The organism is Micromonospora sp. NPDC005172 (genome assembly GCF_040608555.1).
GTDB lineage: Bacteria > Actinomycetota > Actinomycetes > Mycobacteriales > Micromonosporaceae > Micromonospora.
In genome coordinates this window covers 1-55,639 of sequence record NZ_JBEXIL010000008.1, presented here as the reverse complement: position 1 = coordinate 55,639, position 55,639 = coordinate 1, and the positions used below count along the sequence as shown (strand labels likewise).

Annotated in this window: 59 protein-coding genes, 1 tRNA gene and 1 pseudogene (1 of these 61 cut by a window edge); 30 read left to right on the top strand and 31 right to left on the bottom strand. The window is 68.8% G+C overall.

What is annotated here, in order from left to right; genetic code table 11:
* The 7 genes in view from ABZV06_RS07755 to lysW are tightly spaced (at most 1 nt apart) and all read right to left on the bottom strand, a layout consistent with a single transcriptional unit that may run on beyond the window.
* Positions 1–790, bottom strand: partial view of a transketolase C-terminal domain-containing protein gene (locus ABZV06_RS07755; protein ID WP_355246280.1) — the 5' portion only. The gene continues 182 nt to the left of window position 1, outside the view; 790 of the gene's 972 nt are visible here — the first part of the coding sequence; its start codon is at positions 788–790; its stop codon lies beyond the left edge, outside the window.
* Complete coding sequence (locus ABZV06_RS07750) at positions 787–1,662, bottom strand: transketolase (protein ID WP_355246277.1); 876 nt, start codon at positions 1,660–1,662, stop codon at positions 787–789. Before ABZV06_RS07750 ends, ABZV06_RS07755 begins: the two co-directional genes overlap by 4 nt.
* A gap of 1 nt (position 1,663) precedes the next feature.
* A complete protein-coding gene (locus ABZV06_RS07745) occupies positions 1,664–2,803 on the bottom strand; it encodes a [LysW]-lysine hydrolase (RefSeq protein WP_355619571.1) in 1,140 nt (379 codons plus the stop codon).
* Complete coding sequence (locus ABZV06_RS07740) at positions 2,796–3,644, bottom strand: [LysW]-aminoadipate kinase (protein ID WP_355246272.1); 849 nt, start codon at positions 3,642–3,644, stop codon at positions 2,796–2,798. Before ABZV06_RS07740 ends, ABZV06_RS07745 begins: the two co-directional genes overlap by 8 nt.
* Entirely contained in the window at positions 3,641–4,687 is a 1,047-nt protein-coding gene (gene argC, locus ABZV06_RS07735) for an N-acetyl-gamma-glutamyl-phosphate reductase (RefSeq protein ID WP_355619568.1), read from the bottom strand. The genes ABZV06_RS07740 and argC overlap by 4 nt, the downstream gene beginning before the upstream one ends.
* A complete protein-coding gene (locus ABZV06_RS07730) occupies positions 4,684–5,541 on the bottom strand; it encodes a RimK family alpha-L-glutamate ligase (RefSeq protein ID WP_355246266.1) in 858 nt (285 codons plus the stop codon). The genes argC and ABZV06_RS07730 overlap by 4 nt, the downstream gene beginning before the upstream one ends.
* A complete protein-coding gene (gene lysW, locus ABZV06_RS07725; protein ID WP_355246263.1) occupies positions 5,534–5,719 on the bottom strand; it encodes a lysine biosynthesis protein LysW in 186 nt (61 codons plus the stop codon). Before lysW ends, ABZV06_RS07730 begins: the two co-directional genes overlap by 8 nt.
* Before the next feature lie 210 nt (positions 5,720–5,929).
* On the opposite strand from lysW, the gene ABZV06_RS07720 reads away from it, so the two are divergent.
* Positions 5,930–6,595, top strand: a complete 666-nt coding sequence (locus ABZV06_RS07720) for a response regulator transcription factor (protein ID WP_355246260.1) — start codon at positions 5,930–5,932, stop codon at positions 6,593–6,595.
* A 12-nt stretch (positions 6,596–6,607) separates the two neighbouring features.
* On the opposite strand, the gene ABZV06_RS07715 is transcribed toward ABZV06_RS07720, so the two are convergent.
* The gene (locus tag ABZV06_RS07715) at positions 6,608–7,045 is read right to left on the bottom strand and encodes a Uma2 family endonuclease (RefSeq protein ID WP_355619565.1); all 438 of its coding nucleotides are present in this window, start codon (positions 7,043–7,045) and stop codon (positions 6,608–6,610) included.
* A 102-nt stretch (positions 7,046–7,147) separates the two neighbouring features.
* Between ABZV06_RS07715 and ABZV06_RS07710 the strand changes: the two genes are divergently transcribed.
* Positions 7,148–8,095, top strand: a complete 948-nt coding sequence (locus ABZV06_RS07710) for an RNA polymerase sigma-70 factor (RefSeq protein WP_355619562.1) — start codon at positions 7,148–7,150, stop codon at positions 8,093–8,095.
* Positions 8,096–8,177: 82 nt separating this feature from the next.
* A complete protein-coding gene (locus ABZV06_RS07705; RefSeq protein ID WP_355619559.1) occupies positions 8,178–9,362 on the top strand; it encodes an FAD-dependent oxidoreductase in 1,185 nt (394 codons plus the stop codon).
* A 3-nt stretch (positions 9,363–9,365) separates the two neighbouring features.
* On the opposite strand, the gene ABZV06_RS07700 is transcribed toward ABZV06_RS07705, so the two are convergent.
* A complete protein-coding gene (locus tag ABZV06_RS07700; RefSeq protein WP_355619556.1) occupies positions 9,366–10,256 on the bottom strand; it encodes an NmrA/HSCARG family protein in 891 nt (296 codons plus the stop codon).
* An 85-nt stretch (positions 10,257–10,341) separates the two neighbouring features.
* Here ABZV06_RS07700 and ABZV06_RS07695 point away from each other — a divergent pair, with 85 nt between their 5' ends.
* Positions 10,342–10,881 carry a helix-turn-helix domain-containing protein gene (locus tag ABZV06_RS07695; protein WP_355246246.1) on the top strand — a complete coding sequence of 180 codons (540 nt, stop codon included), beginning with the start codon at positions 10,342–10,344 and terminating at the stop codon, positions 10,879–10,881.
* A 63-nt stretch (positions 10,882–10,944) separates the two neighbouring features.
* The gene (locus tag ABZV06_RS07690) at positions 10,945–11,391 is read left to right on the top strand and encodes a hypothetical protein (RefSeq protein ID WP_355619553.1); all 447 of its coding nucleotides are present in this window, start codon (positions 10,945–10,947) and stop codon (positions 11,389–11,391) included.
* A gap of 56 nt (positions 11,392–11,447) precedes the next feature.
* Here ABZV06_RS07690 and ABZV06_RS07685 read toward each other — a convergent pair whose 3' ends face one another.
* Positions 11,448–13,220 (bottom strand): DUF6119 family protein, encoded by a 1,773-nt coding sequence (locus tag ABZV06_RS07685; RefSeq protein WP_355619710.1) that lies wholly within the window; start codon positions 13,218–13,220, stop codon positions 11,448–11,450.
* Positions 13,221–13,414: 194 nt separating this feature from the next.
* On the opposite strand from ABZV06_RS07685, the gene ABZV06_RS07680 reads away from it, so the two are divergent.
* The 3 genes from ABZV06_RS07680 to ABZV06_RS07670 are packed head-to-tail and all read left to right on the top strand — an operon-like array spanning position 13,415 to position 18,848.
* Positions 13,415–15,520, top strand: a complete 2,106-nt coding sequence (locus tag ABZV06_RS07680) for an N-6 DNA methylase (RefSeq protein ID WP_355619550.1) — start codon at positions 13,415–13,417, stop codon at positions 15,518–15,520.
* On the top strand, positions 15,517–17,568 hold the full coding sequence (locus tag ABZV06_RS07675; protein ID WP_355619547.1) for a class I SAM-dependent DNA methyltransferase: 2,052 nt from the start codon (positions 15,517–15,519) through the stop codon (positions 17,566–17,568). Before ABZV06_RS07680 ends, ABZV06_RS07675 begins: the two co-directional genes overlap by 4 nt.
* A 2-nt stretch (positions 17,569–17,570) precedes the next feature.
* Positions 17,571–18,848 (top strand): restriction endonuclease subunit S, encoded by a 1,278-nt coding sequence (locus ABZV06_RS07670; protein ID WP_355619544.1) that lies wholly within the window; start codon positions 17,571–17,573, stop codon positions 18,846–18,848.
* A gap of 238 nt (positions 18,849–19,086) precedes the next feature.
* Here the strand turns inward: ABZV06_RS07670 and ABZV06_RS07665 are convergent, their stop codons facing one another.
* The gene (locus ABZV06_RS07665) at positions 19,087–19,860 is read right to left on the bottom strand and encodes a helix-turn-helix domain-containing protein (protein WP_355619541.1); all 774 of its coding nucleotides are present in this window, start codon (positions 19,858–19,860) and stop codon (positions 19,087–19,089) included.
* 86 nt (positions 19,861–19,946) lie between these two features.
* Here ABZV06_RS07665 and ABZV06_RS07660 point away from each other — a divergent pair, with 86 nt between their 5' ends.
* Together ABZV06_RS07660 and ABZV06_RS07655 are read left to right on the top strand one after the other, a co-directional pair.
* The gene (locus ABZV06_RS07660) at positions 19,947–20,090 is read left to right on the top strand and encodes an NADH pyrophosphatase zinc ribbon domain-containing protein (protein ID WP_355619538.1); all 144 of its coding nucleotides are present in this window, start codon (positions 19,947–19,949) and stop codon (positions 20,088–20,090) included.
* Entirely contained in the window at positions 20,087–21,226 is a 1,140-nt protein-coding gene (locus ABZV06_RS07655; RefSeq protein WP_355619535.1) for a helix-turn-helix transcriptional regulator, read from the top strand. Before ABZV06_RS07660 ends, ABZV06_RS07655 begins: the two co-directional genes overlap by 4 nt.
* A gap of 30 nt (positions 21,227–21,256) precedes the next feature.
* Here ABZV06_RS07655 and ABZV06_RS07650 read toward each other — a convergent pair whose 3' ends face one another.
* The 4 genes from ABZV06_RS07650 to ABZV06_RS07635 form a co-directional block, all read right to left on the bottom strand.
* The gene (locus ABZV06_RS07650) at positions 21,257–21,901 is read right to left on the bottom strand and encodes a class I SAM-dependent methyltransferase (protein WP_355619532.1); all 645 of its coding nucleotides are present in this window, start codon (positions 21,899–21,901) and stop codon (positions 21,257–21,259) included.
* A complete protein-coding gene (gene thiL, locus ABZV06_RS07645; RefSeq protein ID WP_355619529.1) occupies positions 21,898–23,019 on the bottom strand; it encodes a thiamine-phosphate kinase in 1,122 nt (373 codons plus the stop codon). Before thiL ends, ABZV06_RS07650 begins: the two co-directional genes overlap by 4 nt.
* On the bottom strand, positions 23,016–23,663 hold the full coding sequence (locus ABZV06_RS07640) for a (d)CMP kinase (protein WP_355619526.1): 648 nt from the start codon (positions 23,661–23,663) through the stop codon (positions 23,016–23,018). Before ABZV06_RS07640 ends, thiL begins: the two co-directional genes overlap by 4 nt.
* A gap of 72 nt (positions 23,664–23,735) precedes the next feature.
* Entirely contained in the window at positions 23,736–24,434 is a 699-nt protein-coding gene (locus ABZV06_RS07635; RefSeq protein ID WP_355619523.1) for a hypothetical protein, read from the bottom strand.
* Between the two features lie 111 nt (positions 24,435–24,545).
* On the opposite strand from ABZV06_RS07635, the gene ABZV06_RS07630 reads away from it, so the two are divergent.
* Positions 24,546–25,310, top strand: coding sequence for a hypothetical protein (locus tag ABZV06_RS07630; protein ID WP_355619520.1), 765 nt, complete (start codon positions 24,546–24,548; stop codon positions 25,308–25,310).
* A 35-nt stretch (positions 25,311–25,345) separates the two neighbouring features.
* Here the strand turns inward: ABZV06_RS07630 and ABZV06_RS07625 are convergent, their stop codons facing one another.
* Positions 25,346–25,822, bottom strand: a complete 477-nt coding sequence (locus ABZV06_RS07625; RefSeq protein WP_355619517.1) for an HIT domain-containing protein — start codon at positions 25,820–25,822, stop codon at positions 25,346–25,348.
* A 309-nt stretch (positions 25,823–26,131) separates the two neighbouring features.
* Here ABZV06_RS07625 and ABZV06_RS07620 point away from each other — a divergent pair, with 309 nt between their 5' ends.
* From ABZV06_RS07620 to ABZV06_RS07595, 6 genes are all read left to right on the top strand, one after another.
* On the top strand, positions 26,132–28,282 hold the full coding sequence (locus ABZV06_RS07620) for an AIPR family protein (RefSeq protein WP_355619514.1): 2,151 nt from the start codon (positions 26,132–26,134) through the stop codon (positions 28,280–28,282).
* Positions 28,279–31,446 carry a type I restriction endonuclease gene (locus ABZV06_RS07615; protein WP_355619511.1) on the top strand — a complete coding sequence of 1,056 codons (3,168 nt, stop codon included), beginning with the start codon at positions 28,279–28,281 and terminating at the stop codon, positions 31,444–31,446. Before ABZV06_RS07620 ends, ABZV06_RS07615 begins: the two co-directional genes overlap by 4 nt.
* Positions 31,447–31,474: 28 nt before the next feature.
* The gene (locus ABZV06_RS07610; RefSeq protein ID WP_355619508.1) at positions 31,475–33,046 is read left to right on the top strand and encodes a serine/threonine-protein kinase; all 1,572 of its coding nucleotides are present in this window, start codon (positions 31,475–31,477) and stop codon (positions 33,044–33,046) included.
* Between the two features lie 248 nt (positions 33,047–33,294).
* Entirely contained in the window at positions 33,295–33,588 is a 294-nt protein-coding gene (locus ABZV06_RS07605) for a hypothetical protein (RefSeq protein WP_355619505.1), read from the top strand.
* A gap of 26 nt (positions 33,589–33,614) precedes the next feature.
* Complete coding sequence (locus tag ABZV06_RS07600) at positions 33,615–34,187, top strand: sigma factor-like helix-turn-helix DNA-binding protein (RefSeq protein ID WP_355619503.1); 573 nt, start codon at positions 33,615–33,617, stop codon at positions 34,185–34,187.
* On the top strand, positions 34,174–36,087 hold the full coding sequence (locus tag ABZV06_RS07595; protein WP_355619500.1) for an EAL domain-containing protein: 1,914 nt from the start codon (positions 34,174–34,176) through the stop codon (positions 36,085–36,087). Before ABZV06_RS07600 ends, ABZV06_RS07595 begins: the two co-directional genes overlap by 14 nt.
* A gap of 88 nt (positions 36,088–36,175) precedes the next feature.
* On the opposite strand, the gene ABZV06_RS07590 is transcribed toward ABZV06_RS07595, so the two are convergent.
* From ABZV06_RS07590 to ABZV06_RS07575, 4 genes are all read right to left on the bottom strand, one after another.
* The gene (locus ABZV06_RS07590) at positions 36,176–37,366 is read right to left on the bottom strand and encodes a serine hydrolase domain-containing protein (protein WP_355619497.1); all 1,191 of its coding nucleotides are present in this window, start codon (positions 37,364–37,366) and stop codon (positions 36,176–36,178) included.
* 249 nt (positions 37,367–37,615) lie between these two features.
* Positions 37,616–38,614 carry a DUF6461 domain-containing protein gene (locus ABZV06_RS07585; RefSeq protein ID WP_355619494.1) on the bottom strand — a complete coding sequence of 333 codons (999 nt, stop codon included), beginning with the start codon at positions 38,612–38,614 and terminating at the stop codon, positions 37,616–37,618.
* A 70-nt stretch (positions 38,615–38,684) separates the two neighbouring features.
* The gene (locus ABZV06_RS07580; protein WP_355246237.1) at positions 38,685–38,963 is read right to left on the bottom strand and encodes a hypothetical protein; all 279 of its coding nucleotides are present in this window, start codon (positions 38,961–38,963) and stop codon (positions 38,685–38,687) included.
* A gap of 28 nt (positions 38,964–38,991) precedes the next feature.
* Entirely contained in the window at positions 38,992–40,089 is a 1,098-nt protein-coding gene (locus ABZV06_RS07575) for a hypothetical protein (RefSeq protein ID WP_355246234.1), read from the bottom strand.
* Positions 40,090–40,261: 172 nt separating this feature from the next.
* Here ABZV06_RS07575 and ABZV06_RS07570 point away from each other — a divergent pair, with 172 nt between their 5' ends.
* Positions 40,262–40,618, top strand: coding sequence for a hypothetical protein (locus ABZV06_RS07570; RefSeq protein ID WP_355619491.1), 357 nt, complete (start codon positions 40,262–40,264; stop codon positions 40,616–40,618).
* A 51-nt stretch (positions 40,619–40,669) separates the two neighbouring features.
* Here ABZV06_RS07570 and ABZV06_RS07565 read toward each other — a convergent pair whose 3' ends face one another.
* On the bottom strand, positions 40,670–41,602 hold the full coding sequence (locus ABZV06_RS07565; protein WP_355619489.1) for a GNAT family N-acetyltransferase: 933 nt from the start codon (positions 41,600–41,602) through the stop codon (positions 40,670–40,672).
* Between the two features lie 126 nt (positions 41,603–41,728).
* Between ABZV06_RS07565 and ABZV06_RS07560 the strand changes: the two genes are divergently transcribed.
* Genes ABZV06_RS07560 through ABZV06_RS07540 form a run of 5 tightly spaced genes read left to right on the top strand, consistent with a single transcriptional unit; the run spans position 41,729 to position 43,934 of the window.
* Positions 41,729–42,148, top strand: coding sequence for a YbaB/EbfC family nucleoid-associated protein (locus ABZV06_RS07560; protein WP_355619486.1), 420 nt, complete (start codon positions 41,729–41,731; stop codon positions 42,146–42,148).
* Between the two features lie 7 nt (positions 42,149–42,155).
* Positions 42,156–42,473, top strand: coding sequence for a hypothetical protein (locus tag ABZV06_RS07555; RefSeq protein WP_355619483.1), 318 nt, complete (start codon positions 42,156–42,158; stop codon positions 42,471–42,473).
* 3 nt (positions 42,474–42,476) lie between these two features.
* On the top strand, positions 42,477–42,971 hold the full coding sequence (locus ABZV06_RS07550) for a hypothetical protein (protein ID WP_355619480.1): 495 nt from the start codon (positions 42,477–42,479) through the stop codon (positions 42,969–42,971).
* Positions 42,964–43,482, top strand: a complete 519-nt coding sequence (locus ABZV06_RS07545; protein WP_355619477.1) for a hypothetical protein — start codon at positions 42,964–42,966, stop codon at positions 43,480–43,482. The genes ABZV06_RS07550 and ABZV06_RS07545 overlap by 8 nt, the downstream gene beginning before the upstream one ends.
* Positions 43,482–43,934, top strand: coding sequence for an SUKH-3 domain-containing protein (locus tag ABZV06_RS07540; protein ID WP_355619475.1), 453 nt, complete (start codon positions 43,482–43,484; stop codon positions 43,932–43,934). Before ABZV06_RS07545 ends, ABZV06_RS07540 begins: the two co-directional genes overlap by 1 nt.
* Before the next feature lie 10 nt (positions 43,935–43,944).
* On the opposite strand, the gene ABZV06_RS07535 is transcribed toward ABZV06_RS07540, so the two are convergent.
* Together ABZV06_RS07535 and ABZV06_RS07530 are read right to left on the bottom strand one after the other, a co-directional pair.
* A complete protein-coding gene (locus tag ABZV06_RS07535; RefSeq protein WP_355619472.1) occupies positions 43,945–44,124 on the bottom strand; it encodes a DUF397 domain-containing protein in 180 nt (59 codons plus the stop codon).
* Positions 44,114–44,962: a helix-turn-helix transcriptional regulator gene (locus ABZV06_RS07530; protein WP_355619469.1), complete on the bottom strand. Its 849-nt coding sequence runs from the start codon at positions 44,960–44,962 to the stop codon at positions 44,114–44,116. Before ABZV06_RS07530 ends, ABZV06_RS07535 begins: the two co-directional genes overlap by 11 nt.
* Positions 44,963–45,142: 180 nt before the next feature.
* On the opposite strand from ABZV06_RS07530, the gene ABZV06_RS07525 reads away from it, so the two are divergent.
* The 5 genes from ABZV06_RS07525 to ABZV06_RS07505 all read left to right on the top strand — a co-directional run bounded on the left by ABZV06_RS07525 (position 45,143) and on the right by ABZV06_RS07505 (position 48,326).
* Positions 45,143–45,292, top strand: coding sequence for a hypothetical protein (locus ABZV06_RS07525; protein ID WP_355619466.1), 150 nt, complete (start codon positions 45,143–45,145; stop codon positions 45,290–45,292).
* Positions 45,289–46,497 carry a helix-turn-helix domain-containing protein gene (locus tag ABZV06_RS07520; protein WP_355619463.1) on the top strand — a complete coding sequence of 403 codons (1,209 nt, stop codon included), beginning with the start codon at positions 45,289–45,291 and terminating at the stop codon, positions 46,495–46,497. Before ABZV06_RS07525 ends, ABZV06_RS07520 begins: the two co-directional genes overlap by 4 nt.
* Before the next feature lie 163 nt (positions 46,498–46,660).
* Entirely contained in the window at positions 46,661–46,969 is a 309-nt protein-coding gene (locus ABZV06_RS07515) for a hypothetical protein (RefSeq protein WP_355619460.1), read from the top strand.
* 215 nt (positions 46,970–47,184) lie between these two features.
* A complete protein-coding gene (locus ABZV06_RS07510; RefSeq protein ID WP_355619457.1) occupies positions 47,185–47,754 on the top strand; it encodes a hypothetical protein in 570 nt (189 codons plus the stop codon).
* 38 nt (positions 47,755–47,792) lie between these two features.
* Entirely contained in the window at positions 47,793–48,326 is a 534-nt protein-coding gene (locus tag ABZV06_RS07505) for a hypothetical protein (protein ID WP_355619454.1), read from the top strand.
* Between the two features lie 165 nt (positions 48,327–48,491).
* On the opposite strand, the gene ABZV06_RS07500 is transcribed toward ABZV06_RS07505, so the two are convergent.
* Entirely contained in the window at positions 48,492–48,620 is a 129-nt protein-coding gene (locus tag ABZV06_RS07500; protein ID WP_355619451.1) for a hypothetical protein, read from the bottom strand.
* A gap of 406 nt (positions 48,621–49,026) precedes the next feature.
* Between ABZV06_RS07500 and ABZV06_RS07495 the strand changes: the two genes are divergently transcribed.
* A complete protein-coding gene (locus ABZV06_RS07495; RefSeq protein WP_355619448.1) occupies positions 49,027–49,347 on the top strand; it encodes a hypothetical protein in 321 nt (106 codons plus the stop codon).
* Positions 49,348–49,500: 153 nt separating this feature from the next.
* Here the strand turns inward: ABZV06_RS07495 and ABZV06_RS07490 are convergent, their stop codons facing one another.
* Positions 49,501–49,914 carry a hypothetical protein gene (locus ABZV06_RS07490; protein ID WP_355619445.1) on the bottom strand — a complete coding sequence of 138 codons (414 nt, stop codon included), beginning with the start codon at positions 49,912–49,914 and terminating at the stop codon, positions 49,501–49,503.
* Positions 49,915–50,315: 401 nt separating this feature from the next.
* Here ABZV06_RS07490 and ABZV06_RS07485 point away from each other — a divergent pair, with 401 nt between their 5' ends.
* Positions 50,316–50,777: a hypothetical protein gene (locus ABZV06_RS07485; protein WP_355619442.1), complete on the top strand. Its 462-nt coding sequence runs from the start codon at positions 50,316–50,318 to the stop codon at positions 50,775–50,777.
* Positions 50,778–50,947: 170 nt separating this feature from the next.
* On the opposite strand, the gene ABZV06_RS07480 is transcribed toward ABZV06_RS07485, so the two are convergent.
* The 6 genes and pseudogenes from ABZV06_RS07480 to ABZV06_RS07455 all read right to left on the bottom strand — a co-directional run bounded on the left by ABZV06_RS07480 (position 50,948) and on the right by ABZV06_RS07455 (position 55,460).
* On the bottom strand, positions 50,948–51,262 hold the full coding sequence (locus ABZV06_RS07480) for a helix-turn-helix transcriptional regulator (RefSeq protein ID WP_120727370.1): 315 nt from the start codon (positions 51,260–51,262) through the stop codon (positions 50,948–50,950).
* Positions 51,262–51,655: pseudogene (locus ABZV06_RS07475) on the bottom strand (type II toxin-antitoxin system RelE/ParE family toxin). The gene ABZV06_RS07480 and the pseudogene ABZV06_RS07475 overlap by 1 nt, the downstream one beginning before the upstream one ends.
* 83 nt (positions 51,656–51,738) lie before the next feature.
* Positions 51,739–51,812: transfer RNA gene (locus ABZV06_RS07470), tRNA-Ile, on the bottom strand.
* A 64-nt stretch (positions 51,813–51,876) separates the two neighbouring features.
* A complete protein-coding gene (locus tag ABZV06_RS07465; protein WP_355619439.1) occupies positions 51,877–52,008 on the bottom strand; it encodes a hypothetical protein in 132 nt (43 codons plus the stop codon).
* A gap of 100 nt (positions 52,009–52,108) precedes the next feature.
* Positions 52,109–53,347, bottom strand: a complete 1,239-nt coding sequence (locus ABZV06_RS07460) for an FAD-dependent oxidoreductase (protein WP_355619436.1) — start codon at positions 53,345–53,347, stop codon at positions 52,109–52,111.
* Positions 53,337–55,460: an MMPL family transporter gene (locus tag ABZV06_RS07455; RefSeq protein ID WP_355619433.1), complete on the bottom strand. Its 2,124-nt coding sequence runs from the start codon at positions 55,458–55,460 to the stop codon at positions 53,337–53,339. Before ABZV06_RS07455 ends, ABZV06_RS07460 begins: the two co-directional genes overlap by 11 nt.
* Positions 55,461–55,639 lie beyond the last annotated feature (179 nt).

Sequence of the window (55,639 nt, the reverse complement as noted above, 5' to 3'; positions counted from 1 at the left end):
GCCAGTGCTCCTCCACCGTGACCACCACCGGCCGGCCCGTCGCCAGGACCGCCGCGTCGAGTGTCTCCACGTCGAGCGGACGGACGGTGTGCACGTTGAGCACCGTCGCTTCCACCCCGCGCCGGGCCAGTTCGTCGGCGGCGTCCAGCGCGGCGAGCACCGGGTACGGCCCGCAGGCGGCCAGCACCACGTCACCTCCGGTGCGCAGCGTCTGCACCCGGCCCAACCGCACCGGCGGCGCGTCCGGGCCGCCGGTCGCGGCGAGGGTGGCCGCCACGTCCGGCGTCGCGGCGCGGCCGAGCCGCAGGTAGACCGGGCCGGGCAGGTCCAACGACTGCCGGAACGACCGCGCACAGGCGTCCGCGTCGGCCGGCACCACCACCGTCATGTTCGGCAGCGTACGCATGATCGCCAGGTCTTCGAGGGCGTGATGGGTCGGTCCGAGGTGACCGGCGGCCAGCCCGCCGTGGGTCGCCACGATCCGCACCGGCAGGTCGTTGAGGGCGATGTCCACCTTCACCGCTTCCAGCGCGCGCGTGCTGGCGAAGGTGGCCATCGTGTTGACAAGCGGAATCCGCCCGCTGCGGGCCAGACCGGCGGCGACGCCCATCAGGTTCTGCTCGGCGATGCCGAGGTTGACGTAGCGGTCGGCCGCGGGGCCGAAGTCCACGCCGCTGAACAGCCCGGTGTCGCTGTCCAGGCAGACCAGCCGGGCGTCCGTGGCCATCAGCTCGACGAGCAGATCCCGGTAGACGTCCCGCCCCGCACGCGGCCCGGCCGCCGTGCTCACCGGACCCCCCGGCGTACGGCCCGCAGCGCCCGTCCGCGTTGGGTCTCCCCGAGCCGGGCGAAGTGACTGCGCACCTGTCCCTCCACGTAGGGCAGTCCCCGGCCCTTGACGGTCCGGGCGATGACGGCCACCGGTCGGCCCGAGCCGGACGCCGTCAGCGCCTCCCGCAGTGCGACAGGATCGTGCCCGTCCACCTCGCGGACCGTCCACCCGAACGCCCGCCACCGGTCCGCCAGCGGTTCGAGCGCGATCACGTCCTCGGTGCCGCTGCCCAGTTGCAGGCCGTTGCGGTCGATGACGGCGGTCAGCCGGTCGAGTCCGAGGCTGCTGGCTGCCATGGCCGCCTCCCAGACCGAGCCCTCCTGCAACTCCCCGTCACCGAGGACGACCACGCAGCGCCGGTCACTGCCGTCGAGGCGGGCGGCGAGCGCGTGCCCGACCCCGAGCGCGAGCCCGTGCCCGAGCGACCCGCTGGGCATCTCCACTCCGGGCACCCCCCGGTGCGGGTGGGCCAGGAACGGTCCGCCCGGCGCGGCGTACCCGTCGAGCCACTCCACCGGAAAGTAGCCCCGGGTGGCGAGCACCGCGTACAGCGCGATCCCACCATGGCCCTTGCTGAGCAGCAGCACGTCCCGCTCGGGCGCCTCCGGTCGGGTCGGGTCGACCCGCAGCACCTCGTGGTACAGGGTCACCAGGATCTCCACCAGCGACATCGACCCGCCCAGGTGACCACCGTCCGAGCTGGCGCACATCTGCACGATCAACTCCCGTACGCGTACCGCGACCGCCGCCAGCTCGGCGGTGACCGGTTGGTCGGGCAGCTCGGCCGGTTCGATCGGTTCGGCCACCGCGAGCGGCTCCCGGGACGTCACGTCAGGCCCCGCTCGGGGCGAGACCGAAGCCGTTGACCCGGTCGGTGGCCCGCGCTGGCGCGGGGGCGTCCAGCTCGCGCAGCGCGTGTCGCAGAACGGCGATGCCGCGCAGGTAGTCGGCCAGCACGATGTGCTCGTCGTCCGAGTGGTCGAGGCTGCTGTCCCCCGGGCCGTAGGTGGCCATCGGGACGTCCCACTGCTCGGCGAGCACATTCATGTCCGACGTGCCGGTCTTCACCTTCAGGGCGGGCCGGGCCCGCTGGGCACGGATACCCGCCGAGAGCGCCCGGACCACCGGGTTGCGGTGATCGACGCGGCAGGCGGCGACGCGGTTGACCACGGTCAGTTCCCCATCCGGCGTACGCTGCCGCAGCTCCCGCAACAGCCCGTCCACGTCGTACCCCGGTGGGGTGCGGACGCTCAGCTCCGCCTCCGCCTGGACCTGGTCGGCGCGCAGCGAGACGAGGGTCGCGCCGGGGCGGTCGAACGAGCCGTTGCCGCTGTCCGGCCCGAGCAGTTCCAGCAGCGTCGTCCAGCAGCGCACCGCCAACTCGGATGCCTTGGCGACGGGGTTGCTGGGGTGGGTGGCCGGCACCGACACCCGGTAACGCATGTCGAGTTTGCCCTTGTAGCCGAGCGTGATCGTCGACCAGCCGCTCGGTTCGCCCACCACCACCGCGTCCGGCCGGGGCAACCGCCGTCGGACCTCCCGCGAGCCACGCGAGGCGATCTCCTCCTCCACCGCGCCCACCACCACGATCCGGCCGCCGAAGTCCGCCGAGGCGGCGGCGCACACCATGGCCGCCAGCGGCCCCTTGGCGTCCACCGCGCCCCGGCCGTAGAGCCGGCCGTCCTGGGCGCGGACGACCGGCCCGCCGGGGACCGTGTCCAGGTGGCCGATCAGCAACACCACCGGGCCGTGACCCCGGCCGATCTCGCCCACCACGTTGCCGACCTGGTCGACGTACGCCGCGAAGCCCAGCTGCGCCATGGCGTCCACCAGGGACCGGGCGAGTGCCGCCTCGTGGTACGACGGCGAGGGCGTCTCGACCATGCGGCGCAGCAGTCCGGCCGCGAAGGTGTCGGTGACGGCGCCCGGCCGCGCCTGCGGCGTGCCGGGCTCCGGGGCGTCCTCAGGCATCTTCGCTCCTCACGGTGATCTCGGTGGCGACGCCGGCCAGCGCCGCCCGGACAGGGCCGGTGCGCCGGCCGTCGGCGACGAGCACCCGGCCGACCCCGCCGAGCAACGCCTCGCGGCCGGCGACGAGCTTCATCGCCATCCCTCGGCCGACACCGGGTGGCACGCCTGTCGTCGGCACGGCACAGCGGTCCAGCACCGACCCTTCGTTGTCCGGGTCGGCGAGTACCCCGGGCGCTCCGGTGAGCAGGACCAGCGTGCGGGCGTCCAGCGCGGCGGCCAGGGCGGCGGCGACGCGATCGGCGTCCACGTTGACCGGTCGACCGTCCTCGCCGAGCGCCGGCGGCGACACCACCGGCACCGTGCCGGCCGCGAGCAGCGTCCGGACCAGTTCGGCGCGTACGCCGACCAACCGGCCGCCGTGGTTGTCGCGCAGCACCATCCGACGGCCGTCGACGACCGCCCGGTGTACGGCGGCGCGCCGGGCCCGCAGCAGGCCGCCGTCCAGTCCGGTCAGGCCGACCGCGTCGACGCCGGCGCGGGCCAGCGCGGCGACCAGTCGGGGCTTGACCGCGCCCGCGAGGGCGAGCACGACGACCTCCAGGGTGGCCGGGTCGGTGTAGCGGGTGTCCATCCCGTCGTCGCTGACCATCCGCCGCTGCGGTACGCCCAACCGGTCGCCGAGCGCGGCGATGTCGGCGGACCCGCCGTGCACCAGCACCACCCGATGCCCGGCGCGGACCAGCTCGGCGACGTCGGCGCAGACCGCCGCCGCGTCCACTCCGGCGGTGCCGCCGCACTTGACCACCGTCACCTCGCCCGGCGGGGCCGTCGGGGTGTTCACGCCGGATGCAGGCCGGGGAACTCCAGCCCCAGCCGCTCGGGCCAGCCGTAGCGGACGTTGAGGCACTGCACCGCGTTGCCGGCACCCCCCTTGACGAGGTTGTCCAGCGCCGCGACGAGAAGCGCCCAGCCGCCGCCGGGGTCGACGGCGAACCCGACGTCGCAGAAGTTCGAGCCGGCCAGGATCTTCGGCTCCGGCAACCGGTACGTGCCGCGCCGCCCCGCGACCACCCGCACGAACGGCTCGTCACGGTAGGAGCGGCGGTAGACGGCCCGGGTGGCGACCTCGTCGACACCGTCGGCGAGCGGGACCCGGCACAGCACCTGGACTCCCCGGACCGCCTCGACCCCGGTCGCGGTCATCCGCGCCGGTACGCCCACCGCCTGGGCGATCTCCGCCTGGTGCCGGTGCGCGGTCGGTGCGAAGACCCGCATGGCGCCGCTGCGCTCGGCGTGCACGTTCGCCGACGACGGAGTACTACCGGAGCCGCTGGAGCCGGTCCGCCCGTCGACCGTCACCTCCCCCGCGCCCAGCAGGCCGGCGTCGGCGAGCGGGTGCAGGGCGAGGATCGCGGCGGTCGCCATGCAGCCCGGCACGCTGATCCGGTCCGCGTCGCGGAGCTGCTTGCGGTGCAGCTCGGGCAGCCCGGTGACGAACTCGGCGAGCAGGTCGGGCGCGGCGTGCGGGCCGCCGTAGTACGCGGCGAACACGGCGGGATCGCGCAGCCGGAAGTCCGCCGACAGGTCGACCACCGTGTCGGCCAGGTCGAGCAGGCCGCGCATCGCGCCCATCGCCAGTCCGTGCTCGGTGGCCAGCAGCAGCACGTCGTGCCGGCCCAGGTCCTCCGGGGCGGTGAAGGTCAGCTCGGTCAGGCCGCGCAGGTTGGGATGGGTGGAGCTGACCCGCCGACCGGCGAGCCGGCGGGAGGTGACGGTGGTCAGCTCCACCCTCGGATGCCCGAGCAGCAGGCGGACCAGCTCCCCGCCGATGTAACCGGCCCCGCCGACGACCGCCGCCCGGACCGGACCGGCCACGGCGGTCACGCGAGCCTCGCCAGGAGGTGGTCGACGATCCGACCGGCGACGTCGACAGCACCGTCGTACGCCTGCTCGAAGCCGGCGAACTCCACCCCGGAGTTGACCTCCAGGACGTACAGCCGACCGGTCTCGTCCTCGACCAGGTCGACGCCGGCGAGGTCCGCGCCGACCGCGGCGGCGGCCGTGGTGGCCAGCTCGACGATCCGGTCGGTGAGCGCGCACCGCTCGGTCCGGGCGCCACGGGCCACATTGGTACGCCAGTCCGCGCTGTAGCGGTACACCGCCCCGAGCACCTCACCGCCGACCACCACGACCCGGATGTCCCGGTCGGGTTTGCGGACGTACTCCTGCACGTAAACGATGTGCGCCTGCGGCCCGGGCAGCGCGGCCACGTACTCCAGGACCGTGCGGGCGAGGTCCGGGTCCGGCACCGTCGTGACCAGCCGACCCCACGACCCGACCAGCGGCTTGACGACGGCCGGGTAGCCGATCGCGGCCAACGCGGAGAGCGCCGCCTCCGGTGTGGCGGCGAGGGCGGTACGCGGGGTGGGCAGGCCGGCCGCGCGCAACGCGATGGACGTGTGCCACTTGTCGGCGCAGGTTTCGATGGCGGAGGCGGAGTTGACACCGATCACGCCCAGTCGCTCCAGGGCTCGGGCGGCGTAGCCGGCGCGGATCTGGCCGATCTCCCGGTTGAGCACCAGCCGCCACTCGGGCGCGCCGCCGTCCAGCGGCCACCAGGCCGTCCGGGTGTCGACGTGGGCCACCGCGACGCTGCGGCGTTCCAGCGCCTCCAGGATCCGCTTGTCGTCGACCCGCAACCGGGACGTGAGCACCGCAACCGAGGCGGGTTCACTCACCCCAGTCCTCTTCGACCTCGGGCGCCGGCGCGAGCGTCACCGGCTGGACCGTGACGACCTCCAGCTCGACCTGGCACTCTCCACACTCGACCAGTTCGCTGAGCCGGGGTGGCTGGGCGAACGTCACGTCGGCGGCGCACTCGGGGCAGGGGGCGATGGTCTGTTCCTGGACTGTCACGGGGGCTTCCGTTCCTTCGTGGGGGCCGGGTCCGCTCCGACCATAGGAATCCCACCGCCGGTCTCGCGTCCGCGCGCCGTCGACACCCGGTCAACGCCACGATGACCCCGGGACGGCGGCGTGACACGGCTGTCGCAGCCGCGTTGGACCGAGTAACATCGCGATCATCGATGTGTTGAATTCACCGGCGGCAGTACGTAAGGCGGGGGAATGTCAATCCGGGTTCTTGTCTGCGACGAATTGCCAATTGTCAGAGATGGCCTCCGTACGCTGCTGGGCAGCGAGCCCGATGTCTCCGTGGTGGACACCTCGGACAGCGGCAACCACGCGATAATGTTGGCTCGCACGCATCGGGTCGATGTCATCGTGACCGGCCTGAAATTGCGCGGCATTTCCGCCGTCAATCTCATTCACAAAATCAACGCCGAGAAATTGAGCCCGCGACCCCGTTTCGTGGTGTTCGCCACCGACGACAGCGACGACCTCGTCAGCAGCGTCTTCCAGGCGGGTGTCAACGGCATCCTCATGCCGGACGCGACCTGGGAGGAGGTCGCCGCCGCGGTCCGCGCCGCCGCCGCCGGTCAGACCACCCTCGCTCCCCGGATCGCCGACCGGCTGGTCGACTGGTTCCGGCGTCGGCAGCCGTACCCGGAGGAGGTCTTCCAACCGGCGGTGTCCACCCTGACCCCACGGGAACGGCAGGTGCTGCTGCTGATGGCCGACGGAAAATCGACCGAGGAGGTCGCCACCGAGTTGTCCATCGGCCTGACCACCGTGCGCACCCACGTCTACCGACTCCGGTGCAAACTCAACGTCAAGGACCGGGCCCAGTTGGTGTCCTTCGCCTACCGCGCCGGCCTCATGCAACCCGCGTGAATCCGGCGTGTGTCAGAAACTCTCATCGAGGTGGTCGGCGGGTGAGGACTGAAGCAGCCACGCCAACGGCATCGTGGCGTGTTCCTCGTACGACCCGTCACCACCCAGCCGGTGCAGGGTGACCGTTTGCGCCCCGTCGCGGTCCACCACCCAGTACTGCCCGACGCCCGCCGACGCGTACTCGCGGACCTTTGTCACCGAGTCCATCGCCTCCGAGCCCGGTGACACGATCTCCACCACGAGCGCGATTTCGGTCACCGCGGCCCAGACGCTGCGGCCCGGCGGCTTGCGCCACACGCTGAGATCGGGAATCCGGCCGCCGTCACCATTCGGCCCGGAGATGCGGACCCCGACGGCTTGCAGCACCTGCTCGGCGGGCCAACCAGCCATGATCAGCCAGGCGAAGAGCCGCTCGGCGATCGTGGCGTGTTCCGAATCGGGCAGCGGCATGACCGACAGGGTCGCCTACGTGGCGCTCCTTGGCCCGGCGTACCTGACGCGGACCGCGCCGACGGGCCCGGGTCCCGCGACCGTCGCGGCTACTGTCGGGCCATGTCGCTACGCGCCGACGAGGTCGAGGTGTTCGAGCGTTCCAGGGCCCGCCTGGAGGCGATCGCCTATCGGCTGCTGGGCTCGGCCAGCGACGCCGAGGACGCGGTCCAGGACACGTTCCTGCGCTGGCAGGCCGCCGACCGCGAGCACGTCGAGACAGCCGAGGCGTGGCTGACGAGGGTGCTCACCAACCTGTGCCTCAACCAGCTCACCTCGGCGCGCGCCAGGCGGGAGACCTACGTGGGCACGTGGTTGCCCGAGCCGGTCCTCGCCGGAGACCGGATGCTCGGCCCGGTCGACACCGTGGAGCAGCGCGAATCGGTGTCGATGGCGGTGCTCACCCTCATGGAGCGGCTGTCACCCAACGAGCGCGCGGTGTACGTGCTGCGCGAGGCGTTCGGCTACTCGCACGGCGAGATCGCCGAGATCCTCGGCGTCACGGAGTCGAACTGCCAGCAGATCTACCGGCGCGCCAAGCAGCACGTCACCGTCGAGCGGACGCACGCCCCCGTCGACGACGCCGCCGCGCGAAGGATCGTCACGGAGTTCCTCGCGGCGGCCAACAGCGGTCAGATCCAGCGGCTGGTGGAGTTGCTGACCGGGGACGTGACGAGCATCGGCGACGGCGGCGGCAAGATCCCGGCCCGCACGAGGCCGGTCGTCGGGGCGCTGGCGGTGGCGAAGTTCATGCGTGGGCTCTTCCAGCCCAGCGACGTCAAGCGGAACCTGGTGGGCGGCACCAGCCCCGCCCTCTACGCCGGGGTCGTCAATGGCGGCCCCGCGGTGGTGGTCGTGACCGGCGAGCAGGTCGTCGGCGTCATGTCCCTGGAGGTGACTCCCGAGGGGGTCGCGGCGATCCGCGTCCAGGTCAACCCCGACAAGCTCGAACGCGTCACCCGCCAGTGGTCCGCCGCCGAGCACGGGGAACCGCTCCTGCACGTCTGGTGACCCAGGTCATAGCCGACTCCTGTCAGCAATCGCGTCGCTGTCCGGTTCAGGAAGCGACCATCGCCGAGACAGGAGTGCCGCCATGAAGCACCGCATCGTCGTCCTCGGAGCCGGCTACGCCGGAGCGATCGCCGCCGGCCGCCTCGCCCGCCGGTTGCACCCCGACGACATCGAGATCACCGTCGTCAACGCCGAGGCCGACTTCGTCGAGCGGGTCCGCATGCACCAGCTCGCCACCGGCCAGGACCTCACGCACCGCCCGCTGAGCACGGTGTACGCGGGCACGGGCGTCCGGGTCCGCCTTGCCCGGGTCACCGCCGTCGACGTCGACCGCCGGACCGTCGCGCTGACCGACGAGCAGGGTGCCGACGAGATCGCGTACGACACCCTCGTCTACGCCCTCGGCAGCACTGCCGCCGAGCACGGCGTCCCCGGCGTCGCCGAGCACGCGTACGACATCGCCGGCCGGCCGGCGGCGCTGCGGCTGCGTGACCGCCTCGCCCACCTCACGGCCGGTCAGCGGGTGCTCGTGGTCGGCGGGGGTCTCACCGGCCTCGAGGCGGTCACCGAGATCGCCGAGGCTCGGCCCGATCTCGACGTCGCGATCGCCGCCCGCGGCGCCCTCGGTGACTGGCTCAACGACAGGGCGCGCCAGCACCTGCGGGGCGTGGCGGACCGGCTCGGCATCACCGTCCACGAGCACACCGACGTCGTCCGGGTCGAACCGTCGGGCGTGGTCACCGCCGACGGCGGGACGATCCCGGCCACGGTGACCGTCTGGACGACCGGCTTCGCCGTCCATCCCATCGCCGCCGCCACCACCCTGACCGTCGCGGCCACCGGCCAGATCGTCGTCGACGGCACCATGCGGTCCGTCTCGCACCCCGACGTGTACGCCATCGGCGACGCCGGACTCGCCGCCGGGCCGGGTGGCAAGCCACTGCGGATGTCGTGCGCCTCGGGTACTCCGATGGCCTGGCAGGCCGCCGACGCCATCGCCGCGCGCCTGACCGGTCGGACGAAGATGCCGAACGCACCGCTGCGCTACTTCAACCAGTGCATCAGCCTCGGCCGCCGCGACGGCATCATCCAGTACGTGACCGCCGACGACCGGGCCAAGCCGTCCCAGCTCACCGGACGCCTGGCGGCCCGCTACAAGGAGGTGGTCTGCAAGGGCGCCGCCTGGGGCATCTCCCACCCGGTCCTGTACCCGGTACGCCGCCGCCGCGTCAGCGCCACCCGGACCGAGGCCGCCGCGACGGTGTGACTCTCAGGAGAACGTTCGGCGTGCCCACGTCCGGAAGTCGGTCGTGGGCAGGCCGAGCGCCCGGGTGATGTCCGGACGGGCGGGGCTGCCGTTCTCGTTGATCCGCTCGACCGAATCGATCATGGCGGGGTGCAGTCCGCGTTCGATGGCTTCCTGCGGGGTGAGGACGGGCGCGGAGATCGTCCGACCGGTGACCTCGGTGAGGATCGCGGCGATCTCGGTCATGGTGAGCAGGTCGCCGGCCAGTTCGACGTCCAGTCCGTCGAGTCGGCCCGGCTGCGTGAACGCGATAGCCGCAGCCTCCCCGATGTCGTCGACGGCGACCCATGGAAGCCGGGTGTCGGCAGCGAAGCCGGTGATGATCGTGCCGCTGGACCAGTCGCCGAAGAGGTAGGACCAGCCGAGCAGGTTCTCCATGAACGTCGACGGCTTGAGTACGGTCCAGTGCGCGAAGCCGCCGGCGCGGACCATCTCGTCGATAGCCGCCTTGCTCTCCCAGTAGTGCCGGTCCCAGCGGCCCTCGGCCCAGCCGGGCTGGTTGCGGTGGAAGTCACCCGCACCGGACACGCTGCTGTGCACGACGTGCGCCACCCCGGCCCGGCGCGCGGCTTCGATGACGTTGCGGCCACGCGTCAGCTCGGCATCGCCCTGCAGATTCGCCAGGTCGGGAAACGGGATCGAGAAGAGGCCGTCCATCCCCTCTGCCGCGGCGAGCAGCGACGCCGGATCGTCCAGATCACCCTTGATGAGTTCGGCGCCCCTGGCCGCCAGAGCCTGGGCGCTGTCGGTGGCGACGTCGCGGACCAGGGCGCGTACCGCGACGCCACGGTCGAGCAGTGCCCCGGCGGTAGCCCCGCCCTGCTTGCCGGTCGCGCCGATGACGAGAACAGCCATGATGCCTCCCCCAATAAGTGGGGCGTCCCCCCACTTCACGTCGGCTACGATATGGGGGACCACCCCACTTTGGCAAGGGCGGGCCATGAGAGCGGACGCACAACGCAACTACGACCTCATCGTGCGGGCAGCCGCGGAGGCCATCGCCCGCGACGGTGCGTACGCGTCGCTGGAGGAGATCGCCCGATCCGCCGGAGTGGGCTCGGCGACCCTGCACCGGCACTTCCCCTCCCGGTGGTCCCTGCTCCAGGCCGTCTTCCGGACGTGCGTCCGCAACCTCGCCGGCCGCGCCGAGGAACTGCTGGCCGAGCCGGACGCTCTCGCCGCCCTCACCACCTGGCTGCGCGAGGTCACCGTGTACGCCACGACGACCCGCGGCCTGGCGGTGACACTGCTGAACGCGCCACCCGAGGAGAACGAGACCTGCGGCGCGACGCTCAGCGCGGCCGGCGAGAAGCTGTTGCGCCGAGCCGTCGAGCAGGAGTCCGTCCGCGCCGACGTCGCGATGGCGGACGTGCTGACCCTCGCCAACGCGATCTCACTCGCCGCCCAGCCGGCAGACGCCACGAAGGCGGAACGACTCCTGACCCTCGCCCTGGCCGGAATCCGGTCCCACGGACGGTGAGCCGCCCGCCTTGACTCGATCGTCATGCTGGAGGCCGAAGCCCGTACCAGCGTTGGAGGACCCGTGCGCAAGCCAGCCAGGACCGCCGCCGTCCTCGTCGGGCTCGGCGTCGGCGCCGCGATCGGCCCATCCCTCGGGCCGGCCGCCATCTGGTCCGGGGTCGCGGTCGCCGCGGTCGGCGTGGCGCTCTCGCTGGTCGGCACCGCAGAGTCCCGCCTCGTCGAGGACGGCTTGACCGACCGCGGGGAGGGCACCCAGGCCGCCGCCGCACGACGGCGCAATCGGGAGACGCCGACCCTCAGCGGCCTGGGTACCCGGGTGGAGCAGATCCTCGACCTCGCCGAGAAGCAGGCCGAGGACCACCGCACCGTCGCGCGACTCGAGGCGGAGAGCATCGTTACCGCCGCGCGACGGGAGGCGGAGACCATCCTGAATCGTGCCCACGAACAGGCGGCCGGGATGACGGGCCCCCGCTGGGAGCCACCTTCCTACGGCGCCGGCTCAGCGTAGGGGCGTCGCGGTCCGCGATCAGCAGCTCCGGCTCTTCGGGCGCGACGAAGCGCCGATCACGGTCGAGCTTCTTCCAGCAGCGACTTTCGGGGTGACGTCGGGATCGTCACCACCTCGACGTCGATGCTCTCGCCGCGCAGCCGCCGGACAGTCCGATAGAGAGCAACCTGCGAGAAGGTGAACAGGGTGTCAGCGGTGAGCCGCTTGCCGTGCCCGGGGGCGATGGCGTAGACGACCTTGCGCGGCGTGAACGACACATCGATGCGATGTGCAGGCTGCTGGTCACGCACCATGGCGACCAGCCGCTCCCGGGCGTCGCGCTCGTGCAGCAGCGCATCGACCGCCACCTCGCCCTGCATGAACAGGTGGCTGAGCGGTGCGGACCGGTCGGCTCGCTTGACGTGGATCAACTCGTTGTCCGGGCCGAGGAGGTCACACGCCTCGATGCCGTGACCACGGTTGTGCTGCCGGGTGCGGAGGAAGTGCTTGTCGAGCAGGACGTACCCGCCTCCGGACCCGGCGACGGACCGGTTGTAGGCGTCCTCGTCGAGGCCGCCGCCCCACGGTGGGAGGACGATCGAGGTCGGCTGGGACAGGATCCCGTCGATCTCGGCGCGCAGGAGATCGAGGTGCTTCTCACCGATCTCGTACCAGCCACCCTCGTGATAGATCATGCGAGCCGCGCCGAGCGAGATCTCGGCGGTGATCCACTTGTGCGCCCCGACCGGCGGCGAGAGTGGCTCCCGCCCAGCGGGGTCGGCGCAGAGGCCGATGGTGCCGAGCTTCAGCGCCTCCAGGCGGCGGCCCGACGCCCGGCCGCGGACGTCGCGCAGGATCGCATCGAGGTCGAGTTCCGGATGGCACTGCCGACGGTACGGGACCTTGACCACATACGACGACGCGGACGCCTCGTCTTCGACCTGGGCGATCGGCAGCGCGATCCCGAGGCCGACAGCCTCGTCGAGACCGAGCATCTCGTCCAGGCGCTCGTCCAACGTGGTGGTACGCGCGCCGGGCCGCATCGGCCGGACCTGGGTGATGAAGTCCAGCTCTGGTGAGGGCGCCTCACCCGCGCAGACCCGGCTGATCTCGCGCAGGTCACCGAGCAGAGCGCTCGGCTCGGTGCTGACGGCGATCCTCAGGGAGTCGGCCCCGGCGATGGAGACCGGCCGGTTGCTCCCCCGGGTCAGCCGCTCGTTGGTGAGCGTGCCACAGAGCTGGCCGACGATCTCCCCCCACCCTTCGATGTGGTACCTGCGGATGGGCTGGCCACCGGGCACGAGGTTGCGGTCGACCCGCCCGGTCGACGCCAACACCCGTCGGGTGACGCGGCGGACCCGCTCCGGCTCGATGGCCCGGATCGCGAACGCGATGCCGAACGCCGGGTCGATGCGGTCGGAGTTGAACATGAACCGACCGAGTGTGCCGTAGGTCAGGGCGTACACCTCGTCGGCGACGGCAACGAGCAGCAGGCAGCCTGCGCTGCTGTAGCTGACGTCCACACTGTCGCCGGTCAGAGCAGTGACGACCGGGCACCAGTCCGCCGGCCCCTGGGGCACCTGGCCGTGCACCAGCAGGGCGGGAGCCCCGGCAACCTCGGTGGCCCGTGCCGAAAACCCCTTCTGGCGCAGGTATTCGTGGTTCAGGCAGCTGCGCAGACCGCGGTCGTCGGGAGACACGTCGGCGAGGCGGTACAGCGTGGTGCGGTACGTGGACGGCGACCGGGACGCTCTGCTCCGGTAGCGACGGCGCTGCGCGTTGGCTGTCCGCGAGTCGGATCGGCCGTCGGCGAGCGTCGCCCGGGCTCGGTTCGCTGCGGTCGGGTTCATGGACACGAAGAGCCTCCAAGAAGGGTGCGACAGCCCGGACTCGTTTTCCGGGCAGGACGGGACCAGCGGCAGCCGAACGGACCAGCGGCCTGATGAACATCACTCTAACATGCTTTCAGTGAAAGCGGTGTCAAACAGTGTTAACGCCTAGTGTAGGGTGTGGTCAGCGCCCCAACCTGATCGACAGGACACCCATGCCGCAGCCGACCCTGGTGACCGCCGCCGAGATCTCCCGGCTGGCCGGTGTCAGTCGGGCCACGGTCAGCAACTGGCGTCGACGACACCCCTCATTCCCCACGCCGGTGGGCGGAACGGAGACGAGTCCGGCCTACGACCTGCACGCCGTCCGAGCCTGGCTCGACGCGCACGGGCGGTTGCCCGCCAGCTCCCCCGCAGACGATCTACGCACCGCGCTGCGCATGGCGGCACCCGATCCGGCGAGTCGGGTCCGCCTCCTTCCGCTGGTGGTCGCCGTTCACCGTCTCGCCGAGCCGGCGACGTCGAGGGTTGCCGAGTTCACCGACGACCGGCTCACCGCGTGGGCCGGGAAGGCGGGACGATCGAACGCAGTCGACGTCCCCGACATCGACGACCTCACCTATCGCCAGGAGGATGCGGAACTTCTGCGCGCGGTGATCCGGTGCGTCGTCGACGAGGGCGCCGGGCAGGCGCTGGAGGTGCTGGCCGAGGGAGACACGGCGGACAGCAAGGCCGGTGGCGCGTACCGGACGCCGTCAGCCGTCACGGATCTGATGGCCGACCTTCTCGTCACGCCCGGCCAGGAGTATCCGAGTCGGGTTTTCGATCCGGCCTGCGGCGTGGGTGGTCTTCTCCTGGCCGCGGCCCGACGTGGGGCCGGCGAGGTGTACGGCCAGGACAGCGTGGGCGCGTTCGCGGCCCAGGCTGCCGCCCGTCTCGCGGTGGAGGCGGGCGACGCACAGGCGCAGGTCAGGGTCGGCGACAGCATCCGGGACGACGCGTTTCCGACGCTGACCGCCGACGCCGTGCTCTGCGCACCGCCCTATGGGCACCGCGAGTGGGGACACGAGGATCTGGCGTACGACTCGCGGTGGGTGTTCGGGCTGCCGCCCAAGGGCGAGTCGGAGCTGGCGTGGCTACAGCACTGCCTCGCGCACGTGCACCCCGGCGGCCGCGCCATCCTGCTCATGCCGCCCGGCGCGGCGTTCCGTCCGTCCGGGCGACGAATCAGGGCCGAGTTGATCCGCAGCGGCGTACTCCGAGCCGTCCTCGCCCTGCCGGTGGGGGTCGCCCAGCCGCTGCACGTCGGGCTGCAACTGTGGCTGCTCGAACGGCCGCAGCCACAGTCGCCGCTGCCAGCGACGGTTCTCCTGGTCGACACCACCGCCGCCAGCACCGCCGAACCGTCGGACCGGCGAACACCGGTGGACTGGGCGCAGATCCGCCGTGCCGCGCTCGACTCCTGGAACGACTTCGCCCCGCATCCGGACAGGTTCGATCCGCTGCCGGGCGTGGCGGAGGCCGTTCCGGTCGTCGACCTGCTCGACGAGACGGTGGATCTGAGCCCCGCCCGGCATGTCCGCGTCGCTCCGGTCGCTGCGAAACCGGACGAGCTGGCCCACCTGGCGTACGAGCTGACGAGCCGGCTGCGGCACGCGGCCACCGACCTGGCGGCCCGCAGCGGTGGTCGCGCCTGGCCCCCGGCGGGCGCTGATCCGCGAACCTGGCGCAACGCCAGCGTGGCGGACCTCCTGCGCGGTGAAGCTCTCACGCTGCTGCGGGCACCGGTGACCATCCGCAGCTCCCGCCCGTTGGCCGAGAAGGGTCTCTCGCGGATGCTGACCGTCCGGGACGTGCTCACCCGCCGGCCGGCTTCGGGCACGGCGGAGGACGAACCCTCCATCGAGGACGTCGTGATCGAGGCGGGCGACGTGATTCTCCCCGAGATGCTGCACGAGGGCGCCGGTGCCGCTCGGGTGGCGGACGCCGACGACAACGGCCACCGTCTCGGCCGACACCTCTACCTGCTCCGCCCCGACCCGGCGCGCCTCGACCCGTGGTTCCTCGCCGGTTTCCTGGCGGCGGAGGACAATCTCAACGCCGCGTCCTCGGGCACCAGCGTGGTCCGGATCGATCCACGACGCCTGCGGATTCCGCTGCTGCCCCTCGCCGAGCAGCGGCGGTACGGCCAGGCGTTCCAGCATCTGCACGCGCTACACCTCGCGGCGGATGCCGCCAACCGCCTGGCCGACGAGGCCACCCGCACCCTGGCCGCTGGCCTCACCAGCGGCGCGCTTCTGCCCCCGGAAGGACCCCGGTGAACAACAGCAAACACACCGAGCTGGCGAACCACGCCTGGTCGGTCGCCGACCTTCTGCGCGGCGACTACAAGCAGTCCGACTACGGCAAGGTGATCCTGCCGTTCACCGTCCTGCGTCGCCTGGAGTGCGTGCTCGAACCCACCCGCGACAAGGTCCGAGTTGAGCACGACCGGCTCCGGGACCAACCCGTCGACGTTCCCCGGTTCCTGCGGCGAGCGGCGGGGCACCGCTTCTACAACGTCAGCGGCTACACCCTGAAGTCGATCACCAACGACTCTGCCCAGATGGCGAAGCACCTGCTCGCGTACATCGGTGCGTTCTCACCCAACGCACAGGAGGTGATGGAGCGGTACGAGTTCGCCCAGCAGGTACGCCGTCTCGACAACGCGAACCTGCTCTACCGGGTGACCGGCCGCTTCGCCGACCTCGACCTGCACCCCTACCAGCGCGACAAAAAGACCGGCGAGGTGGTCGTCGACAAGGAGACCGGCAAGCCGGTCCCGAACGTCACGAACCACCAGATGGGGTACGTCTTCGAGGAGTTGATCCGGCGCTTCGCTGAGAGTTCCAACGAGACCGCCGGTGAGCACTTCACCCCGCGCGAGGTCATCGAGTTGATGGTGAATCTGCTCGTCGCCCCCGACGACGACGTGCTGACCGTCCCGGGTACCTCCCGTACGGTCCTGGACCCGGCCTGCGGCACGGGCGGCATGCTCTCGGCGGCTGCGGAGCACATCACCGCGCTCAACCGGTCCGCGACGGTGACCGTCTTCGGGCAGGAACTCAACCCGGAGTCCTGGGCGATCTGCCGCTCCGACATGATGATCAAAGATCAGGATCCGGACAACATCAAGTTCGGCAACTCGTTCAGCGACGACGGCCACCAGGGCGAGCACTTCGACTACCTGCTGGCGAACCCGCCGTTCGGGGTCGAGTGGAAAAAGGTCAAGGACGACGTCGAGAACGAGTACGAGACGCTCGGCGAGAGTGGCCGCTTCGGCGCCGGCCTGCCGCGGATCAACGACGGGTCGCTGCTCTTCCTCCAGCACATGATTTCAAAGATGAAACCGGTGACCGTCGATGGCAGAGGCGGCAGCCGCATCGCCATCGTGTTCAACGGCTCGCCGCTGTTCACCGGCGCGGCCGAGTCCGGCGAGTCACGGATCCGCCAGTGGATCCTGGAGAACGACTGGCTCGAAGGAATCGTCGCCCTGCCCGACCAGCTCTTCTACAACACCGGCATCTCCACGTACTTCTGGATCCTCACCAACCGCAAGGCCAGGGGTCACCGGGGCAAGGTCGTGCTGCTCGACGCCCGCGACCAGTTCGCCAAGATGCGTAAGTCGCTCGGTGACAAGCGCAAGTACGTCACCCCGGAGCAGATCAAGGCCATAACCCGGCTGTACGGGGAAGCTCTCGACGCCGCGCACGACCCCGAGCACCCGCAGCACCGCAAGGTGAAGGTCTTCGCCAACGAGGACTTCGGCTATCGCCGCATCACCGTCGAGCGTCCCCTGAAGCTGCGCTTCGAGATCACCGACGAGACGCTCACCGCGCTCGCCGCCTCGAAGGCGATCCAGAAGCTGTCCGACGTGGAGGGCCTGACCACCGCGTTGAAGCCGCTGGTCGGGCAGGTGTGGACGACGAAGCGCGCGGCATGGGACGCGCTGCGCAAAGCGATGGCCGAGGGAGGCGTGGGCTGGCCGACCGGCACCGCCTTCCAGAAAGCCATGCGTGACATCGTCGGCGTTCGCGACCCCGAGGGCGAGGTGCAGCAGCTCAAGGGCAACCCCGAGCCGGATGCGGAGCTGCGCGACTACGAGAACGTGCCGCTGCACGAGGACATCGAGGAGTACCTGCGGTGCGAGGTGCTCCCGCACGTCCCGGACGCCTGGATCGACCACGACAAGACCAAGATCGGGTACGAGATTCCGTTCACCCGACACTTCTACGTCTACAAGCCACCGCGCCCGCTCGCCGAGATCGACGCCGAACTGAAGGCACTGGAAGCCGAAATTCAGGCCCTGCTGAGCGAGGTGACGCAGTAAATATGTCGGCAACTTACAACTACCCTCAGGTACCACTGCGGCGTTTCATTCAGGAGATTACCGACGGGCCGTTCGGTAGCTCTTTGACCAGTAGCCACTATTCTGACGAAGGTGCGCGCGTTATCAGGCTCGGAAACATCGGGGCTGCCCATTTCCGCAACACCGACGCCGCCTACATTCCATTCGACCACTACAGACAACTGCTTCGCCACCAAGTGCTTCCGGGAGATCTGCTTATCGCCGGCCTGGGAGACGAGCGACATCCGGTAGGGCGCAGTTGCGTTGCCCCAGAAAACATCGGTCCCGCGATCGTGAAGGCAGACTGCTTCCGCGCTCGGCTGGACGAGACTCGGCTGACCCACAGGTTTGCCGCTTGGGCACTAAGCTCATCATTCGTTACCGATCAGGTCGTCGCACTAGCCCGCGGCTCTACACGATCTCGGATCAACCTAGACGTAGCACGTGATGTTGGGCTTCCGGTCCCACCACTGCAGGAACAGCGCCGCATCGCCAACTTCCTCGATGCCGAAACCAGCCACATCGACGCCCTAGTTGAGAAGCACCGACAGCAGAGTGAATTTCTTACGCAATCTGAGACAAGCGTGATCGCTGAATTACTCGAATTGGCCGAGGGGAACTCGCCGACCCGGGTTAAGCATCTGGCAAACAGAATTACGAGCGGCCCGCGCGGCTGGGGTGAACTCGTGGTCGACAAGGGGCCGCAAGCGTCTCTGTTCTTGAGAATTACGAACATACCAAGACGGGGGATCGAACTAAATCTAAGCGCCCCACTTTACGTAGCTCCACCATCAGGGCAAGAACGGGAACGGTCGCGCACAGAGGTCGGAGATGTTCTAGTGAGCATCACTGCTGACATTGGTTCGGTGGCCGTGGTTGACGCTCGTGCGGCTGGCGGAAATGTCAGTCAGCACCTTGCGCTAATTCGCCCAAATGGCGACATTTGCAACTCTACGTGGCTCGCCTACGCAATTAAGTCATCCAGATCAAAGCAAACCCTCCTCATGAGCAGTTATGGCGGTACCAAAGTAGGGCTAGGGCTCGCCGACGTCGCCAACCTGTCCGTGATGACTCCAAACCTTCGGACACAAGAGCGGCTGGCGGTGGAAATTGGCGGTAATTTGGCGCTCAGAAATGATCTACAGCAGCAAGTGATCCGGAAAATCAGCCTTCTAGCTGAACGACGCCGGGCGCTGATCACCGCTGCTGTCACCGGGCAGATTGATGTCTCAACTGCCAGCGGGCGCGGCATTTGTGATTGACCACACCGCCACTGGAATAAGCGACCGTGACCCCGCCTCGACAGAGGCTACAAAGAGCGATTCATGTTAGGTAGCGCCTGCTTCGGTACTGCAGGCGCAGAACGCTACCCCGGAACAAGCCGTCACCTCCGCGACCACAATCAGGGCCAAGCTGACGCCGGCTGAGCTGAACAAAATTCGTGTATGAGCTGAAGAGCTTGCAGCGGACTATCTGTCGGCGACCGCCCTTGGTTAGCGATTACTCATATTGCTCAAGGGCTGCGATCGTGGCTGCTTCTGGGCTGGCGGGCGTTCCGTCGGCCCACAGGGCCTCAAAGTGCTCGACATACCGATCGAAGGCACCACCATCCTGACCTCGTCGAAGGTGCAGTGTCACGGAATCCTGACCGAGCCCCGCCCCGATGTGAGTTGCCACGATGGCCTCTTCGTCGAAGACCCAGACGGACATGGCGATGTGACGATCAGAGGAGCGGACCGGGATCTCGGCTGGGAGCTTGTCCACCTCTGCACGCGTCATCGCGATCCGTGTCGACAGGGTAAGAGGAGTGTCCTCCAAGCGCTCACGCTCAACGGTCACCGGGCTGGCGGGGTCACCAAGCAGAAATCGTAGGTCAGCCCCGGCACTGGCCTTCGCGGCCAGGGTGGCGGCAGCACCCGGCACCTCCAGCCACAGGAAGTAGCTGGTGTAGCCGCCGAACCAGAGCCGGGAGCTGGCGCGCTCGATCGCGTCACGGAAGACCGATCGAGGTAGGTCAGCGCGGCGAGGGTAGAGGGCCACCAGCTCGCGGTCGGTTCCAACTTTCACCGCACGTCGGATCATCTCAGGCCACAGCACTCCCACATCCTCGCCCAACACCTCGGCCGCGCGCATCCTGGAGCGAGGATGGGGTAGACGTCCACGACTGATCCACCGCTCGACGGTCTTGGCGTCCACACTGCACCTCTCGGCGAGATCGGCGACGGTCAGACCGGCCCCCGCGATCGCCCATTTCAGTACGTCATTTCGCGACATGCCGGCCGGGACCTTTCCATAGACGTCCCCCCAGGATCCCACGGGAGCGGTACCACCGTCCGTGACGCGCCGGAAGCATCCCGTGCATGGCGATCGAAGTCGTGGCGATGGTGTTCGGCGGGTTGGTGCCGGGGTTTCTGCTCGGGCTGTGGGCGTTCCGGGTGAAGTCGCGATGGTGTCCCCGCTGTGGTCAGCCCACCCAACCGCTGTCCCAAGGGCGGGCCCGGTGAGCCGGCAGCTCACGCAGCACGACGAGCCGGTCGGGCGGCGCGTCGCGCGGTGGCGGTTGCATCGGCGCATGACGCAGCAGATGCTGGCCGACCGGCTCGGCAAGTCGAAGAGCTGGGTCGACAAGGTCGAACGGGGCGTCCGCCGCCTCGACCGCTACCCCGTCGTGCGGGACATCGCGGCCGTACTGCGCATCGACCCGGCCGTCCTGCTCGACTCCCACGCATCCGCGTCGGTCAGCACCGGCCTGGACGGGGTCGACGGGGTTCGGGCCGCGCTGGCCCGCTACCACCGGCGGCCCACCCGCACCTTGAGCGCCGACGAGGCGCGACAGCGCCTCACGCACGCCTGGCTCGCCTACCAGCACGCCCACTACACGCGCCTGCTACAGGCGCTACCCGTCCTGCTCGACGCCACGCACACCACCACCGAGCTGCTGACGCCCGCGTACCGGATCACCGCGTCGGTGCTCGTGAAGCTCGGCGAGGCCGACCTGGCCTGGCTCGCCGCCGACCGTGCCGTCACCGCCGCCGGCGGCGACCCCGTGCACGTCGGCGCCGCTACCATCAGCGTCACCCAGGCGCTGCGCGCTCTCGGGCGCGACCGCCTCGCCCTCACCGCGGCCGTCACCGCCGCGGCCACCGCCGCCGACCACTCGGTACGGGGGACCCTGCTCCTTCAAGCCGCGATGGCCGCCGCCGGATTTGGGGACCGCCGACGGGCGCTCGATCTGCTCGACCACGCCGGCGCTCTGACCAACCGACGCATCGACAGGGCCGATCCTCATCGCACCGCGTTCGGCCCCGCCGCCGTGCTGCTGGCCCGATCCCGGACCGCTCTGCACCTCGGCGACGCCGGCGAAGCCATCCACCACCACGAGAACGCCATGCGCCACGACGACTGGCCTGCGCTGACCGCCGAACACCGCGCCGCTCACCTCGTGGACGCCGCCTGTGCCTACTTCCGGGCCGACCACCCCACGGCCGCGGTACGCGCGCTCACCCACGCCCACACCGTCGCGCCCGACGAGATCCGCTGCCGCCCTGCCGCCCGTACCCTGATCACCGATATCGCCCAAAGCGGCCCGGCAGTCGCCGGTATGGCCCGACTGACCACCCTCATCGGGCTCACCCGATGAGGGCAACGGGCGGCCCGCTTGCCCTAGTGCTCAGCCGCTGGATTCGAGTCGCGGCCGTTCCGCCGTGACGGTGAACCAGTCCTTGCGGGTACTCATGTCCAGGTGCGTGACACCGAGCCCGACCGCACGGCATACTTCCGCGAATTCGTCCGGCTCGTAGTAGGTGAACCAGCGCGGCGCGGGAAATTCCTCTGTGGTGCGCCACCCGTCCTGGCCCCCGTGCTTCATGCTGATCAGCGCCCTGCCACCGGGTACCAAAGTGCGGCGGACGCTGGCGAGTGCTGTGCGTGTGTACGGCTTGGGCAGGTGTAGCAGGACACCACTCGCGATGACTCCGGCGAAGCAGCCGTCCCGGAATGGAAGGGCGACGGCATCGCCGCAAACCGCCCTGGGAATGCCCAGACGTGCCGCCGTGGCGGACAGCAGCTCCAATGTGACGTCGGCCAGGATAGCGGTCCGGCCGCTCTGCGCGGTGAGGTGCGCGTCGCGGCCCGCACCGCAACCGAGATCCAGGACGGGACCGACCGGCAGCAGGGCAAGGAATGCCTCCACCTCCTGCTGAAGCCCCGGGAAGCGCCCGTAGCTGAAGGTCAGCGCGGTGTAGTGCTCGACCAACGAGGCATAGGACTGGCGGACCCGTTCAGTTCCGGGCCAAGCGGCGAGTGCAGCGGTCACGAGGTCGCGGTGGTGGGGGCGGTGACGCCGGCGACGAGACCGCTGACATCGGTTGCCTGGTGCTTCCACGCGACACCGGGCAGAGAATGGCGGGTGCCATCGCGACCGATGAAGGCGACTCCGGATTCGGGCGTCGTCGCACGTCCTATGACGTCGAACGTCAGGCCCTTGCGGGCGAACTCGTCTCGGCAGGCATCCAGCTTCTCGGCGGGGACCGTGAAGGCTAGTTGGAAGTCCGCTGAGGCGCTCATCGCGAGGGTGATGTCGTCCGAGCCGATGAGTTTGGCGACGGCGCTGACGGCAGGGTGGATGGCGACGTCGTCCTCGTTGACGTCGAAGCCGACACCGCTGGCCGCCGCGAGTTGCTCGATGGTGGCCTTGAGCCCGTCGGAAGTGTCCTGGCAAGCCGTGGCATAGCCGCCGGTGGACAGCACACGTCCTTCGGCCACTCGGGCGCGGGGCCGACGCCAGCCCTCAAGAAGATCCTGCTCCAGGTTGTCGGGCAGGGTCCAACCGTTGGCGCTGCGCTTCGGGAAATACGCGACCGCCGAGCCCGCAGACCCACAGGCGCCGGTGACGCACAGGTAGTCGCCGGGTCGGGCGCCTTGGCGGGTAAGGGCGGTGCCAGTGCGACAGAGTCCGATGGCAGACGCGGACAGCACGATACGTTCGGCGTTGCCGATGTCGCCGCCGACGTTGAGCGTGCCGGAGTCGGCGCAGGCCTGATTGATGCCGGCCATGATGTCGAGGAACGCATCGTCGTCCAGGTCGTTGGGGTAGCGGACGACGGTCAGGACGCCGATGGGTGCCGCGCCCATCGCGGCGATGTCGCTGAGGTTGGCAGCGACGACGAAGTAACCGATGTCGAAGTTCGTCAGTAGTCCCTGCTCGTAGAGGGCGAATTTGGGACCACGGACATAGTCCGAACCCACGACGAGGGTGACCGGGCCATCGATGTCGTAGACCGCGCAGTCGTCCCTCGCGTCGGCGCCCACGGTCAGGGTGGCGTTCGGGCCTTGGCCATCACCGAGGACAGAGCCGGACTGACCGGTGAGAAAGGCACCAACGAGCTTCGCTACGCGGGTCGGCTCGTCGGAGTAGGTTGCTTCGAGGGTCATGGGTGGTCTCCCAGCTGGTGAAGGACGGCCCGCACCGCGGCGGACAACGGCAGGAATGTGGTGTCGAGTACCAGACCGTGCCGGTGACGACTGACGTACTCGCGCGTGACGTCGTCGAGCCTGGTTGCCGGGCCGACGTTCACCGCCCGACCAGGTCGCGTCCGGTACTGCGCGCGGCGGCGTTGCCGCCGGACCGCCTCGGCAGCGACCAGAAACACGTGGCAATCGGCATTTGTCATGATCGTCGTAGCGCAGTCACGCCCGACGGCCACGACACGTTCGCGACTGTGGATGATTGTGCGGTGGTGCTCGGTGATGTCGCGTCGCCATGCCGGATCAGCGGATACGACACGTAGTTGCTGTTCCACTTCTACCGACCAGATGGCCTCGGTGATGTCTTCCCCGTGGTAAACGATGGCGGGCGGGGCGGGTCGCGCCCCTGGCATCGCCAGCTCGTGACGGAGCACCTGAAACAGCTCGCCGCCAGGAGACACCGGTCCGCGTAACGTGGCGTAGGCGACTGCACGATACGTCAGCCCGGTGTCGAGTACGTGTAGTCCGAGCTGTGCCGAGAGAGCCCCAGCGAGGCTGGTCTTGCCACTGGCGCTCGGGCCGTCCACCGATATTGCCAAGCCATGCTGCATTCGAAAGAGTTCCTCTGTCGGACACTGGGGCGGGGCGGCATCAATGTATGCCATCAGCGCCCGCGCGTGCCGCTAGCCGGGCACCGTTGAGGCCGACACACCGCGCGTGAGCCGCTCGTGCCAACCCTGTGTCGCGATCATCGTGGCCCGCAGGAAATCCTTACGGATCACCAATGACCAGTCCCACTCTGGATCAGCCAGTCCCAGCATCACGCCTACCACCGAACGAAGGTACTGGCTGCGGATGCGGCGTTCGGCATCGAAAGCGACGTGGGTGCTGCCGTCGCAGCAGTAGTAGTAGGGCCGATCGACGGACGCGAACCGCCGTAACGCGGTGACGTCGGACAGGTGGACGGGCGTCAGCCCGTCGCGCACCATCAAGCCCACCGCACGCGTCCCATCGACGGGGAGCAGGTGCCAGTGGGCGTGTGTGATGCATGCCGAGGGAAGCCTCGTCGAGGAGCCGTGTTCCATGATGGCCAGTTGCCCGAAGGTCGCAATGTACAGCGGCCGTAGAAGCGACATGATGACCCGGACCTGGTCAAACTGCCTGGCTTCAAGATGCCCGAAGCTGAGATGGTGAGCGTCGGGCAGGAGCAGGAGATGCCCCACGGTCAGTGGAGACAGGTCGGCCAGAAGCCGAAATCCCGGGACAGATGCGATCTCACGGCTGGCTGGATGCCCCCGGTACGTCGCCGCGAAGGTGCTCTCACCCTCGGATCGCAAGTCGTCGCACAACTCGGCATCAATGCAGTGTGATGTCACCGCCACGCCTACCTCCGAACAGGACGGTGAAGCGTACTGGGCCACGGTAGCATCGATAGACACTCGCTTATGCCTGATGCGCAAAAGGGCTTGTCGAGAGGTTCTACCGTTTACCGCATGCGACCCCTCACCGCAAGGATCATCGATCGCGCGATCATGCTTGTCGCGACCTGCATCCTGGTCGCTCAGCAATACGCCGTACCCTCGGCATCATTCTGGGACGGCCTCGAAGGCAGTCGCGGCTACCTCGTCGCCATCCTGGTAGCCGTCATCACGACGTTCGGAGCACTTACACCCGCGCAGATCTGGTCAGAGCGGTCCCAGATGGCTCGCCGCACCGCCGTCCGTCACCAGATCCTCAATCATTTCGGTCGTCTGCTGGCCATTGCCTCGAAGGTGGACCCCAAGCCGCCTCCGTCGGATCTCGGCCTGCACGTCTGGCGTATCGCCTGGGCGCTGCGTCGCCCTCGTCGCCGACTGGTGCGCATCGCCACGTACCGGCTGGGCAGCACCCCTGCCACCCGGGCATTCGAGCCCGGCAGGGGGGTTGGCGTAGTCGGCCTGTGCTGGAAACGCAACGAGGAGGTGGCTGTCGACGTCGAGCGGCTCGCGACAAAGCTCACCACCGACGCCGAGTACGACACGTACGTCAGCGCCAACGGCGCCGATGACGTCATGAACCTGGCCTGGTCGGAGTTCCAGCGGGTGCGTCACCGCGGCGCCGTCTTCGCCAGCCCCATTCGGAACGGGCGGGGCGAATTTATCGGATGCGTCAGCGTGGATGCGACCTCCGGGTTCGCCACACTCGCCAATGACGAGTTCTGGCACGAGGTCAACTCGCTGTGCCTGCTGCTCGGCGACGACGGCATACTGCACGTGTGAGCGGGCGGACCGACCAGAAGCGGCCGTGAGGCCGGCTAGCTCAGAATGCGGTCGAAATTGGCTGTGGCGGTGTTCGTCGCAGCCCGCCAAAGATCAGGATCGCAATTGGGGAGAACCCGGCGGATACCGCCTTCGGCATTTTCAACGTCGCCGAATCGGCGCGGTATCACGTGTATGTGCAAGTGATCGATGCTGCGGCCCGCCGCACGCCCTTCGTTGACGCCGATGGTGTAGCCCTCCGGATGCAAGCGACGAGACAGGTCCTCACGCACGGCCAGGATCAGCGCGAAAGCATCCTGGAGCTCCTCACTCGTCAGGTCGAAGAACGACTCCACGTGGCGTTTCGGAACGATCTCGGTGTGCCCTTCGGTGGCCGGGAAGTTGTCCAGACGGGCGAAGCAGGTCGCGTTTCGATGCGAGATCTGGTTGAGCCGCGGATCGTCCTGCCGGCAGAAGAGACAGTTTGCCGACACATCACGAAGAACGCCCGCATCAATGCCCTCTGGTGCCAACGCAGCCCCCCACCGCCAACCGCTGTGCGCCACCGCAGGCGTAGGGCGTCGAGTGGCGTCCGATGGACAGCATCCTACAAGCCGACGTCGGCTTGCGGGTCCCTCTCGATGACCTGGGAATCTTCGCGCGACCACTCCGGACGGTATCCGGGGACGTGGGAAGCCGTTACGATGGGCGGGCGTACGCATCAAGATCAATCGGGTAGACGGATCTTGTGGCCTGGGCGCTGGAACGACTGCACCACGGACCACCCCCATCCCGGCATAGTGCGGCGTCGGTAGTCATGGTCGGCAGTGCGGGAACCAAGTGTGAACGGCAAGCCTGCGGCGCCTGGCGCGTTGCCCTACCATACGCCTCCGGAGACGCAGGTCCGACACGTGCGGGATGCGCTACTACGCGAATTCGGCAGCCTGATCGACGTGTCGGACCTGGCCAACAAACCAGCCCAGGAGCGCGAGCAGCCCCTTTTGTCGCGAGCGCTGGCCGCGCTGACCGTACGCGATCTGACCGGCTGCGATTCTGCCACCGCAGCCGATTCGGTCATCGACGGCCGGGATGACATCGGCATCGACGCGGTTGCCACCGACGAGAACGCGTCACACCTGTGGCTTATCCAGTCGAAGTGGAGCGACAAGGGCAGGGCCCGGTTCGAGCTCTCGGACGCCCTCAAGTTCATCGAGGGCCTCCGCCATATCGATGCTCGCGGATTCGATCGATTGAATCTCCGCTTCCAGAACCTCGCGGACCAGGTCGCCGCTGTGCTCAGCAACAAGGGCTCGAAGATCACCCTGGTGACCGCCGTGATGCGGACCAACCCGCTCGCCCACGATGTCGTGCAGCGACTTGTCGATGCCCAGGACGAGTTCAACCAGTTCGGCAACATCCTCGACCAACGCGTCTATCTTGCCCGTGACGTCTGGGAGGTGGTGCGCAAGGATTTCGCCGAACCGCCGATCCCGCTGGCCGTCAGGATGCAGGACTACATCAAGATCAGCGAACCGTACGAGGCATTCCAGGGCTTCGTCTCCGTGGCGGACATCGCCACCTGGTACGAGGATCACGAAGACCGCCTCTTCGACCGCAACATCCGCAAGCCGCTCGGCATCACCCAGGTCAACCAGGGTCTGATCGACACTCTCACCGGCGATCCGCATGACTTCTGGTTCTTCAACAACGGAATCACCGTGCTCTGCGACACTTTCCACGCCGAGTACTTCAGTCGGGCCGCCCGATCACCCGTCACGCTCAACCTGGACGGTGCCAGCGTGGTGAATGGCGCACAGACCGTGCACGCCATTCACCGAGCGTCGCGGAAGGACGCTGCGGTCGGCGAGGGGTATGTGACCGTCCGAGTCATCTCCCTCACGAAATGTCCGCCGGGCTTCGCCGACGCCGTGACCACGGCGACCAACACCCAGAACCGGGTTGAGCGGCGCGACTTCGTCGCTCTCGATCCCGTGCAGCGAGCCATCAGAGAGGACTTTCTCCTCGCGCTACAAAAGATTTATGCGCTCAAGCGCGGCGAGTCGGAGCCATCGCCAGAGAGTGGCTGCTCGGTCGAGGCCGCCGCCATCGCTCTGGCCTGCGCGCACCGGAACTCCGACCTCGCCGTGCGGGCCAAGCGGGGCGTGGATCTGCTCTGGGAACAGGGCACCCAGGGTGCGTACTACCTGTTGTTCAACGCGCTGGACCGGCCCTCCGCCCACCAGGTCTGGCGCAGCGTGCTCGTGCTTCGCGAGATAGACGCCACGCTGCATCGCACCGCCAACATCCGCCAGGCGCGGGCCGAAGCAATCGTGGATCGGGGGGACCGCCTCATCGCGCACATCGTGTTCCAATCTTTGGACCTCGACGGCATCGACGACCCCGACACCGACTGGGACGTGGTCCTGGCCGAGGTGCCGAACGTCGTTGAGCGCGCCACCAACTGGCTCGTCCATCACATCGACGCCGTGTTCGGCGAGATGTCGATCGTGTCCAGCACGCTCGCCGACCCCGACCGCTGTCGCACCCTGGCGAGCCTGGTCTTGGCGGACCTCAAGCGCGGCGCACCGGTTCCCGCACTGCGTCCGGAGTATCGACCCGCATCGAAGATCCCAACGCAACGCCGCAGGCCCAATGCCGTTCCTACCCTGATCGACGCCGGTGTGCTGGCTGACGGCACGGCTCTGACCTACCGGTCAGCCAGCAGGCCGGAGCAGCAGGCAATGGCCGAATGGCTCGCGGCGGACCCGAGCCGGGGGATCGCCACGTGGGTCAACCAGCGGGGACGACCGCTGCTGTGGGCGGCGGACGGGAAGCGCTACTCCCCGTCCGGGCTGGTGCAGCAGATGTGGCGGCTGGCCGGATGGAGCAAAGCTCCCGTCGCCGCCCAGGGACCGTCTCGTTGGCACCTCGCGGGCGGGAAGTCACTGTGGGCGTTGGCCTTGGAGGCGCAGGCGTCTGAGGAGAGCCCATGAGCCCCGTACACCACGAGTCCCGGTTCGGCGACGCGATCGTCGCGGCGCTCGTCGCCGGTGGGTGGGAGGTCGGAAACCCGGCGGACTATCGCCCGGACGTCGGCCTGGACACCGGCCAACTCTTCGCTTTCATCGGGGCCACCCAGGCCGCCGAGTGGGGAGACCTGGTCACCTTCTACGGCGGTGACCCCGACGCCGCGCAACGCGGCTTCGTCAAGCGGCTCGACCAGGCAATCGCCGCCGACGGGTTGCTCGACGTGCTTCGCAAGGGCGTGAAAGATCACGGGGTACGCATCCGCGTGGCGTACTTCAAGCCGTCGCTCGTTGAATCGGACGAGATCCTGGCCGACTACCGTCGCAACCGGCTCACCGTCGTGCGGGAGGTGGCGTATGCCACCAAGCAGGCCGACCGGGGCAACCGGCTGGACCTGACCCTGTTCCTCAACGGCATCCCGGTGGCCACCGCCGAACTCAAGAACCCGCTGACGGGCTCGGGCGTCGAGCACGCCAAAGAGCAGTATCGCACCGGACGCGACCCGACCGAGCTGATCTTCTCGCGGCGGGTGATCGCCAATTTCGCCGTCGATCCGGACCTGGTCTTCGTAAGCACCCAGTTGCGGGGCAAGTCGACTCGCTTTCTGCCGTTCAACACCGGCTCGGCAGGCCCAGGCCGGCCCGGCGGCAAGGGCAACCCGCCGGCCACCGGATACGGCAAGTACGCCACCTCCTACCTCTGGGAGGAGATCTGGCAGCGGGACAACTGGCTGGACCTGCTGGAGCGCTTCGTCCACCTGCACAAGGAAAAGGGTACCGACGGGCGTACCCGACGGTCATTGATCTTCCCCCGCTACCACCAGTGGCACGTGGTCAAGCAGTTGACGGCGCACGCGGCGCGGCACGGCGCCGGCCAGAACTACCTGATCATGGCGTCGGCAGGCTCGGGTAAGTCGAACACCATCGCGTGGCTCAGCCACCGCCTGTCATCGCTGCACACGCACACCGACATCGCCGAGTTGACCCCGGAAGCCGTGGCGGCCGGCTTGGGGCCGGGCTCCCCCGTCTTCGACAAGGTCATCATCATCACCGACCGGCGAAATCTGGACGCCCAACTCCGCGCGACGGTCGGCAGTTTCGAGCAGACCGCCGGCCTCGTGGTGAAGATTGACGAGAGCCAGGGTGCGAAGTCCGAGCAGCTCGCCAGAGTGCTCTCCCGCGAAACCGGCAAGATCGTCACCGTCACGCTGCACACCTTCCCGGCGCTGCGGGACTATCTCAAGCAGAACCCGACCGAGATTCAGGGTCGTCGCTTCGCGATCGTGATCGACGAGGCACACTCGTCACAGTCCGGCGAGGCCGCCGGCTCGGTCCGGGAAGTCCTGCGTGACCTGGGACTGGACGCCGACTCCGAGGATGTTGGCGCGACCAGCGCGCCGGCGCCGACCGGCACCGAGGCCAAGCTGAAGGCCAACGCGCGTAAGCGGCAGCGGGCCTCGAACCTCTCCTACTTCGCCTTCACCGCCACGCCGAAGCACAAGACCCTCGAGGATTTCGGCACGCTCGGCGACGACGGCAAATTCCACCCGTTCCACACCTACTCGATGCGGCAGGCCATCGAGGAGGAGTTCATCCTCGACCCGCTGCGCAACTACGTCACCTACGACACCTACTGGAAGCTCGTCAACGGCAACCCGGACGAGCGAGAGGTCGATCGGACCAGGGCCAATCCCCTGCTCGCCCGGTACGCACTCACCCACGACTCCACCGTCGCCCAACACGCGCAGATCATCATCGAGCATTTCCGGGCCCACACGGCGGGACGGCTCGGCGGCCGGGCGAAGGCGATGGTGGTCACCGCGGGCAGACAGCAGGCCGTACAGATGGCCCGTTCCATCAAGAAGTACCTCGGTGATCGCGGCTACCCCGACCCGGGCATCCTGGTGGCGTTCTCCGGCACCCTCAGCTACGACGGGGGAGAGATCACCGAGGCGAAGGAGAACGGCGGCCTGCCGGAGAGCGCGCTGCCGAAGGCATTCGCCTACGCGCGGGCCGACGACAGGTCCGGCGGGTCCCACCAGCCGGAGTACCGGATCCTGGTCGTGGCCGAGAAGTACCAGACCGGCTTCGACCAACCACTGCTCACCACGATGTACGTCAACAAGACGTTGGCCGGCATCGCCGCCGTGCAGACCCTGTCCCGGCTCAACCGGACGGCCGACCGCAAGAGCCAGTCCGACCTGGCCGTGCTGGACTTCGTCAACGACGCGGACGACATCAAGGAAGCCTTCCGCCCGTACTTCGAGGAAGCCGCCACGCTGCCCTCGGACCCCAACCTGCTCTACACCGCCCAGAGCCGGGTGATGTCCGCGGCACTCCTCGTGGACGACGAGATGCTCGCCTTCGCGGCAGCCTGGCTGGCCGCCGACGAGCAGGCCGCCGGCAGCACGGCGAAGTGGGAAAAGCTGCACGCCGAGCTGTACCGACACCTCGACCCGGCGGTTACCCGCTTCACCGCAATGCTGGACAGCGACGAGGACGAGGACCAGGACACGGCCGAGAACTTCCGGGCCGACCTGACCGACTACGTCCGCAAGTACAGCTTCCTCTCCGGGATCGTCCCGTACGCCGACGACGAGTTGGAACGCCTCTACCTCTACGGGCGGCACCTTCTCAACCGGCTGCCCCGCCGGGACGACGGCGGCGTGGACATCGGCGAGATTGACCTCAGCCACCTGCGGGTCGAGAAGACTGGCGAGCACGACGTCAGCCTCGTCCCGGAGGGACCGGCCGACATGAAGGGTTTCGGTAACGGGTCCGGCGGAGCGAAGGAGCCGGACAAGTCACTGCTGTCCGAGCTCATCGACAAGTTCAACGCCAAGCACGGCACGGAGTTCACCGAGCAGGACGTCATCAAGCCCTTCCACGAGGCGCTCGCCGACCCCAAGGTGCGCCTCGCGGCTGTCGCCAACGACGAGGAGAACTTCGGCCACGTCTTCGACCCGGTCTTCGAGGACAAGATGATGGACCACTTCGACACCACCGCCGATCTCGGGCGCAAGTACTTCGATCCGCAGCAGAATTTTCGTAGCTCACTCAACCGCAGCGCCCGTAGCGCCGCCTGGCAGATGATTCGTCAGCAGGAAGGCGTGGTGGACGACGCCGCCTGACGACCAGACAAGCGACGAGGGGTGATCTGTGCGGGCAGAGCCGATCGCCGGCCGGTACGAGCTGGTCGACGAGATCAAGACCGGCGGAATGGGCCAGGTATGGCGCGGCTACGACGCGGTACTCGACCGTGAGGTAGCCGTCAAACTGATCCGCACCGACGTCATCTCCTCTGCCGGGCAGGCCGAGGAGTTCGCCAAGCGCTTCCGCCGAGAGGCCCGCGTCACCGCCCGCATCCAACACCACGGCGTTCCCCAGGTGTACGACGCGGTGCTCGACAGCACCTACGACCGCGTCTACCTCGTCATGGAATACGTGCGCGGCACGACGTTGCGCGCCTACATCGATCCCGACCGGTTGCTACCCATCGAGTGGGCCGCCGCCGTCTCGGCGCAGATCTGCTCGGTCCTCTCGCACGCCCACGCGATCCCCGTCGTACACCGGGACCTGAAACCCGACAATGTCCTGGTGGCTGACAGCGGAGCGGTAAAGGTGCTCGACTTCGGCATCGCCGCGCTCCTGCGCACCGACGTCACCCGCCTCACCGTCACCGGCAGCGTCGTGGGCACGCACCACTACATGCCGCCCGAGCAGCTCCAGGGCGCGCAGATCAGCCCGCGGAGCGACCTGTACGCCCTCGGTTGCGTACTGCACGAGCTGCTTGTGGGGAAGACCCTCTTCGAGGCAGGCAGCGAGTACGAGTTGATGTCACGGCACATCAACGACGCACCGTTGCCGCTGCGCCGGCTGCGGCCGGACGTACCGGAAGAACTCGAAGAGCTGGTTCTCAGCCTCACCGCCAAGGTGCCGGAACATCGGCCCGCCGACGCATACGACGTGTACGACAGGTTACTGCCGTTTCTCCCCGCCCCGGGGGCACGGCCGTCGAGGGCCGGCCTCTTCCTGGCCGGCATGCCGGACCCCACACTGCTGTATCGCCGGCCCAACGCCCCGCGGCCACGCTCGGAAGTCCCGTCCGCACCGGATCAGCGTGAACGCATGATCCCGTCGCAGCCATCGACCGACGACCCGTCGGCCGACCTGCGGGCAGAAATCAACCAGGCGCTGTCGGACTCCGACGGCCTGCTCGCCGAAGAGCGATACGCCCAGGCTGCTGAGGCATTGCAACAGATCGTCGCATCCGCAGCCGCCGCACTCGGGGTCGAGAGCCGTCGTGTCCTCGCACTGCGCATGCGGCGCGCAGCCATCCTGATCATCGGTGAGAACTTCCGCCAGGCACTGCCCGAGTTCGATGCCCTGTACGCGGCGTTCGCGCGCACCCAGGGACCGACGAGCGGCGACGCGCTGGCCTGCCTACGGCAGGCGGCCCACTGCCGAGCGGAGCTTGGCCAGGGCACGGTCGCACTGCGACAGTTCCGGCAGGCTCTCATCCACGTACGTGCCGCCGAGGGCGACGTGTCCTCCGACGCGTTGGAGTTGCGCCGCAACATCGGCATGCTTCTGCTGGCCGAAGGCAAGGGCGACCAGGCCGTGGCCGAGCTGCTACCGCTGCACGAGGACCTCATGCTGATCTACGGACCGGACCACCAGGACACCAGGGAGATCGGCGACGTACTCGCCCGACTCCGGTTCTCGAACTGAGCGTTACCCGACCTGAAACAGGGGAGGTGGCCAGTTAGTTACTAAGAGTTAGTTCGCGAGAACTGTGGCAGCAGCGCCGCCCTGTGAACGCACGCCTTGCGGAAAGTCCTCGGCTGATGACTTTGTGACGTACTCCCACCTTAAACCCGTGATCATTGATCACCGCGAAGATTACAGGCAGTGAGGCATCTACATTCGCTTGTCGCCACGGATAGTGATTGGCGGGATCGAGGTGACAAGGGAGCATGATGAACGAGACGTTGGTGGCACCGCTCTCCGGTTACGGAATGTTGGCCCTGACGCTGGCCATCGCCGGGCCGGTGGCGGGGTTGGTACGCGCCTACCTCGCGTACCGAACACGCCTGCACGAGGAACGTGAGGCGTCGAGACGTACTGTCGCCCGCATGGCCGGCCTGGCCGGCATCGCCCAGTCCGGCGGACGCGTCGTGCGGATCGTGGAACGCGATCGTGACGGGCAGCGCGAGGTGGACCTGGACGGCCGCGCCGAGGTGCGACGTCCGAGCGACCGGGAGGCCGCGTGAGCGGGGTGGCGGATACCGCCGCCCGGATGCCTGAACCACCGGACGCCGAAGCGGAGGCCGCGTGCCGCAAGGCCGAGCACGACCGGGAGTTCGCCGCGTTCGTGGAAGACAGCTATCACCGGGTCGAACAGATCCTCCTGGCGCGATGCTGGGACCGCGAGGTCGTCCAGGACGCCCTCAACGACGCGTACCTGCACGGACGCGTCCAGTGGCCGAAGATCCGCAGCTACGCGAAGCCGATCGGCTGGCTGATCATCACGGCCCGGAACAAGATCCGTAAGGAGCAGCAGCGGCGTCAGCGCGAGGCGACGGTAGCGCCAGAGGACCTCCCGCCAGCGCCCGCTGGCGGCGCCGCCGACTCCTGGGAAGCGGAGGAGTTGCTGCGGACCTGGCTGCACCAGCTTCCGTCGCGACACGCCGAGGTGTTCCAGATGGATCGCGCGGGCTTCTCCAATCACGAGATCGCCCGCGTCCTCGGGTTGGCCGAGAGCAGCATCCGCGCGTACAAGCTCGCCGCGAAACGGCGACTCCGTGAGCTGGCCCACGAAGCTGGTTACGACGGCCGCAGGCGCCTGGGAGGCAGCCGTGGACCTCGATGACGTCCTGAGGCTTGCCGAGATGAGGGTGCCGAGCCCGCTGGAACTCGCCCGCGCCCGGCGCGTCGCGCGGGCGGTCCAGAGCCAGTACGACCTCTCCGTCGTCGAGGGCTACGAGATCATCTCCGACACCGACGTCGTCGATCCCTTGACTGCAGAGGTCAACGAGGCAACCAGAATCGCGCGGGCCGCGCAGTTGGCGAAGCTCGGCACGATCACCTGGTACTGCGGCACCGGGAAGAGCGAGGCGCTCGCGCAGCTCTCCTGGTCCGACGAAATGGCCCTGATCTGGGGTCACCCGCCGGGAACGCTGCGTCTCACGCCACGGACACTCGCCGACCTCGTCCACCCCGCAGACGTGGACTTCGTTCGCGACGTCGTTCAAAGGGTGTGGGAGCGGCGTAGCCCGGAAGAGGTCAGGTTCCGGGTGATTCAGCCCGGGGGCAGTGTTCGTCACCTGCACTGCCATATCGAAGTTCTCACCACCGCCGGCAAACCAACCGGGATCATCGCCACCGGAGAGGACGCCACGGCGTTCGAACTTGCCCGACAGGAGCGCCGTCGCTTGTCGACCAGAAGCAGGATGCTCTGTGCCGACCTTGCGGCACTCGACAGCGGGACCGGCCTGCCGCCGCGCAGCTACCTGATCGACGAGATCGACCAGGCACGTCGTACCAGCGGCGGCGCGCTTGTCGTCGTGGCGACCGAGCCCACCACCCGGCTGGCCGATGCGATCACCGACGAGAGTCACGACCAGCTGACTGGAGAAGTGGCACGGCTCCTGCGGACAATGGTTGGCGACGAAGTGGTCTGCGGGCTGGTCGGCCCCGGTCTCTGGGCGGTGCTCCTGGCACCGGCCGAGGAATACATCTCTGATCCAGGAGTCCTGGCTGTCAGGATCGTCGACACCTTCCGCCGGCACCTGTTCAGCGTTCAGCACCGGACGGTGCGTCTGAGCACGTCGGCAGGGCTGGTCCACTTCTCCAGTGACGCCACGGCCACGGGATTCGACCTGCTCCTCGACGGCGAGCACGCCGCCCGCGACGCGCGACGTAACGGCCTGGCGGTCTCGATCCTCGACCGGCCTGCGACGGACGCGGATCGGGTGGACCGCTGCCGGGCCAGCGTACGGCAGGCGGTGTCAGCCAACCGGTTCGCGCTCTACGCCCAGCCCATCGTCGACCTCGGTCTCAACGAGGTCACTCGCCACGAGATCCTGCTGCGAGTTCGCAGCGACAGCGGCGAGCCCATGTCACCGTGGGCGTTCCTCGAAATGGCCGAGCGCGTCGGCGAGATCCTCACGGTGGACAGGTGGGTCATCGACCATGCCCTCGAACTGATCGGGCGGGGAGCCCAGACCTCCCATTACCAGGTCAACATCTCCGGCAAGTCCCTCGCCGACCCTGGTCTGCTCACGTACGTGACCGAAGCGATACGCCGGCACAAGGTCAACCCCGAATGCCTGACCTTCGAGATCACCGAGACCGCCCTCATCGAGAATCGGAATGGCGCCCTGGCTTTTGCCACGGGTATCAGGCAGATCGGCTGCCAGCTCGCACTGGACGACTTTGGTACCGGCTACGGTGCCCTCGTCCACTTGAGATTCCTGCCGGTCGACCTCGTCAAGATCGATGGTGTGTTCATTGTCGATCTCTGTAGGTCGCCGGCGGACCAGGCCGTGGTGTCGACGGTGGTGAACCTCTGTCACACGCTCGGCATCCGTGTCGCCGCCGAATATGTCCAGGACGAGGCGACGCTGGCTCTCTTGAAGAGCTGTGGAGTGGACTTCGCGCAGGGTTACCAGACCGGGAGGCCGAAGCCGATAGCCGTGAACGCAGAGCAACAGGTGCGGACGATCGAGTTCGAGCTCCGGCTTCCTCCGCGGCACACCGCCATGGGCTGAGGCTGGGTGGGCGCTCGAAGTGCGACGCCGCCCCGCGCGGACCGGTGGGTACCGGTCCACCGGGGCGGCCGAACGAGCTCATGACGCCTCAGTGGTTGCTGGCGCACAGCGCCGTCTCGACGCTCTCGTTGACCTCGGCGAGCATCTGCTCACTGGTCGGCAGGCCGGTCACGGCGACCACGGCCCCACGGCCGTCGCGGGTCACGAGGTTGCGGGTTTCGAAGCCCTGGATGTCGCCGCCGTGGCCCCAGGCCTCGCCACCGCAGGGCAGCTCGTGGCTGGCGATGCCCAGGCCGTAGGCGTACTCGCCGGTCGGCTCGAAGCCCGGTGCGGGCACCGTCGTCATCATGGCCTCCTGCTGCGCGGGCTCGAGCAGCCGACCACCGACCAGCGCCTCGAAGAAGGTCCGCAGCTCGTCCGGGGTGGAGACCAGTTGGCCGGCGGACCAGCCCAGTGACGGGTCCATGTCGGTGACGTCCACCCACGGGGCGCCGGGGGCCAGTCCGACGTAACCGTGCGGGTGCGTACCCCGCAGGCGCTGCTCCCCCACGCCGGGCCAGTAGGTGTCGCGCAGGCCGAGCGGCCTGATGATGCGGTTGGTGATCTCCTCGCCGACGGGACGTTCGGTGACCTGCTCGACGATGAGTCCGGCGAGGACGTAGTTGGTGTTGCTGTACTCCCAATTCGGGCCGGCCGTGAAGTGCGGCGCGTTCGTCAGCGCCGCGTCGACAAGCCGCCGCGGCTCGTAGTACGAGTGGCTCTTGTCGACGAGGTCCTGCGCCTTGGTGAACAGCACGTCGTCGTAGTCCGCCAGGCCGCTCGTCTGCTGCAACAGCTGCCGTACGGTGATCTTGCCGCCGTCGTTGCCGTGCCCTCGCACGACCCCGGGCAGGTAGTGCTCGACCGTGGCGTCCAGGTCGATACGGCCCTCCCCCACCAGCTGCAGGACGACCACCGCGGTGAAGGTCTTGGTGTTGCTGCCGATACGGACCTGGCCGTCGCGGGGCACCGGGCGGTGCGCCTCGATGTCGCTCACCCCGGCGGTGTAGTCGCGGACCCGACCGTCGGGCCCCCGCACCGAGGCGAGTACGCCGGGGAAGCCACTTTCGCCAACCAGGCCGTCCAGTTGTCGCTGGACGGCGTCCCGTGGAGTGGTTGGTCGACCGGAGTCGGCGGCGGCGAACGCTGCCGGGCCGGCCAGGACGGTGACGGCGGCCGCCGTCGCGGCGACCGCCCGGAGGGCGTGGCGGCGGGTGAGGGTACGAGCTTGCGGGGGCATGGCTGCTCCTCTGTTTCGGAAACGCCTGACGCCATCAATGGTTCAAGGAATCCGATAAAGGGACGATCCCCCCTGCTGCCCTCCTCCGGGTACAGCCTGCGCTACCTCTGGAGTCACCGTTGGTCACCTCTGCCGGGGCGGTTGTCGGCGGGGATGTGGTCCATCGCGCCGTCGTCGAACGAGATCAGGCACCGCGCCATCTCGAAGATCCCTTCGCGAGGCGGCCTCCACCGGCCGCCTCCGCCTGTCCTACGAACGGCCCGACCCGGATTCGACGCCGTGGCGTATCAGGCGGTACAGGTCCTGGCGCACCGCCGGCCATCCGTCAGCGAGCGCATGCCGAGCGGCGCCCACCGCGTCGACGGCGGCCATCCCCTCGCCCAACGCCGTGTGCAGGGCGTGGACGGCGTCGGCACCGACGCGTACGTCCCCGTGCTGCGCCGTGAGACGGACGATCCTCCACCGGGTCTCCTCGTCCACGGTCAGCCCTCGCTCGACGGCCTCGACCGCCTGCCTCGCCAGGTCGTCGTCGCTGAACCGGAATCGTGCCGTCACCGCCCGGACGGCGAGCGTCAACGCTGCCCGCCGTACCGAATCCGACGCGGCCCGCAGCCGCGCGTCCAGGTCGGGCTCGTAGTGACCGAAGTTCGACGGCGGCCTCGGGTCGGACGGGATCGCGCCCAGCCGCACCGTCACCCACGGCCCGGCCTGCGGATCGGCCCCCTCGTCGCTCATCCACTCGGCAGGCAGCCGCACCCCGGTCCGCCACTCGACGAACGCCATCGCCGCGGACCGTACATAGCCGGTGCCCTGCGCGGCGCGTACGTCGTCCAGGTCGTCGGCGAAGGCGGACGGGTCATCGCCGTGCCGCCGCTCCGGGTCGTTCAGGTCCATCCAGGCGAGCACCCTGCCGTACACCGCGTACGTCAGGCCGCCGTTGCCGTTGATGGTCCACTCGACCGTGTGCACCCGGGTACCGTCGCTGAGCCAACGCAGCACCTCGGGCCGGCTCAACGCGCAGCCGTTGTCCTGGAACACCAGCACGTCGGAGCCGATCTGCGCCAGGTCGGCACGTTCGCCCGACTGGTCGTCACCGGGCTCGACACGCCTGGCCCGCAACCGCTGGATGACCCCGTCGACAGTGGCCTCGACACGCGCCGGCTGCACCACGGCCCAGTTCAGCCCCTCGGCGAGCCAGTCCCGCTCGCTGAGGAAGTCGTCGTAGTAACGCACCGCGTCCGAGACCATCGGCACACGGTACGACGATCGTCGCCGCCGGTGGTGCCGCTGCGTCGACCCGGCGATCTCGGGTGATCTCCTACGAGGCTCGCAGCGCTTCCAACCGGCTGCCGAGCCGACCGAGGAAGTCGCGGAACGCCGCCTCTCCGTGCGGTGTATCGATCTCGTCGGTCAGCGGACCGTCGTACCGCCCGGCCTGGACGATCGCGTCGGCGTAGGCGTCGGGACCGGCACCGAAGTAGCGGCGCTCGCCCATCGCCACGGCCATCTGGTCGGCCGTGTCGTCGTCCAGTTGGGGGGTGAACATCAACCCGTACAGGATCTGGTTGATGATGCCCTTCCAGTCATCAGTGGCCACTCGCAGAAACCCTTTCCGATTCCGGCAGTCAGTTCAGCCGGGTACGGCCGTCGAAGCCGAAGAGCGGGACGTTGTTGACGCCGTTGCGCCCCAGTTCGTCGGTGACCTGTCGCATGTGTTGCGGCGTCGGCTGGTAGTGCCCACTCGCCGAGGTCACGTACTGCACCCTACCGTCGACCACCGCGATCTCACCGGCCGCGGCGACGGGATTGCCGTTGCCCAGCGTGGAGTGGTGGAACTTGCCGACCTCCTGGTAGGTCGACGCGTAGATGTTGCCGCGTTCGTCCATCACGAAGATGGCCCGTCCCCCGTCCTGACTCCAGTGCGTGCTCGCGTTGCGGGTGTCGAACGGCTGCCCGTCCCGAGCGCTGCGCATGATGCCGTCCGAGTCGACGTAGACCCGGTGCTGTTCCCGCGCCGCATCGTCGAGGCGGTGTACGGAACTGGGCCGGAACGGGTTACCGGGGTGGTCGCCCATCGTCTCGTACCGGTACTTGTCCAGCATCGGCTTGCCCTGGTAACGGGCCTCCCGCAGGGGCCCCGGCACCGTGGGCGGTCGACCCGGCCCACGGCCCCCCTTGCGGGTGAACCGACGAAGCAGCGTCTTCGCACGACGGAGCAGCCGCGGAATGATCTCGTTGACGACCCGGTCGATGACTTCCTTGATGATCCGGCGGATCGCGATCCGGGCCGCGCCGATCGTGAGCGGGATCTGCGCCAGCGACGCACCCAGCGTGGGCGCGGCCGCCGCCAGGGCCATCGCCACCTGGATCACCACGATGATCAACTGGACGATCGTGAGGATCTTCTGGGTCAGCGTGATCACGGCCATCACCAGCAGCGCGGCGGCGATCAACTCGGCGGCTTCGGCACCGTCCTCGATGCGCCGGGTCGGCCCCTCCTCGCCTCGCCACATGGTGTCGAAGGCGGTGACGTCCCGGCCTCGGTTGGCGACGCCGACCATCGCGGCGTCGGCGTTCGCCGCGGTGCCCGCCGAGCGCAGCGTTCCGGCGAAGGCCGTCCACGCCTGGGCTGCCTCAAACAGCAGCTCCTCGTCGGCCTCAGGCCAGGTGAAGCCCACCCAGTTGAGAGCTTCGGCCAACTCAGGTGGCAGTTGCAGGCCCATTCGACAGCTCCAGTCCCGTGCACAGGTGGCGTACCCGTGTCGGTGCGGTTCGACGAGGAAACTCGGCGGAGTTTATCGGCGCGAGCGGCCTGGCGTGGCCCGGCCGGCGCGTGCCATCGCGGAGGTCTGTCCAGCTTGGAAAGTGTCGATGTCCGCCGGTACCGTTCCGCGAGTGGGATGGCTGACGGACCGGCGCCGTGACCTTGCCGGATGGTTGGTGACGCCACTGTTCACCCTCGTGGCGGCACCGGTGTTGGCCTGCGCCGTCGGATTGCTGGGGAACGTCGGAGACCACAATGGCCCCCCGACGCTGTGCACAGAGGCCGTCGCCGACAACATGTGCGAGGAGACCAGCCTCGTGTTGATCGGCGTGCACGTGGCGATCTCGGGGGCCCTGTGGTTGCTGCTCTGGCTCATCCCCTGGTGGCGGGGTCTTCGCGCCGTGCGAGTCCTCGTCGCCGTCGCCGCGACAGTCGTCCTCGTACTCCTACCGGTGCGGATGTTCGACTGGTCCATCCGGTACTTCTGACAACCGCTCCCGGTCGCGCCCATCCCGCTGTCGGGGACAGCTTTCCTGGATCTAGGGCTGGACGTCGTTGGAGAGGTTCATCCGGATCTCCGTGTTGCGGTACCCGGCGCGACGGAAGGCGGCCGCCATGGGCGCGTTGCCCATGTCGGTGGTGGCGGTGATGCGCGACTCCCCATTGGCCGCGTGAAAGCGGGTGATCTCGGCGAGCACTTCGTCCACGTAGCCACGCCCGCGGAACTCCGGCACCACCCCGAGATAGCCGACGTTCACGTTGTACGAGGTCGCGGAGGGAATCGCCATGCCCGCCACCTCCTCCTCGTGCGTGTAGGCGATCCGCCACCACTCCCGCTTGCCCGGTGCACAGAGATAGAAGTCCATCTCCTCGCGCGCGGTCGCGTCCACGCCCTTGGCGGCCAGGTTCGCACGGGTCTGGGCGTCCAGGCTGCCCTCGGCGATTCTCCTGAACACCGCGAGGAACTCCTCGTCGGAGGCCTCGGTGAACCGCAGCCGGCCGGTCACGGGAGGCACCCCGTCGGCGGGTGCCCACTCGAACTGCAGGCGCTCCACCTCCCGGGTGAGGCCCGCCGTGTGCGCGGCTGCCCTCCGCCACTCGACGGCCGCCGAGGTGGCGGGATCGTCGCGCCAGCCACCCGTCACGCTGATCCGGTACTGCACCGGCTCCGGGAACCCGGCCAGCGCGGCCCTCATCAGCTCGGCCGCGACTGCGGCACGGTCGCCCACCGCAGGGTCCACGTCGAGGCAGTCGAGCGCGACCGGATGCGGGCTGCCCTTCGGACCCCACCACAGCGCCCGCCCCACGACCTGACCGTCGTGCTCGGCGATCCAGGTCCATTCCGGCCGGTACATGCCGTCGGCCAGATCGGCCACGTACCGGTCGGCGGAAATCCACCCCACGGGCTCGGTCACGACCCAGGCGGTCACGCGGTCGAGGTCTGCGGGGGTGCTAGCGCGGTAGGAAATCACGTGCAGAGGCTAGCGATCTTCCTGACAGTCACCACCGTCAGCGCACGACCTCAGGGGACGGCAGGCGGCGGCGTTGTCTCCTAAAATCTCGTGGTGCATGACTGACCGCAGATCCTGGGGGTTGAGATGACATCGACGAACCCGGACGGGATCGACAAAGTGCTCACCGACACGCTGCGTGCGCTGTCCGCACAGCAGTCCGGCGGGGCGGACGGGGCGGACGTGCCCCAGCCTGAGGGTCACGGCGAGGCGGCGGACGGGATGGTGCGGGCCACCGCTGCGCCGCCGGGCCGGCTGACCGCGCTGGAGGTGGACCCGGGCCTCCGGCGGCTCGATCTCACAACCCTGACCGAGCACATCCTCACCGCCGTCAACGACGCCATGGCAGACCTGCAGCAGGCGACGACGTCCACCACGGAACAGGTTGACCTGAGTGACCTCGGGCGGCAGTTGACCGAGATTCAGCGGGATGCCGCCAGGCAGTTCACCACGTTCCTCGACGGGCTCGCCGACGCGCAGGACCGGCTGGGCCGCCGAGGCGGGTGACGGCGCCGTGCAGATCGACCCGGAGGGCCTCTCGGCTGCCGGCACCACCATGCGGTCGTTGGCGGACGGTTTCGCCGACAAGCTGACCGCCTTCCAGGCCCGACTGGCATCGATCGGTCCCGCCTTCGGCGACGACGAAACCGGGTCACTGCTCGGCGTGGCATACGACGAAGCGGCGGCGTACGTCTTCGAGTCACTGCTCGAGGCGCTCGATGAGGTCGGTTTCGCTGGCGACGACCTGACCGGGATGGCTCGTGCCCACGAAGCCAACGAGGCCGACACCGGCGACCTGTTTCGCGTGCTGCTCAAACGAATGGAAGGCTGACGGGTGGGTCTGCAGATTCCGGGTGAGCTGCGCAGCCTGCTCGACATCCTGGGCTACACCTGGCCAGCTTCTGACGAGCAGAAGCTCTTTGAGCTCGGCCAGGCCTGGTGCGAGTTCAGCAGTGACGTGGCCGAGTTCATTCAGCAGGCGGAGACGGCCGCCAAGGCCGCGCTGAGCGGCAACGAGGGTGCCGATATCGAGGCATTCCGTGCCTGGTGGGGCCAACAGGAAAGCCCTGTCGACAGCCTTCAGAGCAACGGAACCGGCGCGCTGGTCGGCGGTGCCGGACTCATGATCGCTGCCGCGATCGTACTGGCCCTGAAGATCGCGGTCATTGTGCAACTGGTCCTGCTGGCGATCCAGATCGCGCAGGCGATCGCCACCGCTGGCCCGACGTTCGGCGCCTCGCTGCTGGAGATTCCGGTGTTCCAGACGCTGACCCGCACCATCGTCGGCAACCTGATGCAGGAAGCCCTCTGGCGGTTGGCCGATGGTTAGGAACCGCACCGGCAAGATCGCCGCCAAGTTCGCCCGGGAATGGGTCAGAGACCTCAAGAAGGTCAAGCGGCGACGCCGCGGAAATCCGGACGCACGGCCTACCAGAAACGCTTCTCCCGCGCGGCAGGCCTCGTACCGTGCCCGTCAGGAGGCCGACCGCCAGCAGCGCAACGGACGGGTCAATGGCACCGCCGAGGCCGTGACCACGGCGGACGGGCGGCACACCGCCGTCTCGGTGAGCGACGGCCCCGACCGGATCTATCCGCACAACGGCGAGGTGGCCGGTGCGCTCGACCGGGTGCCGCAGAACCTTCGCGCGCCATGGCACGGCAACTGCGCGCTACCGCAGTCGTTGTCAAAGCTGCTGGACCGGGGCATCGACCCGCGCGGTGGCGCGATCGGGGCCGCACGGATTCGCGCTCCGGGTAACCCCGGACACGGCGCGCACAACCCGTGCTGCAACAGTTGTAAGTCGTTGCGCAACGAGTTCGACCTGAGAGAGGTGCTGTGATGCGGGGAGACGACCGCGCACTGCCGGACCGTGCGGCGCAGGCCCTCCGGATGGCGGGTTGGTCACCACGCCGCCGGATGGACGTCGGCGAGTGGGAGTCGGCGCTCGCCCCGGAGGGCTTTGCCATGCACGCTCCCGCGCGAGCCTTCCTCACCGAGTTCGGTGGACTGGTCGTGCCGGTGAGCGGTCCCGGTCGGGACTCGGCCCGCATCGGTGTACGGCTCGACCCACTGTTGTGCCTCGGTCAGAAGCTCTGGTTCGACAGCCTCTCCGGATCCACGGCCGGTCTGCTCTACCCGCTTGGCGAGGAACACGACGGGCACGCCAGCCTGGCCATGGACGAGGACGGCACGCTCTATCTGCTCTTCAACGACCAGATCAAGAGGATCGGCCCTGGCCTGACCGGCCTGGGCCGACTGCTCGAGGGCGAAGAGGCCCCGGCCGGGCGGTAACGGGCCGCGGTCAGCGAGGTTGCTTGGCGCTGCTGATGAACGCCGCCCAGGCGGCCGGCGCGAAGCTCAACACCCCGGCATCCGGAGCCTTGGAATCGCGAACGTCGACCCCGGTGCCCCGGTCCCGCACCTCCACGCACTGACCGTTGCTGCCGGAACGGCTCGACGTGCGCCAGGTGTTACGTTCCATGCTTGCTCAGCTCCTTGATGAACGTGACCGACTCGGCGGGCGACATCGCCAGCATCTTCAGATTGTCGTACGCCGCCGACAGCCGCGCCAGGTCGCGACTCGACTCAAGGAACAGCTCACCGGCCAGGGTTTCGATGTAGCCGAGCGGCGGCTCATCCTGCTCGAAGCTGAGCAGAACGAATCCACTGCTGTCAGCCAGGTGCGCGCCGGCCTCGAAGCGCAGCACCTGGATCGTCACGTTCGGCAGCCGGCTCTGCGCGACCAGGTGGTCGAGCTGCTCACGCAGCACGTCCGGGCCGCCGACCTCGGTGCGCAGCGACGCCTCGGAGAGGATGGCGTGCATCCGCAACGGATTCGGCTGCCGGCGCAACACCTCCTGCCGGGTCATCCGGGCGGCGACTCGCTGGTCGATGGTGTCCGGCTCCGTCTCCCGGCCGATCACGTTGACCTCGCGGGCGTAGCTCTCGGTCTGCAACAGACCGGGCACCAGCATCGGCTCGAAGTTCTTGAGCTCCACGGCCTCGATCTCGTACGCGATGTAGGTGGCGTACTTACCGCCGAGGCGCTGCCACCAACCGTCCTCGCGCAGCGCCCGCGCCTGGTCGAGCAGCGAGGTGCCCGGCTCCTCGTCGATCCTGACGCCGTACGCGACGAGCAACTCCATCACGTCACCGGCACGAGGCCTGATCTCGCCTGTCTCGATGCGGCTGATCCGCGACGGCGAGCAGTCGACGATGTCGGCCGTCGCCTCTCCGGTGAGTCCCTTGGCTTCGCGGAGCTTGCGGAGCTCCCGGCCCAGACGGCGGGAGCGTGGCGTCGCGGAAATGAATCGAGGCATGTCGTGATTCTGCGCCCTACTCGCATTTCTGCGTGCCCTAGCTCACGTGCTCGGCGTGTCGATCATGTGCGTCTCCTTGCTATGCATCACATGATGCGCAACGCTGATAGCTGTCGGCTACGAAGCGTCACCACGAGCAGCCGACAGACCGTCCGAGCTGGCCAGAGAGCGAGCGTGCGCATGATTTCCGAAGTCGTGCCGATCGTGTTCGGCGGCCTGGTGCCAGGTTTCCTGGTCGGGCTTCTCGCGTTCCGGGTCAAGTCCCGCTGGTGCCCGCGCTGCGGCGAGTCCACGGAGACCATGTCGTCATCCGCGGAGCGAGAGCGATGAGCGAATCCGGCAGCCGCCACCGCAACGAGCCGCCCATCGGGCGAAGGATGGCGGAACTCCGCGCACGACGCGGCATGAGCCAACAGGTGTTCGCCGACCGGATTCGCAGGTCGAAGAGCTGGGTGGACAAGGTCGAGCGAGGCGTCCGTACCCTCGATCGACTGTCGGTGATCGAGACGGTGGCCGGAGCCCTCGGCGTAGCGCCCGACGTGTTGCTCGCCGGCAACGCGACGCGGGAGTCGGTCGCCGACACCGGCGGTGACGTGGACCAGGTTCGCGCGGCGCTCGCCCGCTACGACCTGCCCGGTCTCGGCAGCGTCGACCGGCCAACGCCGTCGTTGGTCGAGCTTGACAGCCAGGCGGGGTACGCGTGGACGGCGTACCGCCACGGTCACCATCCACAGGTGTTACGGCTGCTGCCCGGCCTGCTCGCCGACAGCCGCCACCTCTGCCACCCGCACCCGCACGAGGCAGCGGATCTCTCGGTGCGAGTACACCGGCTCGCCGCCCACGTGCTGGTCAAGCTCGGCGAGGGCGACCTGGCCTGGCTGGCCGCCGACCGGGCAATGAGCGCCGCCAACGGCGACCCGTGGCGCGGCAGCCTCGCGGCGATCTCCCTTGCGCAGGCACTGCGGACCCTGGGTCAGAGCCGGCTGGCGATGACGGCCGCCATGGACGCCGTACGCCAGATCGACCTTGCACGGCCCGACCCCCGCCGCACGGGCGTAGCGGGGACCCTGCTGATCGAAGCGGCGCTCGCCGCCGCCATCAGCTCGGACGTCACCGCTGCGGGTGAACTCACCGAGCGCGCGGCCCGCCTCGCGGCCGACGCCGGCTGCCACGACCACGACGGCATCGCGTTCAGCGCCACTGCGGTAGACCTCGCTCGCGCGCTGATCGCGACGTGGTCCGGGGATCACCACCTGGCCGTGCTCAGACACCGACGGGCCATCGGCGCCAACGGCTGGCACCTGCTCCCCGCCGAACATCGAGCCGCCCACCTGATCGACATCGCACGTGCCCACCTGAACCTCGGCGACACGGGCGCAGCCGGCCAGGCCCTGGTCAACGCCGATCGCGTCGCGCCTGCGGAGATGCGGACCCGCCCCGTGGCCCGGGAGGCGCTGACCGCCGCGCTACGAGCCGGCCCAACAGCAGCCGACGTGGCCCGCTTGGCCGCCGCCGTCGGACTGACCCGGCGATAGGTCGCCGTTCTAGTCGCAGAACATCGACGACCGTAGACTGCCCGCCGTGGGATATTCGGTGTGGCCTTCCGGCCGTCTGCACCTACCGGAGTCGGACGATGCCGCTGCGACCGCCGTTGCCAAGGCAGCCATGGCCGAACAGAGTCGTTGGTACGAGCCCGACATGGCTGACGTGAGTGACCGGCTCGTCGACATCGCGTGCGAGGCCAGGGCCTCGATCACCCGCGACGGGGACTGGATCGAGTTCGATCACGACGACGAGGGCGACCCCAAGTGGTCGCACCAGGCCATCGCCTTCTACGTCGCGATCGCGCCGTTCGTCCGCTCCGGGGTCGTCCACTTCGAAGGTGAGGACGGCGCCCGCTGGTCCTACATCTACGCCGACGGACGGATGACCCAACAGGGCTGGCTCGGCTGGGACGGATCAATCGAGCCGTTCGGCGAGTACGTGGATGCCCCTTCCCCGGAGTAGGGAGGGGCAGAGCCTCGAGGTCTTGCTGCCCTAGCCTGGCCGCTCGCAGAAACCACCGCGTGCCGGAAGCATGGATCCGAGGCGTTCGCTGCCAAGCCAGAGGCGCACGGAAGATCGAATAAGCTGCCCGCGTGACGCGATACGTCCGTGACGCAGCGTCCAGCCTGAGTGCCCGGGCTCGCCGCTTCGTGGCAGTCCATGGAGTTTGGCTCGACGTGCCCTCTGTCAGTGACTGGCGCGAGCAGTGGGAGGCCAACGGCATTCCGTCGGAAGTCGTCGACCGGGCGGAGAGCTATCAGGCTCGCTGGGGCGGACTCGCCCTACCTCCGTCGTTCAGCTACGACGGAGGGCCGCAAATGCTGCGCGCCGACACACCGGAGTGGGAGAACGACCTCCCCGAGCCGGGCTGGTGGTTCGAGGCAGGACCGCAACGGACGGCGTTGCCGTACTCCTTCCTGATCGGACCTGACGGAAGCTTCGGCATCGCCATGGACAGCTGGGTGCCTCTGCACGTCCGCATCGAAGGCTGGGTCGAGTCACTGGCGCTCGCCGAGTCGGCAGAGCAGATCGCAGAGACGGTTACCAGGCTTTCTGGCGACGCGGTTGCCGACCTTGACCTCTCCGGTATGCGACCCGTGCCAGAGACTGCCGGCATTGTCGACACCTGGTGGCATGAGGGAGGCTCGCTGATCGCGATCTACAACGGCGAAGCGGAGCTGTTCGGACGTCCCGACTATCGGGTTGCGCGCGTCTACTCCGGCAACATCGACATGGAGTGGCTGTAGGAGGCATGGATCCGAGGCGTCCGAGGAGGCTGTCGCCCGTGGCAGAGTGGGATGAGCTCGATGTGGCCCGCAGTCGCTTGCCCGTGGGTGAACACGTCACGGGCCAGGTCGTCCGCATACCGAGGCCCGGAGCGATCGGGCTGCTCGTGGACCTGGGCCAGGATGTGGAGGGCTTCGTCGACGTCCTCGTCCTGCCTCACGACCCAGCCGAGTGGCCTTCGGTTGGCGCAGTGCTGACGTTCGAGGTTCTCCAGCACCGGCCAGGTCAGGTGCGTCTCTTCCCACTCGACGCGTCGTTCCGCTCCCGGACCTACCTTCCCACCAACCTCAGCCCCGAGAAGTGGCTGGCCCTCAAGACGCGCTTCCCGATCGGCTCTGCTGTCATCGCCACCGTCACTCACCTCTTCACCTCGAACAGGGAGTACGTGGTGCGGTTCGAAGATTGTTCAGCAGCGCTGGAATGGACCGGCCAGGCCCCGAGGGTTGGCGCCACCGGCAGGTACACGATCACGCGCCACCTGGATCACACTCGACGCGTCGTGCTCACGCCGGCCGATCCAATCCAGGATTGATCTGGACGGGGCATCCTTGCGAACCGCCCGCTCATCATCGGCATGACTTGATCAGCTCAGGGCCCGTCCGCGACCGCACTGCACGGCACGCCAACGCTGTGCAACGCGGTGGAATCTGGAACGGACGCGCGGTGTGAGCCTTGCTCGGCGTTGCTAGCGTCGTGGCTACTTCTGGGAGGCGAGCAGGTAGGACGGCGCGATGGCCAGCAGCGGAAGTACAGCTAGCTCGGCGAGTCGGCGTGCCCGCGCGCCGATGTTCGTGATCGGCAGCGTCGTGGCGTTGGCCGCCCTCATCGCGCTGGGGTACCGGCTGAGTACCGACCCGCGGGCCGGGCACGGAGGGGCCGCCATTCGCGTGGCGCTGGCTCCGGGAGCTTTTCTGGTGCTGTCCTGGCTCGTCCGCCTGGTTCAGTGGTGGGCTGCCGCTCGTGCTCCCGCGAGGCGCGTCCTGGTGACCGCGCATCTGGCGCAGGGAGGGCAGTCGAGAAGCGCGGGGCGGGTCACCGCTGCGGCGCACGCCGCAAGCGCCGCCGGCGGGTCCGACACCAGCCCCCAGGGATACTCCGTGTGGCTGACGGTGAGCGGCCGGGGCAGGGGCGGTGTCCTGCACCAACGTGTCGTCTGGGAACCGTGGTTGCGCGAGCTGACCAGGTCGCGTCAGGCTACGATCCGGCACGGGCCCGGCGTCAGCGTAATCGACGTGGCCGGTTACGGGCGGCTCTGGCCGGCGAGTTTCACGCTGCTCCGTCGTCCCTACGGGGTCAGCCTCATTCCGTTCCGCACGGCTTGGGAGTTGCCGAAGAACAGGAGCCTCTCGTACGGCCGTCTGGCCTACCTCTTTCTCGTGTTTTTCGTGCTCGGCCTGGCCGACATCGTCGCCCAAGGTATGTGGGCGCTGCTCGGGTGGTGGGCGGCGTACCTCGTCGCCTCGATGGCCGCCATCGGAGCCTGGTTCGGCCTCGTTCCGCCCGGCGTGCGTTGGGAAGCAGCCCCTCGGGGCCACGCCCCGACGACCTCCTGACCACGGACGCGATCGAGCGAACAGGCGGCGACCTCGGCCAGACCCTCATCTCCCATCAGAAACGGTCGCCTGCTCCTGCGGCCACACCGCGGGCCTCAGAGCCATCTCCGCCATGAGTCCGGGGCCGTGCCGGCGCGACCCGCTTTGCGGTGCTCACTCGGGAGTGGTCAGGGGAACTGGCTGCCCTTGCCTCGCTTCGAGGACCACCCGTTGGCGCAGAGGCTGAGCCAAGGTCAGACTGGCAGTTCGTCGGTAGCCGACAAGCGTGCATACCTCGTTGGCGGCGTGGGGCTGGGCGATAACGATTACGACGACGGCGTTGGCCGACTCGACCGCCTCGGCGTGGTAGTCGGCACCGCACGGTCTGGTTGCCGGTTCCCGAGTACCAGTGAAGGTGACAGTCAACCGGGTGCCGGCCCTGGTACTGGTGGCTGATTCGATGGAGATGCCGGGTGGGGAGTTCCATGGCGGCGGTGTCACGGTGACGGTGTCCGCACCCTCAGCGTTGATAAGCGCCTGCTCGTAGCGGGCCAGGGCCTCACCCGCTTGCTGGCGCATCTCCCCCAAGCTTTCTCCCTTGGGTAGTGCACCCTCATGCGGGTCGTTCACCTCCGAGTTGCAGCCAGCCAGCACTACCAAGGCCGCACCCCAGAACAGGCAGCGCCGACGAACCATCATCACGCACCTCCGCCTCGCCTGAGCACACCGGCCGGATCCGCACGGTCGACCGATGTGCGGCCTTCGGCAGCCATCAGGGGGTCGATGGCGACCAAGAGTATCGACGGAGGACTGGCTGTCCAGACCAATCGTCGAGCATCAGGTGAGACTAGAGAAAGCCGTCGATGGCTGCCCTCCGTCGGCTGACGTGTGACAGTCGTCCCAAACCGATCCGCGACGTCAGCGCGGATGGCGGCAGGAGAGAAACTTGCGGGCCAGCCCGGTAAGCGCCGATCGCGTACCGTGCACCCATGTCAGTGCCATCGCCCGACACGATGCAGGTGGCGCCGGCCCCTACCCCACCAACTCGCCGCCTCCGCACGGTTGCGATCTCTCTGGCGCTGGTCGCCGTAGGGCTGATCGGCGGCTTCGGGGCGGCCAAGCTCGGCGACGATCCGCACACTGCCAAGCCGGAGCTGCTCGTTGGGACGGTCACCTGGTCGAACGACGAAACCAGGTCCATCGCGTTTGCCGAAGACGGGGCGCTCCGGAACCCTCTCGATGGCGACACGATCTACTCCGTGATCGCCGAAAGCTGGCAGGACGCGCGCGGGACACTGCACAACGAGGGCACGTATCCCACCTGCCTGGTCGGCGAGGAGAACGAGCCCGCCTCAGTGGACCGGCACCGTGTCGAACTTGAGGTCCTACACCGAGACACGGGCGGCGCTTCGCCACAGCACATCGCCGTCCACGTCCACTGCCTCGATTGATGGCATCGGACCTCGATGCGGCTCGCCTGGCTCGTCGGAAGCATGGCCGACCAGAGGCAAGTGGTGGGCCGGAGGTACCACCATGCGAACCAGGCGGTGACCATCGCCGGTGACCCGCTGCCCCTGCGGATGCTCAGGCCAGGAGCGCGGCTCGGCGGCCCGACGCAGGATCAGGCGATCTGACGAAGATCGCTGCCGTAGTCGAAGATGATGCGCATCCGAGCGCCCAGCGCTCGGGCGTACCGGCTCAGGGTCGCGACCTCGTTGGCCTCCAGGTCGCCGTTCTCGATCTGGCTGACTCGGCCCGGCGTGACCCCCATCAACTCGGCCACCTGCCGCTGAGTGAGACCGAGCCGTTTACGCTCCTCGGCGAGGTGGAATGCGCTGACCCACGCCTCGGTACGGGCACGCTCCACATCGAGCGCGTCGTCGTCCCCGTCGTGCAACTCGGCACGGATGTCGTCCCAGTCATGGAAGTCGCCCATCAGCCCTCCCTCCGCTTCCTCTCAAAGGCGAGCCAGCCCTCGTACGCGACCTCGGCGACCGGGATCGCTTCCTCATACCATCGAGACCAGTCGCCGGCCTTGTTGCCGGCCACCAACAGCACCGCCTGCGACCAGGGATCGAAGACGAACAGAACTCGGATGGCGACTTCCCGCCCAGATCTTGGTCGCAGCTCCTTGAGGTTACTGATGTTCGAACCTTTGAGCGTGTCGACCAGTGGACGCCCCAGACCCGGACCGGCGTCAGCGACGCATGTCGATCGCCACGTTGACCGACCGGTAGGTCGCCGGATCGGTTTGGCGGAGCGAGCGCAACCAGTCGCGTACATCGCTTGTCGTTCTGATTGCCCAGCGACGATCGGGGCCGTGAGGCATGGGGCTAACTATAGCCCAGCCTATACCTCGGGACAGCATACGAACCGAGAAGCGCAGGTCGAGAGCTGAATGACATCGGTCGGTGGGGCGGGCGGGACTCGAACCCGCGACCGAGGGATTATGAGTCCCCTGCTCTAACCGGCTGAGCTACCGCCCCGGAACCGCGCGGATCTTATCCCGCCCGGTGGATCACGGGCCAGCGCCAATGCGGCCCCGTCCCATCACCGCCGCCGTCGCCACAGCAGCACGATGGGCAACGCGAGGATAACAGTGAGCAGCCAGGCTGCCACAACGACGCCCCAGAGCCACTCTTCGCCCGGCTCGGTACCGGCGGCGACCATGACGTAGGTCACCAGCAGGGCTTACCGCGCCCACCACGAAACCGGCGGCACCGCTGATCGCGATCATCCCGACCTCCCACCAGGGGCGATCGTCCTCTTTCGAGGCGCGGGGTCAGCCGGCGCGCAGCTCCTCCAACACGGCACCGGCGGCCCGCCAGCCGCTGGCGAGAGCGCCCTGGATCGATGGGCTGTCCCGGTGGTCACCGGCCACGAACAGCCCTTCGGCGAGCGCGACGGGCTTGCGCAGCCGTCCCTGCGGAGGCGGGGCGGCGGGCAGGGCGTCCGGGATGGACACGGTGGTGAGGTGCGTCCAGTCGGCGGTGGATCGGCCGTACAGCCGGGTCAACTCGGCCCGGACGGTCGGCTCGGGCGGGGCCGTCGGGCCGACCACCGAGGTCGCCACCAGGTGCCGCCCGGCCGGCGCGTACGTGCTGGCGGCGTTGCTGAGCACCACCGTGTTCGCCACGATCTCCCGACGGTCGCCGTCGACGAGCAGGATCGGCTCGGCGAGCGGCGGCTCGGGAGCGCTGTGGTAGTACGTGGTGTAGCTGTGCATGCGTACCCTCGCCAGAGCCGGCAGCAGCGCGGCCGCGGCGGGCGGGTCGACGGCGACCACGACGGCCCGGCAGCGGATGTCGCCGGCCTGCGTGCGGACCAGGCCGGGCGCGACCTGCGCGACCGGGGTGTCCAGGTCGAGCAGGTCGGTGGGGAGCGGGTCGGCGATGACCCGGGGCAGCGCGGCCATCCCCTCGGCGGGCAGGCCGATGCGGCCCCGGGCGAACGAGCGCAGCACCATCGCGAACACGTGACTGGAGGTCGCCAGCTCGCGGTCGACGAACACACCCGACAGGAACGGCCGCAGCAGCTCCTCGATGATCGCGTCGGAGAGGCCGGCGCGGCGCAGCGCCGTCTCCGTGGTGGTCTCGGGCGCGGCCAGCAGCCGGGACGCCGGCAGCGTCGCGCACCCGGTAGCGAGCGCGGCGAAGCGGAGCCGGTCGGGCAGCGAGCCGACGTCGGCGAGCGCGGTGCGCGGCCCGCCGGTCGGCTCGCGCAGCGGGTTGACCAGCCGCAGCAGGTCGTCACCGCGGCGGACCAGGACACCGGAGGTGAAGTACCCGAGGTTCAGGCGATCGGTGTCGAGCAGCGCCCCGAGCCGCGGGTAGGCGGTGTTGAGCACCTGGAAGCCACGGTCGATCAGGTACCCGTCGACGACGTCGGTCGCCACCCGGCCCCCGAGCCGACCGCCGGCCTCCACCAGCCGCCAGGGCACGCCGGCGCGGTGCAGCCGGCGGGCCGCGGCGAGGCCCGCCAGGCCTCCGCCGACGACCACCACGTCGGTCTCAGCCAGCATCGCGCGCCTCCCGCTCACCGTTCGTCCGGGACAACCGGCCCGGCCACCAGATCTTCGGCCCGATGTCGTACGCGAGCGCGGGCACCAGCAGCGACCGGACGATGATCGTGTCGATCAGTACCCCGATCGCGACCGCCGTACCCAACTCGACGAGCACCACCAGCGGCAGGACGGCGAGGGCGGAGAACGTCGCGGCGAGCACGATCCCGGCCGACGTGATCACCCCACCGGTGACGGCGAGGCCGGCCAGCACACCGGCCCGGGTGCCCCGCCTGACGGACTCCTCGCGGACCCGGCTCGTCAGGAAGATGTTGTAGTCGATGCCGAGCGCGACCAGGAAGACGAACGCGAACAGCGGGAACGACGAGTCCACGCCGGGAAAGTCGAAGACGTGGCGGAACAGCAGCGCGCAGAGGCCGAGGGTGGCCGCGAAGCTGAGCAGCACCGTGCCGATGAGCAGCAGGGGCGCGAGGAGCGCGCGCAGCAGCAGGGCCAGGATCACCGCGATGACCACCAGCACCACCGGGATGATGACGTTCTGGTCGCGCCTCGCGGCGTCCGAGGTGTCCACGTTGATCGCGGTGAACCCGCCCACCACGGCGTCCGCGCCGGGCACCTGGTGTACGGCCACCCGCAGGTCACGAATGGTGCGCTCGGCACCGTCACTGTCCGGCGCGTCGGTGAGCGTCGCCTCCAACTGCACCCGCCCGTCGACGACCTTCGGGGCAGTATTCGGGTCGGGAGGACCGTTCTGCTGACCGCCGCTGAACGGGCGGACCGCCGCCACCCCGCGTACGCCCTGCGCCACCTGGGCCACCTGCTGCGCGGCCCGTTCGGTGGCGAAGATGGTGGCCGGACTGCCGGTGCCGGCCGGGTAGTGCCGGGCGATCACCTCCTGGCCGTCCACCGAGTCGGTGCGCTGGGTGAACAGGTCGGACTGACCGAGGATGGTCGCGCCGAGCTGGGTGAGGCCGAGGGTGAGGATCGCCAGGACGACGGCCGTGCTCAACCAGATGGGACGGGCGTGGCGGGCCACGAAGCCGGCGATCCGGCTCCAGACGCCGTGCTCGGCCTGGGGATCGGCCTGGTCGACCCGGGGACGTCGGGGCCAGAACGCCCACCGGCCGCCGAGCACCAGCAGCGCGGGCAGGAAGGTGAGCATCACCAGCAGCGTGGCGGCGATGCCGATGGCGGCGACCGGGCCGAGCGCCCGGTTGGAGTTGAGGCTGGACAGCAGCAGGCAGAGCAGACTGACGATGACCGTCCCGCCGGACGCGATGATGGCCGGCGCAGCACCCCTCCACGCGGCACGCATCGCGCCCCACGGTCGCTCGTGGCGGTGCAACTCCTCTCGGTAGCGGGCGATCAGCAGCAGCGCATAGTCGGTGCCGGCACCGAACACCAGCACGGTGAGGATGCCCTGCGCCTGCCCGTTGAGCTTGAGGATGTCGGCGTCGGCGAGCAGGTAGACGAAGACCGACGCCAGCGCGTACGACATGCCGGCGGCCAGCAGCGGAAAGATCCACAAAACGGGGCTGCGGTAGACGATCAGCAGGATGACCAGCACCACCACCAGCGTGACGAGCAGCAGTGGCCCGTCGATGGCGGAGAAGACCTCGATCAGGTCCGCGAGCAGACCGGCCGGGCCGGCGACGTCCACGCTCAGCCCGTCCCGGTCACCGCCGGCGATGTCACGCACCTGTTGGACGACCGCGCCGATCTCCTCACCCTCGGCGTCGTACACCGGCACGACGACCTGTAGCGCCTGGCTGTCCGCACTGGGGATCGGCGGTGGCAGCGGAGTGACCACGCCGGGCACCCGGGCGAAGCGGGCCACGTCGGCGGCCACCCGCTGCCGGTCGGCGTCGGTGATCCCCGACGATCGCTCGTAGACGACAAGCGCCGGCGTCGTCTCCCGATCGACGAAACCACCGGCGAGGTCCTGGGCTCGGGTCGCCTCGGCGTCAGTCGGGAGGAACGCGGCGTTGTCGTTGGTGGAGACCTCACCGAGCCGCCCAGCGTACGGGCCGGCCACCGCTCCGATCACCAGCCAGGCCAGCACGACCACCACCGCGACCAGCGTGGCCCGGCCGAAGCCCCCTCGTCCGGTCATTCGCGCTCACCCCAACAATCGACGCATCAATCGACGCAGTGGGAGTCCAAGTCGACGTCGACCATCCTGCCGGCCAATCGAGCCCCAAGCGGCCCAAACCCTCCCATTCCACCGCCCCGTGCCCCGCGCCCCGCGCCCCGCGCCCCGCGCCCCGCGCCCCGCGCCCCGCGCCCCGCGCC

Bases quoted from the DNA above. Each gene is read 5' to 3' on its own strand.
- ABZV06_RS07460 (WP_355619436.1), bottom strand. From the start codon at position 53,347: ATGCTGGCTGAGACCGACGTGGTGGTCGTCGGCGGAGGCCTGGCGGGC.
- ABZV06_RS07530 (WP_355619469.1), bottom strand. From the start codon at position 44,962: ATGCCTCGATTCATTTCCGCGACGCCACGCTCCCGCCGTCTGGGCCGG.
- ABZV06_RS07455 (WP_355619433.1), bottom strand. From the start codon at position 55,460: ATGACCGGACGAGGGGGCTTCGGCCGGGCCACGCTGGTCGCGGTGGTG.
- ABZV06_RS07715 (WP_355619565.1), bottom strand. From the start codon at position 7,045: ATGCCGCTGCCCGATTCGGAACACGCCACGATCGCCGAGCGGCTCTTC.
- ABZV06_RS07640 (WP_355619526.1), bottom strand. From the start codon at position 23,663: ATGCAGCATGGCTTGGCAATATCGGTGGACGGCCCGAGCGCCAGTGGC.
- ABZV06_RS07600 (WP_355619503.1), top strand. From the start codon at position 33,615: ATGCCTGAACCACCGGACGCCGAAGCGGAGGCCGCGTGCCGCAAGGCC.
- ABZV06_RS07745 (WP_355619571.1), bottom strand. From the start codon at position 2,803: ATGCCTGAGGACGCCCCGGAGCCCGGCACGCCGCAGGCGCGGCCGGGC.
- ABZV06_RS07705 (WP_355619559.1), top strand. From the start codon at position 8,178: ATGAAGCACCGCATCGTCGTCCTCGGAGCCGGCTACGCCGGAGCGATC.
- ABZV06_RS07665 (WP_355619541.1), bottom strand. From the start codon at position 19,860: ATGTCGCGAAATGACGTACTGAAATGGGCGATCGCGGGGGCCGGTCTG.
- ABZV06_RS07710 (WP_355619562.1), top strand. From the start codon at position 7,148: ATGTCGCTACGCGCCGACGAGGTCGAGGTGTTCGAGCGTTCCAGGGCC.
- ABZV06_RS07585 (WP_355619494.1), bottom strand. From the start codon at position 38,614: ATGGTCTCGGACGCGGTGCGTTACTACGACGACTTCCTCAGCGAGCGG.
- ABZV06_RS07500 (WP_355619451.1), bottom strand. From the start codon at position 48,620: ATGAGGGCGGCCAACGCCACGACGCTGCCGATCACGAACATCGGCGCG.
- ABZV06_RS07480 (WP_120727370.1), bottom strand. From the start codon at position 51,262: ATGGGCGACTTCCATGACTGGGACGACATCCGTGCCGAGTTGCACGAC.
- ABZV06_RS07670 (WP_355619544.1), top strand. From the start codon at position 17,571: ATGTCGGCAACTTACAACTACCCTCAGGTACCACTGCGGCGTTTCATT.
- ABZV06_RS07630 (WP_355619520.1), top strand. From the start codon at position 24,546: ATGCGACCCCTCACCGCAAGGATCATCGATCGCGCGATCATGCTTGTC.
- ABZV06_RS07540 (WP_355619475.1), top strand. From the start codon at position 43,482: ATGCGGGGAGACGACCGCGCACTGCCGGACCGTGCGGCGCAGGCCCTC.
- ABZV06_RS07560 (WP_355619486.1), top strand. From the start codon at position 41,729: ATGACATCGACGAACCCGGACGGGATCGACAAAGTGCTCACCGACACG.
- ABZV06_RS07545 (WP_355619477.1), top strand. From the start codon at position 42,964: ATGGTTAGGAACCGCACCGGCAAGATCGCCGCCAAGTTCGCCCGGGAA.
- ABZV06_RS07590 (WP_355619497.1), bottom strand. From the start codon at position 37,366: ATGCCCCCGCAAGCTCGTACCCTCACCCGCCGCCACGCCCTCCGGGCG.
- thiL (WP_355619529.1), bottom strand. From the start codon at position 23,019: ATGACCCTCGAAGCAACCTACTCCGACGAGCCGACCCGCGTAGCGAAG.
- ABZV06_RS07535 (WP_355619472.1), bottom strand. From the start codon at position 44,124: ATGGAACGTAACACCTGGCGCACGTCGAGCCGTTCCGGCAGCAACGGT.
- ABZV06_RS07660 (WP_355619538.1), top strand. From the start codon at position 19,947: ATGGCGATCGAAGTCGTGGCGATGGTGTTCGGCGGGTTGGTGCCGGGG.
- ABZV06_RS07680 (WP_355619550.1), top strand. From the start codon at position 13,415: ATGCCGCAGCCGACCCTGGTGACCGCCGCCGAGATCTCCCGGCTGGCC.
- ABZV06_RS07615 (WP_355619511.1), top strand. From the start codon at position 28,279: ATGAGCCCCGTACACCACGAGTCCCGGTTCGGCGACGCGATCGTCGCG.
- ABZV06_RS07605 (WP_355619505.1), top strand. From the start codon at position 33,295: ATGAACGAGACGTTGGTGGCACCGCTCTCCGGTTACGGAATGTTGGCC.
- ABZV06_RS07685 (WP_355619710.1), bottom strand. From the start codon at position 13,220: ATGAACCCGACCGCAGCGAACCGAGCCCGGGCGACGCTCGCCGACGGC.
- ABZV06_RS07485 (WP_355619442.1), top strand. From the start codon at position 50,316: ATGTCAGTGCCATCGCCCGACACGATGCAGGTGGCGCCGGCCCCTACC.
- ABZV06_RS07700 (WP_355619556.1), bottom strand. From the start codon at position 10,256: ATGGCTGTTCTCGTCATCGGCGCGACCGGCAAGCAGGGCGGGGCTACC.
- ABZV06_RS07515 (WP_355619460.1), top strand. From the start codon at position 46,661: ATGGCTGACGTGAGTGACCGGCTCGTCGACATCGCGTGCGAGGCCAGG.
- ABZV06_RS07720 (WP_355246260.1), top strand. From the start codon at position 5,930: ATGTCAATCCGGGTTCTTGTCTGCGACGAATTGCCAATTGTCAGAGAT.
- ABZV06_RS07520 (WP_355619463.1), top strand. From the start codon at position 45,289: ATGAGCGAATCCGGCAGCCGCCACCGCAACGAGCCGCCCATCGGGCGA.
- ABZV06_RS07575 (WP_355246234.1), bottom strand. From the start codon at position 40,089: ATGGGCCTGCAACTGCCACCTGAGTTGGCCGAAGCTCTCAACTGGGTG.
- ABZV06_RS07525 (WP_355619466.1), top strand. From the start codon at position 45,143: ATGATTTCCGAAGTCGTGCCGATCGTGTTCGGCGGCCTGGTGCCAGGT.
- ABZV06_RS07695 (WP_355246246.1), top strand. From the start codon at position 10,342: ATGAGAGCGGACGCACAACGCAACTACGACCTCATCGTGCGGGCAGCC.